Source organism: Providencia sp. PROV032, from assembly GCF_028484875.1.
Classification (GTDB): Bacteria; Pseudomonadota; Gammaproteobacteria; order Enterobacterales; family Enterobacteriaceae; genus Providencia; species Providencia rettgeri_E.
The window spans coordinates 1-57671 of record NZ_JAMPSX010000020.1 but is presented as its reverse complement, the minus strand read 5'-3'; the positions used below and the strand labels follow the sequence as shown (position 1 = coordinate 57671).

Below are 57671 nucleotides of genomic sequence, written 5' to 3'. Positions count from 1 at the left end.
TAGCTTGTTATTCCTAATGTTGACTTATAATAACGAAAAACAAGAAATTCACAATAATGGCGTCATATTATTATTTTATTTAACTGTATGTATTTTTTTAGTTAATAGTTTTCTTGTAGCTATTAACTAAAAATGTTTACCTTCAGTATCTATTCGATGAATGGTAAATAACGTTAAGAAATAAAGACATACTATTTTATATTTGTTATCAGTTTGAAAATTCTAAAAAAATAGGTCATTTATTCATTCTGAACTGTGCTCTATGGCACATATTACCCTCAGGCTATTTGGCACAATCGATTCAGTAGTCTGTTTTATCGCCTATTTGGGTGTGTTTAATGGGTAACTTGTCGTCAAAAGGATGCGGTCTATGAGTGAGTTAGCTCTTACTGTAAGTTTGTTGGCGTTAGCTGCTGCTTTAGGGCTATGGATTGGTAATTGGAAAATCCGTAGTGTTGGGCTGGGTATTGGTGGTGTCCTATTTGGGGGGATCATCGTTGGGCATTTTGCCCAAAGTTACGGCTTACAACTGAATAAAGACATGCTGCATTTTATTCAAGAGTTTGGCTTGATACTGTTTGTATACACGATTGGTATTCAGGTCGGGCCTGGTTTTTTCTCTTCTTTACGTGTTTCTGGCCTAAAATTAAATGGCTTCGCACTAATGGTGGTTGTCTTAGGTGCGGTGGTAACGGCAATTATATATAAAGTTGCGAATATCCCATTACCTATTATTTTAGGTATTTTTTCAGGTGCAGTCACGAATACCCCATCTTTAGGTGCTGGTCAGCAAATTTTATCTGATTTAGGCTCTGATCCTAACCTTGTTGACCAGATGGGGATGGGTTATGCCATGGCATATCCTATGGGGATTTGTGGCATATTATTAGTGATGTGGTTAGTACGCATTATTTTTAGGATCTCAGTAGATAAAGAAGCTTCCGCATTTAATAGTTCTAACTTTCAACAGCGCGACTCTCTGCAGACTATGAATATTGCCATTCGTAACGCTAATCTTGATGGCTTAATGATGCAAGACATCCCACTACTTGGTAGCGAAGCGATTGTTTGTTCAAGATTAAAACGTGGAGATATGCTTGTTGTCCCTCAGCCCACAACAGAGATCCATTTAGGGGATCTATTGCACGTTGTTGGTTTGAAAGACGATTTAAATAAAGTTCGCTTAATATTAGGTGAGGAAGTTGATGCATCCCTTTCGACATCAAGCTCTATTTTGCATTCCGTTCGTGTAGTAGTCACGAATGATGCCGTATTAAGTAAAAGGCTTAAAGACTTAAATTTAAAACAAAAATATGACGTTGTTGTTACACGATTAAATCGTACGGGTATTGATTTAGTGGCTAATAACAATTCAGTTTTACAATTTGGCGATATTTTAAATATTGTTGGGCGTCCTGAGTCAATTGAAGCTGTCACTGCTTTGTTAGGCAATGCGAAACAAAAACTACAGCAAGTTCAAATGTTACCTGTGTTCCTTGGAATAGGGCTTGGGGTTGTACTGGGGTCAATACCTGTTTTTGTTCCAGGTTTTCCTGCAGCGCTAAAACTTGGATTAGCGGGAGGTCCATTAGTTGTTGCATTAATTCTAGGCCGTATAGGGACGATCGGGCGTTTATATTGGTTTATGCCTCCGAGTGCGAATTTGGCGTTGAGAGAGCTGGGAATTGTCATGTTCCTCGCTGTGGTAGGGCTCAATTCTGGTGGTGGCTTCATTGATACTTTAATTAAAGGCGATGGGCTGACGTGGATTGGCTATGGGTTATTGATCACGTTTGTGCCGCTATTTATTACAGGTGTTGTCGCTCGAATTTTTGGCAAAATGAACTATCTGAGCCTTTGCGGGGTGCTAGCGGGTTCCATGACGGATCCGCCTGCATTAGCATTCGCAAATAATATTCATGCGACCAGCGGCGCGCCCGCATTATCTTATGCAACAGTTTATCCATTAGCGATGTTTTTAAGGATTATTTCGCCTCAATTGCTGGCCATTTTATTTTGGGCTGTTTAGTTAAATGTGATAATCCATTTGATGAATAACTAACACTGTTTAAGGCTTGTTTTTCAATTGGATAGGTGAGTATTCTGATGGGTGTAGAAGAAGGCCATTAAAAAGTATCACGATATATAGGGGCAAAAAGTGCTTTTGTTCAAGCAATAACCAAATTGAAAAGATGTTCTAATGGTTCTGAATGATATTCGTATTGAAAAATTAATTTGATTTCAATTACGGAGTTCTCGCTAATTTTAGCCCTTTCTATATGAAAGGGCTTTTTTTTACCTAAAACTTGCAATGACAGGGTTAAAAGCCCTTTGTTATTTAGCAACCTAACAGGTTACTTCTTGATACGCTTTTTCTAGTTCTTCAGCTAATATCTTGATCCCCTGTTCAATTTTTTCTGGTTCAGGGACATAGTTCATGCGCATACATTGATGTGCATGTGGCCAATCTTGTTCGATACCGGGAAAGAAGTAGTGGCCAGGAACCATCAATACACCACGTTTTTTTAAGCGTTGGTATAATTCTAAGCTATTAATTGGCAAGTCTTTAAACCATAACCAAAGAAAAATAGCACCTTCAGGCTTATGAATTAAACATTTATCTTCTGGAATATAGCGGCGAATAATTTCGATGGCTTCTTCCACTCGTTGCTTATAAAAAGGGCCAATGACATTCTTAGATAATGAGATAAGGTCATCTTTCTTAAGCATTTCTAACGCAAGTGCAGGGCCTATGCCACCTGGAGCAAGGCTGATAATGCCGTTCATGTTGCTAACGGCTTCAATGATTTCTTCATTAGCGATGATAATGCCGCATCGAGTTCCAGGTAAACCAAGTTTAGATAAACTCATACAAAGAATGACATTTTCGTTCCAAAATGGCGTAGCTTCGCTGAAGATAATGCCGGGGAAAGGAACGCCATAAGCATTGTCTATTAATAATGGGATATTATGTTGTTTAGCTAGTTTGTCTAAATGCTCAACTTCTTCATCTGTAATGACATTACCAGTTGGGTTTGTTGGGCGAGATACGCAAATAACACCAATGTCATCAGTCACTTCTAAAGTATTAAAATCTACACGGTACTTAAATTGACCATTAGGTAAAAACTCAATTTGCGGTTTATTAGCCACAAATAAGTCGTCGTCTAGCCCTGAGTCTGCATAACCGACATATTCAGGGGCAAGAGGGAAGAGGACTTTACGAGTGATACCATCTTCAAAGCGACCGGCTAGCAAGTTAAATAGATAGAAAAAAGCACTCTGGCTGCCGTTAGATAGGGCAATATTTTTCGCGCTAATATTCCAACCTAGTTTTGCTTTTAGCGTTGCTGCAAGCGCTTTCAACATGGCATCTTTACCTTGAGGACCATCATAATTACATAAAGTGTCCGTCAATTGGCCATTAGCACACATTTCTGCTAATAGATCTTGGAAATACTTATCCATTTCAGGGATATGAGCTGGATTGCCACCCCCTAACATAATGGAGCCAGGGGTTCTTATGCCGTCATTCAAGTCTTTCATTAATAATGAAATGCCTGAATTTTGGGCAAATTTATTACCAAATTTAGAAAATATCATCGCATTTATTCACATATATTTATTAGATTGTTAATGGAATTTAAAACATACTCTGCTACTTCTCAGAGTTCAACCACCCATTCACATCTTTTTTTAATTTAAAATATCGAAAGTTTATAGTTGGCCGAGTTAAAATATTGCAATGTTAATGCAATGGTGGTTTATTTTTCTTTTTCTTTGGTAAGTTACACTGATAAAAACTAATTTATTTAAATTGGCAACAATGCATTAAATGGTCATTTACCATGCCAGTCGCTTGCATAAATGCATAACAAGTGATTGAACCTACAAATTTAAAACCATGTTTTTTAAGTGCTTTGGAAAGAAGCTTAGACGTTTCAGTTTCCGTAGGAACTTGCGACGAATTTTCCCAAGCATTGACAATGGGGCGGCCATCAACAAATTGCCAAAGAAAAGTAGAAAAATCTTCACCATTGTCTTGCATCGCTAAATAGGCTTTTGCATTCGCGATAATCGCATTAATTTTGAGTCGGTTACGGATAATTCGAGTGTCTTGCATAAGTCGCTCAACATCATTCTCATTCATTAATGCGATTTTTGTAGGATCGAAATGATGAAATAAATCACGATATCCTTGGCGTTTTTTTAAAATGGTGTACCAAGATAGCCCGGCTTGCTGGCCTTCAAGGCAAAGCATTTCAAATAATGCTAAGTTGCTATAATTGGGTTTACCCCATTCATGGTCGTGATAAGCGATATATTCAGGGTCTTGATTAACCCAATGGCAACGTGTCAGAGAAGTACCCATTTTTCATCCTTTTTACAGTTTCGATAACCTTGTTTCAAAAAACAAACCATTTATACTGTATAAATAACCAGCTTGAAAGGGGTGAAAGTATTTTTTTTTATTTTTAGAATAAATACAGACATATTCAATGCTGTATATCTTGCGGTCAAAGGGTATACTGGCGTACTTTCATTAAATTTTACGTATCGCGTGCGGATCTAACATGCAAAAGTTTGATACCAAGACCTTCCAAGGTCTAATCCTGACATTACAGGACTACTGGGCGCGTCAAGGCTGTACCATTGTTCAACCATTGGACATGGAAGTCGGCGCCGGAACTTCTCACCCAATGACGTGTTTGCGTGCATTAGGCCCTGAGCCTATTGCTGCGGCTTATGTTCAACCATCTCGTCGACCTACTGATGGTCGTTATGGTGAAAACCCAAATCGTCTACAACACTATTATCAGTTTCAGGTGATCATTAAACCATCACCCGACAATATCCAAGAATTATACCTAGGCTCTTTAAAAGAATTAGGTGTTGACCCAACCGTTCACGACATTCGCTTTGTTGAAGATAACTGGGAAAACCCAACCCTAGGGGCTTGGGGATTAGGTTGGGAAGTATGGCTTAACGGGATGGAAGTGACTCAGTTTACTTACTTCCAGCAGGTCGGTGGTCTTGAATGTAAACCGGTAACGGGTGAAATTACATACGGCCTAGAACGCTTAGCTATGTATATTCAAGGCGTGGACAGCGTGTATGACCTTGTCTGGTGTGATGGCCCATTGGGTAAAACCACCTATGGTGATATTTATCATCAAAACGAAGTTGAGCAATCAACCTATAACTTCGAATACGCAAATGTAGATTTTCTTTTCAAATGTTTTGAAGAGTATGAAAAAGAAGCTCAACACTTGCTGGCTTTGGAAACACCACTTCCACTACCTGCATACGAACGTATTTTGAAAGCGGCTCATACTTTCAACCTACTCGATGCACGTAAAGCCATTTCTGTTACTGAACGCCAACGCTATATTTTACGTATTCGTACCCTAACTAAAGGGGTTGCAGAAGCGTACTATGCTTCTCGCGAAGCGCTTGGATTCCCTATGTGTCATAAGAACTAAGAGGCTGTCATGACTCAACAGACTTTCCTTGTGGAAATCGGCACCGAAGAGTTACCGCCGAAGGCTCTTCGTTCATTAGCTGAATCATTTGCTGCAAATTTTACGGCTGAACTTGATGGTGCTGATATCGCTCATGGTGCAGTAACGTGGTTTGCTGCCCCTCGTCGTCTAGCACTTAAAGTCGCTGATTTAGCGGCTTCACAGCCAGACCGTGAAGTTGAAAAACGCGGCCCTGCTATCTCTCAGGCATTTGGTCCAGATGGCCAACCGACTAAAGCCGCTGAAGGCTGGGCTCGTGGTTGTGGTATTACCGTTGATCAAGCTGAGCGTTTGACGACCGATAAAGGCGAATGGCTACTGTATCGTGCTCAAGTAAAAGGGCAGGCTGTCAGCGAATTATTGGTTGATATGACTAGCCGCGCGCTCGCAAAACTACCCATTCCTAAATTAATGCGCTGGGCTGATAAAGACACTCAATTCGTTCGTCCTGTTCATACCGTCACATTACTACTAGGTAGCGATGTTATTGATGGTGAAATCTTAGGTATCAAGAGCGGGCGCACGATTCGTGGTCACCGTTTCATGGGTGAAGCTGAGTTTACCATTGATAATGCGGAACAATATCCAGCCATTTTACGTGAACGCGGTAAAGTCATGGCGGATTACGCAGAACGTAAAGCGGTTATTAAAGCAGATGCGGAAAAAGCAGCTCAGGCTCTTGGTGGCCAAGCTGACTTAACAGATAGCTTGCTTGAAGAAGTGACGTCATTGGTTGAATGGCCAGTCGTTTTAACGGCTAAATTTGAAGAGAAATTCTTAGAGGTTCCTTCAGAAGCGCTCGTTTACACCATGAAAGGGGACCAAAAATATTTCCCAGTTTATGATAAGGCTGGCAAGTTAATGCCTAACTTTATCTTTGTGGCCAATATTGAGTCTTCTGACCCTCAGCAAATCATTTCAGGTAACGAAAAAGTTGTGCGTCCACGTTTAGCGGATGCCGAATTTTTCTTTAAGACTGACCGTAAACAACGTTTGGAAGATAACTTACCACGCCTAGAAACCGTATTGTTCCAGAAACAATTAGGTACACTGCGTGATAAAACCGACCGTTTAGAAGCATTAGCTGGCTGGATTGCGAGCAAAATTGGGGCAGATGTTAATCATGCAACCCGTGCAGGTCTATTAGCGAAATGTGACTTAATGACTAACATGGTGTTTGAGTTCACAGACACTCAAGGCGTTATGGGAATGCACTACGCACGCCATGATGGTGAGTCAGAAGATGTTGCATTAGCTTTAAAAGAGCAGTACCAACCGCGTTTCTCAGGGGATGCACTTCCATCAACTGACGTTTCAGCTGCATTAGCACTGGCTGAAAAAATGGATACGCTTGCGGGTATTTTTGGTATCGGTCAACATCCTAAAGGTGATAAAGACCCATTTGCTCTGCGCCGTGCTGCGTTAGGCGTCTTACGCATTATCGTTGAAAAAGGCTATCAGCTTGATCTCGTTGAAATGACAGAAGAGGCGGCTCGCTTATACGGTGATAAATTAACCAATGACAATGTGGTGAGTGACGTTGTTGAGTTCATGCTTGGCCGTTTCCGTTCTTGGTATCAAGAATTAGGCTATAGCATTGATACCATTCAAGCGGTATTAGCTCGTCACCCAACACAACCGGCTGACTTTGATGCACGAGTGAAAGCCGTTACTCACTTCCGTTCATTAGACGAAGCACAGGCTCTTGCAGCGGCAAATAAACGTGTTTCCAATATTCTGAGCAAATCAGAAGAAAAACTTGCGGACAACGTTTTAGCCTCTGTTCTAAAAATGCCTGAAGAAGTCAAACTGGCGACTCACGTTGTGGTATTACAAGATAAGCTTGCGCCAATGTTTGCAGAAAGGAATTATCAAGAGGCTTTAGTTGAATTAGCTTCTTTACGCGATATCGTGGATGAATTCTTTGCAAATGTGATGGTAATGGATGAAGACCAAGCGGTTCGTATTAACCGTTTGACACTATTAAGCCAGTTACGTGAGTTATTCTTAAGAGTAGCGGATATTTCTTTACTGCAATAGGCTTAAAATTGAGTTATTAGCGTGTTGTTAATGCTATTTTTATAAACTCTAACCTGTTTGATAAATAAGCACTAAAATATTTTAGTGCTTATTTTTTGCTTTAAATAAGGCGAGTTGCATATAAACCTTACCATTTTGGTGGTTTTATCGGCAAACGAACAGAATTGGCGAAAAATGGGTTGACGACCTCCGTTCTTGGCAGTATTATTCACACCGTTTTCGGCGAGTAGCGCAGCTTGGTAGCGCAACTGGTTTGGGACCAGTGGGTCGGAGGTTCGAATCCTCTCTCGCCGACCAAATTCTAAAACCCACCTCATTGAGGTGGGTTTTTCCGTTTTTACCCCTTCCTATTTTTCACCTCAACTATTTCAGACTAACTTGGCTTGCACTCAATCACCTATCTCTGTTGATATATAAGCTGACTCACTCATGTTGTTTTAGGTAAAAACGCTTTTTCATTACAAGGACTCGTTAATGAAAGTTGATAACGTTTTATCGATACATCTTTGCTGCTTCTTATTCAGTTTTTGTACCATTATTGGTTTTAAAGCTTATAGCACGCCTATAGCGCCTCCAAATGGCATTATCCAAGTCCCCTCTACTTGTATCATGATGAATCAAGTACATTTCATTGGGCTTGAGCAAGTAAAAGAAATCGCTCGTAGCCAAGTGAATAAATGGCGGCAAAAGATAGAAGGCCAGTGCATTGATGAACAAGGCTTGCTTAAATATGCAGATGACATTACGGCAGAGTTAGTTCATGCAGGCTATTTGACCTCTTACTTGTATTACCCAGAGCAAACTTTTCTATTTGGTATCCTGCAAGCAAAAATAATAGCAGGAACAGTTTCTTCAGTGGTTTATCAACATGAGCAGGTAGAATATAAATCACTTCAACATATATTTCCTTTTCAACTAGGGGATGCGCTTAATCTGCGACAAGTTGAGCAAGGTTTGTACAACTTACAAAATGCATCTTTAATCCCTTTTCAAGTCAAATTAATTGCAGATGATAAGCATGAAAACGCCACTCAAATTATAGTGTTAGGCCAGCACCGGCGAGAATTTCAAGGTACTCTCTCCTTTGAGTCACACTCAATGGCCCATCAGGTAGGCAATACAAATACAGTTAGCCATACTTTTATGGTTGCTAATCCTTTGCTACTAAATGATTTTTTATATTCAAATATTAGCCGTCAATTTAGTAACACTGAAGAGACCGAAGTGAAATCAGCCATGTTGTTTTATTCTCTTCCTTATCAATACTGGTTGTTTTCAATATTGAGTGGATACCAGAAAAATAAAACGGTCATTGCTAGCAATGATGTTGTTTTACCTCTGCAGCAGCATCATGGTTTCTTATTATTACAAGCCGAGTATTTATTAAAGCGAACAGAAAACGCGATGACTTCATTAAGCTTAGGGTCTGAAAGCCAAAAGAGTGACACATTTTTGGCTAATTTACACTTACGAACACAACAACGTTTGGCTCATTACATTATCGGTGAGTTGACTCATCAGGTTAACTTTTTACAGGGTAGTGCTTTAATGGCATTAAAGTATAAACAAGGAACTAGCTGGTTTGGTGCAAATGCACAGCAAGTTACAGGTTTAAATAAGCCACAGGTTATACAAATCTCGGTTTCTGCAATGAGGGTGGCTTCTCCTTTTCAATATGAAAGCCAACTTGATGTGCAATTAAGTCGTGATAAGTTAGATGTTTTATTAGAGCAAGAGTCATTTATTGGTTTTGGGGGCGTTAGCGGTTTTATTGGAGGGGGCGAGCCCTTTGATATGGGGGATAATAGTTTAAAGCTACAAAGTGAGGTCCTCTGGCAGAGCCCATGGCCATATCTGGCTTTATATACCTCGTTAGGTTTAGGAACAACATCAAATGATAGAGGAACCTTTTGGAAAGAAAATCTATTGCTGGGTGGTAGAGTCGGAGCTAAAGGCCAAATAGGGCGTTTGTCATATCATTTATTTGCTGAAACTCCAATTTGGCAAACTGACCAGCTGTTGGTGAATTCAATGAGTACAGGTCTTCAGGTAAGGGTTCATTATTAGTTAAATCATAGGGTTAAGATAGGCAATTGGATCATTCAGGAATGGCCGAATTAATACTAGGCAATTGTAGCTTTTATCGTTGGTATTAAAGCATATTCTGTATTTGGGCAAATAGAATACAAACTCTTATCAGTGTTATTTTATTCTTTAAGTTATCAGTTAGTTAAAATTTTGTTTAGCATAGTCAGCTGAATGTTTTTTATTTGCTTATAAAACAAACTAAATTATTACATACTAAAATAATTTCCATATCAATTCTCTTTAGTGTTTTATTTCGCACTACACCAATAAAAGCACTATATTCGTTCAGTAATTCAGCACTTAATCACAAATATAAAAATAAATAACCGCAACATAAAACTCTATTCACTACGAATTATATGGTTATAACACCTACGACTTGTCTTTTGCTGTAAAATTTTAAGCTAAATTGCGGTGCTAATTGTTTCTAATATGTTACATGGATTGTGGGTGAGTCATAAATGTGGCTATTGACGAAGTGAGTAACAGTTGATTAATTGCACAATGAATAACAAAAAATACAGATACTACATCTGTCACTTTTATGACGGGTTTAGACATCAAGCAAAACAACATGAACACCATAGGAGCATACAGATGCGCTCTATTAAAAAGACAGGTCTACTGACTGTAGGGCTTACATTGGCAGCATTAGCAGTATCAGCATCAGTACAGGCAAAAACGTTAGTTTATTGTTCAGAAGGTTCCCCAGAGGGCTTTAACCCGCAGTTGTTCACGTCAGGAACAACCTATGATGCAAGTTCAATCCCACTGTATAACCGCTTAGTGGAATTCAAATTAGGAACGACGGAAATTGAACCGGGCCTAGCGGAAAGCTGGGAAGTGAGTGATGATGGTAAAGAATATACTTTCCATCTACGTAAAGGTGTCAAATGGCACTCGAATAAAGAATTTAAGCCAAGCCGTGATTTGAATGCGGACGATGTCATCTATACATTTATGCGTCAAAAAGATGCAAATCACCCATACCATAAAGTTTCAGGTGGCAGCTATGAATACTTTATGGGAATGGATATGGATAAAATTATCGATAAAGTTGAAAAAGTCGATGATAACACCGTAAAAATTACGTTAACTCGTCCAGAATCTCCATTCTTAGCCGATATGGCAATGGACTTCGCATCCATTCTTTCTGCTGAATATGCAGATCAGATGTTGAAAGCGGGTACGCCAGAAAAAGTAGACTTAAACCCAATCGGAACAGGCCCATTTGTTCTGCAACAGTATCAGAAAGACTCCCGTATTCTTTATAAAGCCAACGACCAATATTGGGGCACAAAACCTAAACTTGACCGTTTAGTCTTCTCTATCACGCCAGATGCTTCCGTTCGTTATGCAAAACTGCAAAAAAATGAATGCCAAGTCATGCCATATCCAAATCCGGCTGATTTAGAGCGTATGAAGCAAGATAAAGACATTACGTTAATGGAGCAACCAGGCCTAAACGTCGGTTACCTCTCTTATAATGTCGAGAAAAAACCGTTAGATAATCAAAAAGTTCGCCAAGCGCTGTCTATGGCGGTGAACAAAGATGCAATTATCGAAGCGGTTTATCAAGGTGCAGGCCAAAAAGCGAAAAACCTTATCCCGCCGACAATGTGGGGCTATAACGATGCTGTGAATGATTACGAATATAATCCTGAAAAAGCGAAAGCCTTATTAGCAGAAGCGGGTTTCCCGAATGGTTTTGAGATAGACCTGTGGGCGATGCCTGTTCAACGACCATATAACCCAAATGCACGCCGTATGGCGGAAATGATCCAAGCAGACTGGGCAAAAGTTGGCGTTAAATCAAAGGTTGTCAGCTATGAGTGGGGCGAATACCTCAAACGTGCGAAAGATGGCGAGCCACAAACGGTAATGATGGGGTGGACGGGTGACAATGGGGACCCTGATAACTTCTTTGCAACCTTATTTAGCTGTGCCGCAAAAGAGCAAGGTTCTAACTACTCAAAATGGTGTAATGAAAGCTTTGAGAACTTGATCCAACCTGCGCGCCAAACTGCAGATCACGACAAACGAGTCGAACTGTATAAGCAAGCGCAAGTTGTGATGAATGAGCAGGCGCCAGCTCTCATTATTGCACACTCCACGGTGTTCGAGCCAGTACGTAAAGAAGTCAAAGGCTATGTGGTTGACCCACTAGGGAAACACCACTTCGAAAACGTCGATATTGAGAAGTAATCGTATCTAATCTGTCTATGCCCTTCGTTGCTGGTTTAGAGCGGAGGGCGTTTTCTTCTCTAGAAGAAGCGGAAAAGTTAAGTTGTTTGTGAGCACCCGGAAAAGCAATTTTCTGAGTAGCCAAACGGACTAAGAGCCGTCAACGGCATTATTAAAGAGATTCAGGATATGTTGCAATTTATCCTCCGACGATTGGGGCTTGTGATCCCCACGTTTATCGGTATTACATTATTAACCTTTGCTTTTGTCCACATGATCCCGGGTGACCCGGTGATGATCATGGCTGGTGAAAGGGGATTATCCCCTGAAAGGCATGCTTATTTAATGGCTGAACTAGGGCTTGATCAGCCACTTTGGAAGCAATATCTCCATTACATCAATGGGATATTTCATGGTGATTTAGGGATTTCCCTAAAAAGCCGTATTGGTGTGTGGGAAGAGTTTTTACCGCGTTTTTTAGCGACAGTCGAACTAGCTACCTGCGCCATGATTTTTGCGGTTTCTGTTGGGATCCCTGTTGGGGTTTTAGCGGCAGTAAAACGTGGGTCGATTTTTGACCATACTGCCATCGGCCTTTCTTTAACGGGTTACTCAATGCCTATCTTCTGGTGGGGGATCATGCTCATCATGCTTGTGTCAGTGCAGTTAGACCTCACCCCAGTAGCTGGCCGAGTCAGTGATACCGTTTTTCTGGATGACTCCCAGCCTCTAACCGGTTTTATGCTTATTGATACCCTAATTTGGGGGGAGGATGGTGATTTTATTGATGCGGTAGAGCACTTAATATTGCCGTCTATTGTTTTAGGAACGATCCCATTAGCCGTTATTGTGCGTATGACTCGCTCGTCAATGTTGGAAGTGTTGGGAGAAGACTATATTCGTACCGCACGGGCTAAAGGCCTTGGCCGCGCGCGCGTCATTTTAATTCACGCATTACGCAACGCATTATTACCCGTAGTCACAGTAATTGGCTTACAGGTTGGGGTGATGTTAGCAGGGGCTATTTTAACAGAAACTATTTTCTCATGGCCTGGATTAGGACGCTGGTTAATCGAAGGGCTACAGCGCCGTGATTACCCTGTAGTTCAAGGGGGAGTCTTGCTGGTTGCTACACTGATCATACTCGTAAACTTAGTGGTCGACGTGCTGTATGGCATTGTAAACCCACGTATTCGTCATAAGAAATAAGGAGCGCTAAATGTCTCAATCTACTGAGCCAACTGTTGTCAGCGCCCCGCAGCCGATGACACCATTGCAAGAGTTTTGGCACTATTTTAAGCGTAACAAAGGGGCCGTTGTCGGGATGTTCTATATTATCCTGATGGTGCTGATTGCGATTTTTGCGGGGGTATTGGCGCCTCACGCACCTGATGAGCAATTTCGTGATTTTTTACTTGTTCCACCAGTTTGGGAAGATGGGGGAAGTTGGCAGTTTATTTTAGGGACAGATGATGTTGGGCGTGATTTACTTTCCCGCTTAATGTATGGCGCACGTTTGTCATTGCTAGTAGGCTGCTTAGTCGTTGTTTTATCATTAATTATGGGTGTCACCATTGGGGTGATCGCGGGATATTTTGGTGGTGTTGTTGATGCGTTAATCATGCGTGTAGTTGACATCATGTTGGCATTACCGAGCCTATTATTAGCGTTGGTGCTGGTGGCCATTTTTGGCCCGTCCATTGTTAATGCTTCTATTGCTTTGACGTTTGTTGCTTTGCCACATTACATCAGGCTGACGCGTGCGGCTGTACTGGTGGAAGTCAACCGTGATTATGTCACTGCCTCTCGAGTTGCGGGTGCGGGAGCAGCTCGTCAAATGTTCATCAATATTTTACCTAACTGTTTGGCACCTTTGATTGTACAGGCCTCTTTAGGTTTTTCGAATGCCATTTTAGATATGGCTGCTTTGGGTTTTCTCGGAATGGGCGCACAGCCACCAACTCCTGAATGGGGAACGATGCTGTCTGATGTGTTGCAATTTGCACAAAGCGCATGGTGGGTAGTGACTTTTCCTGGACTAGCAATTTTATTGACGGTGCTTGCGTTCAACCTGATGGGTGATGGGTTACGTGATGCATTTGATCCAAAACTCAAGCAGTGATGAGGTAACCAAATGGCATTGTTAAATGTAGAACAACTTTCGGTACATTTCGGAGACGAAAAAGCACCGTTTCGCGCCGTTGACCGCATCAGCTATAGCGTTGATAAAGGCCAGGTCGTTGGTATTGTTGGTGAGTCGGGTTCAGGTAAATCGGTGAGTTCACTCGCGATTATGGGATTGATCGATTACCCCGGAAAAGTGATGGCAGATTCATTAAAATTTGATGGACGTGATTTGCTGTCGATCCCTGAAAAAGAACGCAGGCAGATTGTTGGTGCCGATGTTGCGATGATTTTCCAAGATCCGATGACCAGTTTAAACCCTTGTTTTACCGTGGGGTATCAGATCATTGAAGCATTGAAAGTGCATCAAGGTGGGAGCAAAAGTACACGCAAACAGCGGGCTATTGATCTGTTAGATATGGTGGGGATCCCTGACCCACAATCACGTTTAGATGTGTATCCTCACCAGTTGTCTGGTGGGATGAGCCAGCGAGTGATGATTGCGATGGCGATAGCATGTCGACCTAAATTATTGATTGCGGATGAACCGACAACAGCGCTAGATGTTACTATTCAAGCCCAAATCATTGAATTGTTGTTGGAATTGCAGCAACAAGAAAATATGGCATTAGTGCTTATCACTCATGACCTCGCTTTAGTAGCAGAAGCGGCACATCACATAATTGTAATGTATGCAGGGCAGGTGGTTGAGTCCGCCAAAGCGAGTGATATTTTTAAACACCCTCGCCATCCTTATACACAAGCGCTACTACGTGCCTTGCCGGAATTTGCGACAAATAAATCACGTTTAGCCTCACTTCCCGGTGTGGTTCCTGGAAAATACGATAGGCCAGTGGGCTGTTTATTGAACCCACGTTGTCCGTATGCAACGGAGATATGCCGTCAAGAAGAGCCAATGTTACAAACCGTTGGTGATCGCCAAGTCAAATGCCATATGCCACTGGATGATATGGGGAGGCCAACACTATGAGTGACAAACAATATACTCCATTACTTAAAGCTGTGGATTTGAAAAAATATTATTCCGTCAAAAGAGGGGTTTTTGCTGCCGAGAAAACCTTAAAAGCATTGGATGGAGTCTCTTTTGAACTAGAAAGAGGTAAAACACTGGCAGTGGTTGGGGAGTCCGGTTGTGGTAAATCGACATTGGGTCGTTTATTAACCATGATTGAGCAACCTTCTGAAGGCGAGTTGTATTATCAAGGCCAAGACTTGTTAATAAAAGATAAGTCTGCAGAGAAGCTGCGCCGTCAAAAAATCCAAATTGTTTTTCAAAACCCTTATGGCTCTCTGAACCCACGTAAAAAGGTGGGGCAAATTTTGGAAGAGCCGCTATTGATTAATACTTCGCTATCGAAAGAGCAGCGTAAAGAAAAAGTGCTCTCCATGATGGCTAAAGTGGGCTTGAAAACAGAGCACTATAGCCGATACCCTCATATGTTTTCTGGTGGTCAACGTCAACGTATCGCGATAGCACGTGGTTTAATGCTTGACCCTGACATCGTGGTTGCTGATGAACCTGTTTCCGCTCTGGATGTTTCTGTTCGTGCTCAAGTATTAAATCTGATGATGGATCTACAGCAAGACTTAGGTTTATCTTATGTGTTTATTTCACACGATTTATCGGTGGTAGAGCATATTGCTGATGAAGTCATGGTGATGTATTTAGGCCGCTGTGTGGAAAAAGGGACAAAAGAGCAGATTTTTAATAACCCTCTTCATCCTTATACCCAAGCGTTATTATCTGCGACACCAAGGTTGAATCCAGACGCACGGCGCGAACGTATTAAATTAACGGGAGAGTTGCCAAGTCCCTTGAACCCACCACCGGGGTGCGCATTCGCCGCGCGTTGTCGTAGAGCATTTGGTCAGTGTACGCAGCTCCAGCCAACATTGAAGGAATATAACCAACAGTTGGTTGCATGTTTTGCGGTTGATGAAGATGAAAAGCAGATGATTGTTATGAGTTAATGTGTAAAACGGCAGAAAAGGCTAATTTTCTGCCGTTTTTTATTCAAGTATGCCTTTAATCTGTTTTAACATGTTGTTTGTCCTAAATACCCAATCTTTCTTTTTAAGCTACTCTTTTGCAGATAAAATCAAGTATACTGGCTGATGTTCCCGTTTTCTTTAAAAAGCTGCTTGATTAGAAAGGTTGTGGCCAAATGAATACCCGAGTCCAACGCTCACTAACATTAAAAAGTATGGTCGTATTCTTTATGATTACGTTGCTATCACTTGCGCTTTTTTTAGCTATTCAATTCAGTTACTTAGTTGAACAACGTAAGCAAGATTATTTAGACCAACTCAGTAACGCTGTAGTGCAAATTCAAGAACCATTAACAGATTCATTGCTAAGTTCCGATCTTAACGAAGTCAAACGGTTGCTGATAAGTTTAAAAACATCGGGTATTATGGGAAATGCGATTATTACGGTTGATGGCACAACGGTAATGAATCTAAGCTTTGCAACGCCTAAGCCGATACCTAATTGGGTGACTCATTTTGTGGGGATCCCTGTCGAAATGACCGTGCCGCTGTACGCCTATGGTAATGTTGTGTTGCAAGCGAAGCCTCAAGGGTATTTAACATTACAGGTTGACCCTAACCGTGTTTATCGGTTCGCATTAAATACACTTGCTTTGATGACAACCACTTATTTGCTGTTAGTACTCATTATTGCTATTGGAATGACGTGGTGCGTCAGCCGTATGATAGTAAGACCACTGCGAAAAATCGCAATTGAGTTACAGACAAATTCTGAAGTTAATCAAATTACTGTGTCTGAATATCATCATGACGATGAGCTCGGTTTACTTGCAAAAGGGTATAATCGTCAAAGAAAACAGCAAAAATCAGACTAAGCCATGAACATGAACTCAGCTTTATGGTCTAATATCGTTATAGTGGTGACAATGAAAAATGGAATAAAGCCAAACTATATCGTTTAACCCGATAAGTTCGCGTTTTTCGTTAATTTATCTGTCGTTATTCGCGGTTAAATATAAAGATATAAAACACATAGGGGTTTACATGCAGGGCTTGAAAGTTCGGTATATCATTAGTGTTGTATTATTCTCCGTCTCGCATTTAGCGGTGGCTGAGTCTTTACAACCTGATCCAGCATGGCAGCAAGGAAAGCTAGAAAATGGCTTTAGCTGGCAATTATTACAAACACCACAACGTCCAAATGACCGTATCCAGCTCAGATTAGCAATAAAAACAGGCTCATTAACAGAAAAAGCGAGCGAGAAAGGATACAGTTATCTCATTCCTAAAATGGCGTTGTTTCATCAAACAGAAGCGTTTCCAACTGCAACATTACAAGAATTTTGGCGTCAGGCAGCAGACCCTGACATGCCTATTCCACCCGCTGTTGTTTCCTATGACTATACTATTTATAGCTTAAGTTTACCTAATAATCGCCCAGACCTAATTAAGCAAGCGCTCAATTGGCTTGCAACTTCTGTTGCAGGTGCGGAGTATACAGAAACGACGTTACATAATGGTTTAACCGCTCAAAACGTACCCGTAGCAACACTCCCTTTAAATGCCAACGATCCCGTTTGGCGAGCGCGTTTAAAGGGGTCAACGATGATGGGGTACGACCCAGGCCAAAAACCGAATGATGTTGTGGCGCTTGAAAGTGTGAACTCTTTTTATCAAAAATGGTATACACCGGATGTCATGACATTGTATGTCGCGGGTCATGTGGATGCTCGAATGTTATCTGATTCAATTTCACAAAATTTCTCTTCATTAGAAGGTCGGCGCTCTGAACCGGTTTCTGTTGCCGTGTTATCGTCAGTAAAACCGCAATCTATTGATATTTTGCAGGAACAACCTGCACAGGACACGCTTTCATTAATTTGGGATATTGATTGGCTGCCCATTAAAGACTCAAATGTCTTACTGCGTTATTGGTCCAGTGACTTAGCGCGTGAAGCGGTTTATCGCTCCTTGCAAAAAGCGTTCAATCAAAAATTTAATCAAGGGGAAGTCGTTCCGGGGTTAGATTGTCGTGTGCAATATCAAAAAGCCAGTTGTACATTAACGGTCACGGCAGCGCCTGAAAAAATGGCGGCGGTGACAGACATTGTCGCGAGTGAGCTTGCATCGATTAACCAAAATGGTATTGCGCCTGAGTTATTTGACGACATGCTCAAAGAGAAACAGGTGCAGTTATCGCAGTTGTTTGCCGCTTATGCGCGCACGAGTACCGACGTTCTGATTAGCCAACGTTTAATTTCTCAACAAAATGGGGTGGTTGATATCGCTCCTGAACAGTATCAGCGGTTAAGGCAATCTTTCTTGGCGTCACAAAGCCTTGAACAGGTGAATATGGAAGCTCGTCGGTTATTATCTCAAGAGGCAGCGTTTGTATTAGCGCAGCCAAAAGATAAACAAATGATGGATGCAGAACAAATTCGCCAGAAATTTACCAAGGTGCTATGGCCTCAAATTGCAGCGCCAGTATCAACAGAAGCCGCATCCGCTTCACCTGTAGAAGAAAAATCTACTGCACAATAAATATGAAAAGATAGAAATACGAAAGATAGCCATTGAATATCCAGTGGCTATTTTTTCATTTCATGTTGTTGGCTTAATATTGATTCAATAACGTGGATCAGCGTCTCTCGTGACTCTCTATCATCAACAAACCCTGCCGCACTGGTTTTTGCTTTTGGTGCGTAATAGGCTACCGAGCCCCAAAAACCTAAATGGGAATACAGGGTGATGCCATTGACAACATTCACCATGATGCCCAATCTGTAATTTTCTGCGCCATCATGAGAACCCATACTTAGCATAGTCTCTAGCGTATTTGGTGATGAAAAAATATTTCCCTCAAACAGCGCTTCTAGAAATATCGCCATTTGTTTCGATGACATAACTAAACCACCACCGCCATAGGCATCCATGGAAGCGTGAACATGGGTGCCATCCCATTTACCTAAGTATTGGCGAGCCCGGGGAGCTGCGATTTTAGGGGGCGGCTCTAATGACTCCCAATAGGCGCTTTCAAGGCCAATAGAGTTGAAATGCAAAAGTTCCCTAACGGCTAGGCCAAGGGATTGCCCTGTGATTCGTTCAATAATATCACCGAGCAAAATATACCCAGTATCTGAATAGATAAAGGACTCTGAAGGCGAAAACGTTGGAAATTGTTTACCCATGTACATCTCGACCTGCTCTGTTCGGCTCCAAACATAATTAGGCTGTTTAAGAACGGCTTTGAGATAGTCACCATCAGCATGGTCTAGCAGGCCACTGCTGTGCTCCAGTAAATGGCGGATGGTGATAGCACGAGTGTTATATTGGGTACTGAGCAGCGCATCATATTGTGGGTCAATATATTCAGATATTGCATCATCAATACTAAGTTTCCCCATTTCAGTAAGACGTAAAATTGCAGCCGCAGTAAATGTCTTTGTGTTACTGGCGATTCGCAGCGGTGTATCAACAGTGAGGGGCGCACCTTCAAGATCTGCTCCTCTGGCGCAGAAGGTTCCCACGCTATTTTGGGGTTGATTATGGTAGTAAAGGACGACACCACAAGTTAAATTTTCGAGTTGTTGAATAGAGGTGGTCATAATAATCTCATTATTAAATGATTAAGATGAGGATACATGCCATCTTAATCATATTCATACGAACCAATGTACGTTTAAAATGCGCTGAAATGGGTAATATGGCAGCCATACTAGGGTCAGTGTTTTTTCTTTTTATATAAATTTGGTGCTATGTTTACTCTAGATATAAGAACATAAAATGTACCCAGATATTGATGTAAAGGAAATAGCATGAACAACGTGAATACATTTTTACAACGGTTAGGCTTGCGTTATCCCATTATACAAGCTCCGATGGCAGGCGTTTCCACCCCAGCGCTAGCCGCTGCAGTTTCAGAGGCGGGCGGGCTTGGCTCACTAGGCCTAGGTGCAAATTCAGTGGAACAAGCTCGCCAATTGATTATTCAAACGCAAGCTCTGACAAGTAAAGCATTCAACGTCAATTTATTTTGCCATTTACCTGCGAAGCGTCATCCCACGAATGAACAAGCGTGGATCCAGTATTTAACCCCTTACTTTACCCAATTTAATGAGCATCCCCCTGCTTATCTCAATGAAATTTATGACACTTTTTTAGATAACTCAGAAATGTTATCTGTGTTGCTTGCAACAAAACCTGCAGTCGTAAGTTTCCATTTTAATATTCCATCCTTCGAGGTAATCCAGAAATTGAAACAACATGGGATTTATACCATGGCGACCGCAACCAATTTGCATGAAGCACAACAAGTTGAATTGGCTGGGATTGACGCTGTTGTTGCACAAGGTATTGAGGCGGGAGGGCATCGAGGCATGTTTGATTTGCAGGCTTTAGATGAAGAACTGACTACTTATGAATTAGTGACGTTAATATCTCAACATATTGATTTACCAGTGATTGCGGCTGGTGGCATGATGGATGGGCAAGGTATTAATATGGCTTTAGATTGCGGTGCTGCTGCCGCTCAATTAGGCACTGCATTTTTGCTTTGTCCTGAATCTGCCGCGAACGCAGGCTATCGAGCTAAGATTAAGCAACAAACTGGGGATCACACGCAACTAACGTCTGCAATTTCAGGGCGTCCAGCGAGAGGGATTATTAATCAATTTATTCGAGCAGGTAACGGCTATGAGACAAGTCAATTACCTGATTATCCATTGGTTTATGATATTGGTAAGCAGCTTAATGCAGCAGCAATCAAATCAGGTAGCGATGAATTTTCGGCATATTGGGCGGGGCAGAGTGTGGCGAAAGCTCGCGAGATGCCAGCGTCTTTATTGGTTAGAACGTTAGCAGAAGAAATGAAACGCTAGTTTTAAGCGTGGTGGGGCGGGTTGCATCACCGCCCTCAATAAGTTGCTATTTAACCATTTCGTTATCCAATGAATCTTTTGGCTCATCAGTGGCTATCCAAGCTGCACAAAATAAAGTTAAACGCGCAAAGAAATAGAAGAATGCCATTAGCCCAAGCACTGAACCAAATGCAGCACCGGAAGGTGAGGATGCAAGGTTAGGCAAAATCCAGGTCATGATGGATTTAATGATTTCAAACCCAATGGCTGCCAGTAATGTTCCTTTAAAGAGTGACCTACGGCGATGTTGCATGCGCGGCAGGATCCAAAAAATCCACAGAAATAATAGGAAGTTAGCCGTAATTGATATCGTTAAACCAATGAGTGTCCAAGCCGGTTTCAGCCATTCTATACCGCCTAGGCCAAGTGTACTGACAATCGTTGCTTGTGCAGAGCCAGCAACAGAGGTCAGTGTAATTGTCACAATTAAGGCAATAAGTAGGCCAATTAAAGCAAAGAAGTCGCGAATATAGCGGAAGATAATATTTTCATGTTCATCTTCATTACGTTCCCATACAGGGCGAGATTGCGCCAAAATAGCTAAACGTAAGTTATTAACCCAATTAACCCCTGAGTAGACTGCTAAAGCTAACCCTGTCAGTCCAACGGTTGTACGTTGACGGATGGCGGTATCTATTGTTCTTTCTAATGTATTTGCGAGTGTCGGATCAGTAATATTTGCAGAAATTCCACGAACTAATTTTTCAAGTAATTCAGGATTACTAGCTAATACAAAACCGGCAGCAGCGAATGAAAACATTAAAACGGGGATTAAAGAGAGAAAGGAGAAATAAGTGATCGCAGCTCCAAACTGGTTCCCCATTCGGTCGTTAAAGCGTTGCACGGTACGAATGATATGCGCAATAAAAGGAATTGCACAAATAAAGTTCACAACGCGCATTGAGAAGGTCACTGCTTTTTTACTGCCATCAATACTTCTATTCAGTGTTGCTTTCAGTTTATTGGTATCTTTTTGTTCTTCTTCCTGCGTATTCGACATTTAATCCCCTTTTCCCGCAACTAAAAATTGTCTGACTTTTCGACCTATTTAATGCCTATAAATGAATAATATGCATAATACTATAGCTTAAATTGGCTAGTAACTTCATCCCAATGACTATTTTAAGAGATAAATAGCCATTGGAACGTTTGTATAAAGTCAAAGCAACTAGCTAATTAATCAGAGGAAAAGGGACATTAGAAATTAAAGCGCATCTTTATAAACTTGCAGTTCAGCTTGAGCTTCTTTTAACTCGGCTTGTGCTTCCGCGAGTTTTCTTTCACGCTTTTTAATTTTGCTTCTGTCATCACCTTTTAATTTTTCTTCCTGCAACTCAGCTTCGCGCTCTTGTACTTTTTCTGTTTTTTCAGCCACCTCTTTTTGGCTATCTCGGTATAAAGATTCTGGAGTGCAATAACGATTCACATTATCGAGTGCTTCTTCTAAGCCTTTAACTCGATGTTGATTTCCATGTTGTTTAGCGTAATTAATTTGCTCTTCAATGCGTTGTTTTTTTATTTCGCAGCCATTTTGTGTTTTTGCTGCCATTACTGATGCGCTCGTAAAAAAAGAAATACAAATACTAGTTGTAAGGAGTAGTTTATTCATTATTTACCTCTGTTTATTTTAAAATTTGTGTTTAGGATAGCGTTTTATTTCTTTTCAGTCATGTGAATTTTAACACAGCTATGGTTATGACATTTGTAGTCAATTTTAGCTATAATGACGCGGATGAATAAATCCGGTCTATTTTTTGTTCAAAAGGGCTATCTTTAAAGAACCTATTTAATAATAGTCATCTTAGTGGCTAGTATTGAATTTCCTCAGGAAACAAACGTTACATGTTAAGTTATCGTCACAGCTTTCACGCAGGCAACCATGCTGATGTGTTAAAACACACAGTACAGAGCTTGATCATTGAATCTCTGAAAGAGAAAGAAAAACCGTTTCTGTATTTAGATACACATTCAGGTGCTGGCCGTTATCAATTAATGGGGGAGCATGCAGAAAAAACAGGTGAATATCTTGAAGGGATTGCGCGCATTTGGGAGCAACCTGATTTACCTGAGGAATTATTACCGTACATGAATATTGTGCGCCAATTGAATGATAATGGGCGCTTACGCTATTACCCAGGTTCACCATTATTAGCAAAATATTTATTACGTGAACACGATAAACTGGTATTAACTGAATTACATTCGAGCGATTATCCATTATTGCGCACCGAATTTTCACGGGATAACCGCGCGCAAGTTTTCAAGGAAGATGGATATCAACAACTGAAATCGAAATTACCCCCACAGAGTCGACGTGGTTTTGTGCTGATGGATCCTCCTTATGAGATGAAGACGGATTATGAAGCAGTAGTGAAAGGGGTGGTAGAAGGCTATAAACGCTTTGCAACAGGAACTTATGCAATTTGGTATCCTGTTGTATTACGTCAACAAATTAAGCGCATGGTCAATCAATTAGAAGCAATGGGCATTCGTAAAATACTACAAATTGAATTGGCGGTACGCCCTGATAGCGACCAACGTGGAATGACAGCGTCTGGTATGATAGTGATTAACCCACCTTGGAAACTTGAGCAGCAAATGAAGAATGTGCTGCCGTGGTTACATAAAACACTCGTCCCAGAAGGTACAGGACATACGTTAGTTGACTGGATTGTGCCAGAGTAAACGGTATTTATGATAGGTAACGCCAATTAAATCAATAGACTTTACCTATCTAAAAGCACTATTTATATCATGACAATCAATAGCATGATGCGAGAAAATGCATTCATAAATCATTCAATCAATGGGAATAACCAAATTATGAGCAAACATTACGACTATATCGCAATTGGTGGCGGAAGCGGTGGTATTGCGTCGATGAACCGTGCAGCAATGTATGGGCAAAAATGTGCCTTAATTGAGGCGAAAGCATTAGGTGGAACTTGTGTTAACGTGGGCTGCGTGCCGAAAAAGGTGATGTGGCATGCGGCACAAATTTCTGAAGCTATTCGCAATTATGGTCCTGATTATGGTTTTGATGCGACAATTAATCGTTTTGATTGGAAAACATTGATTGATAGCCGTACTGCTTACATTGACCGTATTCACCAATCTTATGACCGTGTCTTAGGCAATAACAAAGTCGATGTTATCAATGGTTTTGCACGTTTTATTGATGCCCATACTGTTGAGGTAAATGGTGAAACCTACACGGCAGACCATATTTTGATTGCAACTGGCGGGCGTCCGGTGATCCCTGCTATCCCAGGTGCAGAATATGGCATGACTTCTGATGGCTTCTTTGAACTTGAAGCCTTACCAAAACGTGTTGCGGTTGTGGGAGCTGGTTATATTGCCGTTGAACTCGCTGGTGTATTAAATGGCTTAGGTGCAGAAGCGCATTTATTCGTGCGTAAACACGCCCCGTTACGCTCATTTGACCCACTTATTGTTGAAACATTAGTGGAAGTCATGAATACGGAAGGGCCAAAACTGCACACAGAATCAATTCCAAAAGAAGTCGTGAAAAATTCAGATGGTTCACTGACATTGAAATTGGAAAATGGCCAAGAACAAACGGTAGACGCATTAATTTGGGCAATTGGCCGTGAACCAATGACTGATAACCTGAATATTGAAGCCACAGGTGTCGCACTGAATGAAAAAGGCTATATCAAGGTTGATAAATACCAGAACACCAATGTACCGGGTGTCTACGCGGTGGGTGATAACACTGGCGCGGTTGAATTAACCCCAGTTGCGGTTGCGGCTGGCCGTCGTTTATCTGAGCGTTTATTTAATAATAAACCGGATGAGCACTTAGATTACAGTAATATTCCAACGGTGGTGTTCTCACACCCACCAATTGGCACTGTTGGTTTAACTGAACCAGAAGCGATTGAAAAATATGGTGCTGATAAAGTTAAATGCTATAAGTCATCTTTCACAGCCATGTACACCGCGGTAACTTCGCATCGTCAGCCTTGCCGCATGAAGCTAGTTTGTGTTGGTGACGATGAAAAAATCGTTGGTATTCATGGTATTGGCTTCGGTATGGATGAAATGTTACAAGGCTTCGCGGTTGCATTAAAAATGGGCGCAACCAAAAAAGATTTTGATAATACTGTTGCTATTCACCCAACCGCAGCGGAAGAATTTGTGACCATGCGTTGATCCATTGGTTATCTTAAATTAAAAGCTAAGTTCATCTGAACTTAGCTTTTTTTTGGCATTATTTTGCCAACAGTTCAGCAATCTCAGGAATGGCCGCTAAGCTATCAAGGTATTTTTGCATCGCAGGGGTGGTTTCCATGACTTGGTATTTAACTAAAAACATCACAAATGCGCCGATATACACATCGACAGCCGTAAATTGCTCGCCACAAATAAACGGTTTAGCATTGTTTAAACCCACTTCTAAACACGCCATGGCGCGCTCGATAGAACCAAAGCCAGAAGATTTTTGTTGCTCTTCGTCTAATTGAATGCCTAAATTATTGATGGTAAAGGCAGATTCAATTGGCCCAGCAGTAAATAGGAACCAACGGTAGTAATCTGCACGTTTAGGGTCGTTCAAGGCCGGTGCTAACCCTTTTTCAATAAACTTATCTGCTAAATATAAGCAAATGGCGGCAGTTTCAGTGACGATGGCATCACCATCAACAAGCGCAGGGACTTTTGCCATGGGATTAATTGCAAGATATTCAGCGGTGTGCATATCCGCGCCATAACCTAATTCAACACGTTTGTAAGGAATGTCTAAAATTTTTAAAAGTAGGTCGACAGTATTACCGCGTGACATTGAATTAGTAAACAGAACCAGTTCGCTCATGGTGATTTCCTTATATGAAGTTGAGCGCTTACTATAAGGGAGTCGAGTGTCAGAAATTGTCAGGAGAGACGCACAATACTTCTTTTTGCCAACGTTCTAGTAGGTAATTTTTGGGGTAAGGTAGCTTATCTGAAAGTGCCTGATAAGATTGAATGCGGTCTAAACGGAAGTGGCGGTAACTTTCACGTAATTCACACCAAGCGGCCAAAACTTGTGAATCTTTCATATAACCAATCGCAATTGGCCAAATAGTGCGTTTGCTAGGTTGATTTTGTCCATCCAGGTAAGTCATTTGAGCTTTGCACTCTTCTCGCAAGCTTAAACGCAAATCTTTAGCTATCGTGTCATTAATTTCATAGAAATGGGTGGTTGGGGCAAATAAGGTATTTTGATTTAGGATTTTCTGTGAATGACCTGCCACCACCGCATTAATCTTACTTATCGCTCGTATTGCTGAGCTTTTTAGTTCAGTGTCTGTATTACTTTTTACCCAACGTAAACCTAATATTAAGGCTTCGAGCTCATTTTCATCAAAAGTTAAAGGCGGTAATAACAGGCCCGTTTTTAATTGGTAGCCAATACCGGCTTCACCAATAATCTCAGCACCTTGGTCGCGTAAGGATTCTATATCCCGATAGATCGAACGCACGCTGACCTGCAGTTGTGATGAAAGTGCTTCTGCCGTAATCGGGTAGCGATTCTCTTTGAGTATCTGCAATAATGTGAGTAGGCGCTGCGTGCGGGTCATGAAGTCGTCTGCTTAATATTATAGAAGGAGAAAAACAGCAAAGATAATGTGTCTAACTATAATAAAAAAATAATAAGCGGAATGCTAATTTATTGGCGATAAAGGGAGTGGGGAACTCCCTTTATCGATAGAGATAAAATAAACGGTAATATCATTTAAAACGTTAAAACCGTTTTCAAACCCAAGACCCACGCATCTGATGTTCTTTTGACACCGCCCGGTTGATGCCAATACTGCATACTTGGTTGGAGTTCCAACCAATGAACAGGCTTAAAGCGATAATAGAGTTCTGCGTTTAATGCGTTTGAAGTAATAGGATGATATAACGGATCATTATAATCGGTGATCCCTAACTGCTCATTTTGTATTTTTTGGTTTTTTGCAAAGTGGTCACTAAGCTCAATATAGGAAACACCGAGGCCAATCCAATCTTCAGGTCTGGCATCAAAAGCCCCGCGGTAGCGAAGGGAGCTTGAGACAACATAATTCATGAAATTACTGCGCTCATCGTGGTAACTGCCACTAACCGATAGACTTAAGCCTCGATTTTCATCGTCTTGATGGCGAGTTAACTGTTGGTTCATTCCGCCATAGGCAAACCATGTGTGGTTGTAGCTTTTATCTTTATAGAGGTCATGCTGTTTGGCATTGGTATATAATAACCCTAGGTTATAGGCACCAGGCAACCCATTGACGAAAGTGCGGTTCTCAATTTCTAAAGGTAATAAAATGCCTTTACTGCCTTTGGTTGACCAACTCCACGCATGGCTTCTATCCGTTGCTTGAGGATTTTGTTCCATAACCCCTGTTTTGATGGTGATTCCGGGGGTGATTTTATAGCTAACCGTTGTTCCCCAAGTGTGAATATTCCAGTTACTCCATGTCAGGGCGTTAGCTGATTTTCCGCCACATTGGCTGAGTAATTGGAAATCACAAGGAATAATTTGGTCGAACTCTTGGACTTTATTCATCATACCAATACGCCAGGTTAGTCGGCGGTCATCAAAGCTACGAGCGAAGGTTAGCCATCCTAATCGTGTTATGGAGCCGCCCCCATAGCTTTCTTGTGCAAGGTCGTTATTCGGTACTCGAGGGTCTTGCAGGCGTTTAATGGTCAGGTTGTCTTCATGGTTTCGATTGACAATATTTCCTTCAATACGGGCATCTGGAATACCTGTCCAACGTTCAAGGTCTTGTGTGAATGTAAAAGCAAATTGGTCGATATAAGCAGTATGTTTATCATTATTGTAACCACCCCCTGCATTATAGGCGACTTGGCTCAAATAATTGCTGTGAAATGAAAAACCGTGGTCGGATAATATAGGACGTATTCCTAACATATCGCCAAATATTCCTTTAGGGGCGGGCTCAAAGCCTAAAACAGTTCCATTCCATTGTTGCTCATTCGCGATAGCAGGTAACGTTAAAAATAACAAAGAGAATAATAATTTTTTATTCATGTCGGAAATAACCTATTAGCAATAGTTTGCCTTAACCCAATAGTAGATAATGGGTTTATGCAGTTGTCTTTTTAATCTAAGGGCTCTCGAGATAAATAAATTATCCCGAGATATTTTTTATTATATTGAGGTATTTATTTTATTAGCGTAATAACTCTCCTTGGCTCTTAATAATACTTTGATACCAATAAAAGCTTTTTTTACGTTTTCTTTCGAGAGAGCCATTACCTTGGTTGTCACGGTCAACATGAATAAAACCATAGCGTTTTGACATTTCAGCTTTGGATGCGCTAACAATATCAATCGGCCCCCAACTGGTATAGCCCATAATGTCTACACCATCTTGGATGGCTTCATGTATCTGAACTAAATGGTCGTTGATATATTGAATACGATAATCATCAATAATTTCTCCTTCAGGCGTTATTTCATCAATAGCGCCTAATCCATTTTCAACAATAAATAATGGTTTTTGGTATCTATCCCATAATAAATTTAAAAGTGTTCTCATCCCTTTGGGATCTATTTGCCACCCCCACTCTGAACTTTCTAAATGAGGGTTTGGAACCATGCTGAGAATATTTCCACGTTTTTTCTCATATTCATCTTTATCCGCAGTCACGCAACCCGTCATATAATAACTGAATGAGATAAAGTCCACGGTATTCTGTAAATCGCGTTTATCTTCTTCTGTAATCGTTATATTAATTTGCTGGTCTTTAAAATAACGCAGCATATAGCCTGGGTATTGCCCTCTACACTGTACATCACCAAAAAACAGCCATTTACGATTTTCCGTCAGGGTTTCCCACACATCATCAGGTTTACAAGTTAATGGATAAACAAGACCCCCTAATAACATATTACCGATTTTGGCATCAGGAATAATGTCATGGCAGGCTTTCGTGACTCTTGCACTGGCAACGAGCTGGTGGTGAATTGCTTGGTAAACTGCTGAAGGAGAACTATTTTCAGGCAGGCCCACGCCAGTCATTGGTGCATGTAAAGACATATTGATTTCATTGAATGTCAGCCACAGTTTGACTTTATCTTTATAGCGCTCAAAGACGGTACGTGCATAACGTTCGAAAAATTCAATTGTTTTACGGTTTCCCCAACCGCCATACTCTGTCACTAGGTGATAGGGCATTTCATAATGGGATAAAGTAATAACGGGTTGAATGTTATATTTCGCCATTTCATCAAATAAACTATCGTAAAAAGCGAGGCCGTCTTCATTGGCTGTTAATTCGTCACCAAGTGGAAATATACGGCTCCATGCAATAGAGGTGCGTAAACAGGTAAAACCCATTTCAGCGAAAAGTGCGATATCCTCTGGATAGCGATGATAAAAATCGATAGCGACATCTTTAATATATTGGTCGTTATCATTTCGTTCAACAAGCTCTCCAAAAATACCATTTGGCTGAACATCAGATGTACTTAATTCTTTCCCTGCCGTTAAATATGCGCCTTCGGCTTGGTTTGCTGCAATTGCGCCACCCCATAAAAAGGTATTCGGAAATTTGGTCATCATTTTAATTCCTTATTTCGGATTAACTGTCATGAATGTAAGTCCAGAATTGATTGTCTGGTTCAGCAAGGTTGTTTCAACGGCGGCGTAATCATCACTATTACTAATAATGATTGGCGTTGTTAAGTCATAACCAGCCTCAATAATTTTTTCTAATTCAAAGGTGAGAAGAAGGTCACCGGCTTTGAATATATCCCCTTGTTTAACTTGAGGGGTAAAGTAAAGCCCATCGAGTTTTACGGTATCGATGCCAACATGGATTAATAATTCAATTCCACTTTGGCTTAATAGACCTAGCGCATGGCCAGTTTTAAAAAATGAGCCAACTTCACCATCGAATGGGGCATAGACTGCGCCAACAGTTGGGACAATGGCGGCACCTTGTCCGAGTAATCCACTGGCGAATGTTTCATCAGGGACATTTGTTAGTGGAAGTGAGTGCCCAGACATAGGGGACAAAATATCATTGTCAGTCACGGGTTGAGCTTGAACATGGGTAGGTTGAATGAGTTTAGTTTCATGTTTAAGCCCAAAGAGGCGCGTTGCTAGGCAAGCAAAAACAAAAGAAAGCAATGATCCAATAATCGCTCCCCAAACGGTATTATTGAAACCACTTTCAGGAATGATTTGTGTGAAAGTGAAAATGTTGACTAAGCCAAAAGAGTAGGTCAGCGTTTGGCTATAACCGATGATTGCACCACCGACACCACCACCGATGCAGCCAAAAATAAAGGGACGGCGCAGTGGTAAAGTGACGCCATAAACGGCGGGTTCGGTAATGCCAAAGATCCCTGCGGTGACGGAAGAGCCTGCCATAATCCGCATCTTTGCATTGCGAGTGGCTAGCATGACGCCAAGTGCTGCACCGACTTGCCCCGCAACGGCAGGAAGAAGCAATGGAACCAGCGCATCTTGTCCATAAACACTAAGATTATTGATGCTAATGGGAACAATGCCCCAATGTAGGCCGAAAATAACACAAACCTGCCAAATCGCCCCCATAAATGCACCAGCAATAACGGGGGTAAAGTTATAAATAGTTTGGAAAGTATCTGCAATTAATAGGCTTAGCCAGGTTGCTGATGGGCCAATAACCAAGAAAGTGAGAGGAACGATAATCAGTAAACATAAGAGTGGCGAGATGAAGTTTTTCATCGCAGCAGGCAATAAAGTATTCAGCTGCTTTTCTAATAAACAACTCAGCCAAGCTGCAAAGATAATAGGAATAACGGAAGTACTATAATTAATGAATGTAACAGGTAAACCTAGAAAATATTCAGTAGCCGAACCATTAAGGCTTTGTTGAAATGCCGCTATCATTGATGGGTGTACTAAAGCACCACCAATTGCCATGGTTAAGAATGGGCTTCCTCCAAACTTTTTACCCGCGGTATAACCGAGAACTAAAGGGAAAAAATAAAATAATGAGTCACTGGCAGCAAACCATAATTTATAAGTGGCACTTTGTTCTGATAACCAATTAAGAGTGACAGATAAAGAAAGGAAACCTTTTAAAATCCCCGAGGCTGCCATCACGCCGAGTATTGGTGTGAATATACTGGAGACAATATCGATAAAATGGCTAAGAATATTTTCTTTGTCTTTTTTCTCGTTAGCTATCTGACCGCTTTCTTTTAGGGAATGTTCTGTCGTTGCATCTTCTTTGCCAATGAGTTGGTTTATTGCGTTATAAACCTCATGTACATGGTTACCAATAACTACCTGAAATTGGCCCCCGCTTTCAACAACGGTAATCACTTCTGAGTTTTGCTTTAAATGCTCAGGGTTGGCTTTTTTTATCTCTTTAAGCTTAAAACGCAAACGCGTTGCACAATGAATGACATTGACGATATTGTCTTGGCCGCCTACATCGTTAATTATCTGCTCTGCTAAAGGTTGGTACTTCATAAATATTCCTTTATCACTTTATGATGAACACTAGCGCTATTAATGAATATGCAAAAAAAAACCTGATGCACACTCGCCTAATGAGGCGAGTGATAATCAGGTTTTGCCCACCATGAGTTGGTGGTAACAATCCATTTGGTTTTTATTCGTTGTCAGTTAAATAGCGAATTTAATTTTGTTGTAACGCGTTCTCTTTTCTCACGCGCTCAATATGGATAGTAAGAAACATACGTTCTTCATCTGTTAAGTCTCGTTGGTATTTTTTCTGTAAAAACTGGCTTATTTTTTCGGCACATTGCCAAGCAATGGCATAATTTTCTTTAATCACAAGATGCATAGAAACATCATCATTCGGTACTGGCGTATTACTCATCATGCGATGGGCAAAAAACTTTAAATGAGTAACGAAGCGTTGATAACTTAATGTTTCTGCATGGTACTCAACTTTTAGGTTATATTTCACAATGTTCATGATTTCTTGCATCACGTCCATCGTTTGCATAACAACAGGCATTTCCCCTGTAAGCTGCGCATTAACGAAATGTAACGCGATAAACCCAGCTTCATCGATGGGTAACTCAATCTCTAAATCTTGCTTAATTAAGGCCAGTGACGCTAACCCCAACTGGTACTCTTTTGGATAAAGTCGCTGAATTTCCCATAGCATAGTATTAGTGATAGCGAGGCCTTTTTGTTGTCTTTCAATTGCATAATTACAGTGATCAGTTAAAACGATATATAAGCTTTCATGTAGGCTGCCAAGTTTACTTTTCGCATTTTCAATTATCTTGTCACAGACTTGCATGACAGAAATCGGTATTTGGCTCAACAGTTCACTTAATCGGTTTGTTAATTCATGGCTACGTAACTCAAAGATTTTTTCTATTTTTTTAGGATCGATAAAGTCATTAACCTTCATTTGAAAGGCGAGTCCACGCCCCATGATGACAATTTCTTGCTGTTGTTCATTTAGGGCAACGACCACATTGTTGTTTAAAATTTTTGCGATCTGCATTTTGTTTCCCCTGAAACGAAAAAAACCTGATAGCACAATGACAATTCATTGACTAATCAGGTTTTGCCTGCATGATAAGTGCAGTAACAATCCAATAACTTAATTTTCAAATACTGTAATTAAACTTTTTGGATTATTCAAACAGCAAAGCATGAAAATGTGAACTCACACGGTCAATTCAGCCAATCTCTTTTTTGCATGACCAATGACCGTGTTGCGCCTATTTAACTGTTTTTGCCACCAAGACACTTTTTTGCCACCAAGACACAATGTAATCAGCAATTTGTTCTGGGCTATTGATATCTAACTGCGGCACATTTGTATCAATGATTTCATTGCTGGCAACAGCAACCACATAGTCATCAATTAAGCCGTTTAACGGCTTACCCACCTCAGAACGGAACAAAGCAATTTTGTCGATCGTTTCATGTTTGAACCCTTCAACGAGGATCAGATCTAATGACGAGTGATCGAAACGGCTGGCTAAATAGCGTAGATCCATCTCATTCGCGTCGGGGGTTTCAGTCATCAGTGCCCAGCGTTTTTCACTGGCAACAAGCGTTTGGTCAGCGCCAGCTTTACGTAATTCAAAGCTGTCCTTGCCTGGTTTATCCACTTCCATGTCATGGTGAGTGTGTTTAATTAAACCAACGCGCACGTTGCGTTGCTTGAGCAAAGGAATAACTTTTTTTAATAGGGTCGTTTTTCCTGTGCCGCTGTAAGCGGTAATTCCAAGTAGGGGTAGAGTATTTTGCTTCATGATTCTTTTTGTTGTAGCTCCCAGTTACGGCTATCTTCCAGTGTATTAAGATTCGCAAATGAACCTGACTCGGGTGAGAAAATAACGCCTTTTGCATTAACTTCATGCATAAATAGCATTAATTTACGGTCACCTCTTGCAAGGTAATCATCGAGTTGAGTTTTTAGTGACCGATGTAATAAAGCAAATGTAGGGTGTTCTCGTTCTGCATCACAAGCGTAGCAGGCTAAATGTTTTTCTTTCTCACTAAACATTTTTTCCACTAAATTAAGAGGAAATGCAGGAACATCGCAAGGCACAAACAGTAACCAGTCAGTTGTCGCGTGGTGCAAAGCAGATTGCATTCCTGCTAATGGGCCAGAAAAATGGTTATTTAAGTCAGAAATAACGGTCAATTGGCTTTCGCTGTAACGTGCCTGATTACGGTTTGCATTGATGAGTACTTCGCCAACTTGAGGTTGTAAGCGTGCTAAAATATGTTGATAAAGCGGCTTTCCCGATAAAAGTACCAACCCTTTATCTTGCCCCCCCATTCGAGTGCCTCGGCCACCAGCGAGTATCACACCGGTTATTGACTGACGAAATGACATGTTCAATATCCTTGAATATCTTCAAGAAAATGTTTCAACATTCGTATAAAACACTTTCGAGTATAGTAATTACTAAAATTTATTCTATTTTGCTATAAAATCAATGAATATTCGTGCGTATTGCCGTTAAACTTTACGTAGATTGACAACAGTTCGCTTTTTCTCTTGTATGATTATTGGTAACTTGTATCAAATATTCGTGATAAAGGAATAAACATGAAATGCCATCGCTTAAATGAAGTTATTGAGCTTCTGCATCCTGTCTGGAAAGATAATTCAGATTTAAACTTGGTAGAATTATTGCAAAAATTGGCTGATGAAGCCGGCTTTAAAGGTAGTTTATCTGAGTTAACAGACGATGTGCTGATTTATCATTTAAAAATGCGTGGCTCGGACAGCAATGAAGCGATCCCGGGTTTAAAAAAAGATTATGAAGATGACTTTAAAACCGCTATTTTGCGTGCCCGTGGGATCATTAAAGACTAAAGCGCGATGGATGAAATAGAACATTCGAATTTCCATTTTAGTGGAATTTCCCCTGACTTAATTTTAGATGCCTTAATGGAAGTTGGGGTTTACCCCGAATCAGGGCTACTTGAATTAAATAGCTACGAAAATCGTGTTTATCAGTTCCAAGACGAAAATCGGCAACGTTATGTGGTTAAATTTTATCGGCCTGAACGTTGGAACCGCTCACAAATTCAAGAAGAGCACGATTTTACTTTAGAACTACGAGACGAAGGCTTATCTGTAGCCGCACCTCTTGAGTTTGCAGGGCAAACGGTATTGGAATTTGGTGGGTTTATATTTGCAATCTTTCCGAGTATCGGTGGCAGGCAATATGAAACCGATAATTTGTTTCAATTAGAAAGTGTAGGCCACTTATTAGGGCGTATACACCAAATTGGTCAGCGTAAAAATTTTGCATTTCGTCCGACAATAGGCGTCGATGAATATTTGGCGCAACCCCGCCAAGTGATGGCATCGAGTCCTTTGATTGCGGAACGTTATAAAGTCCAATTTATGGCATCTTTAGATGCATTGATTGCACAAGTAAAATTACAATGGCCTGATTCACATTCATCTATTCGCCTACAAGGTGATTGCCATCCAGGTAATATTCTATGGCGCGATGAAGCTTGGATGGTGGATTTTGATGATGCTCGAAACGGGCCTGCAATCCAAGATATCTGGATGCTGCTTAATGGTTCTCGTCAAGATCAAGTCATTCAATTGGATACGTTATTAGAAACGTATAATGAGTTTTGTGATTTTGATGTAAAACAGCTGAAGCTTATTGAACCTCTTAGAGCAATGCGCATGGTACATTACCTCGGGTGGGTTATCCGCCGCTGGCAAGACCCTGCGTTTCCTAGAGCATTTTCATGGCTACAAGCTGATGATTTTTGGCAAAAACAATCGCTCGAATTTAATCAACAAATTGAACGGTTGCAAGACGCCCCTTTGCAGTTAACCCCTCAGTTTTAACTTTTAAGTTTTTGTTTTTGGAGAATGTAGTCTATGAAAAAAATTATGTTGGCTTTGCTTGGTATTGCCATGTCTTTTAGTGCTGCAGCGGCAAACTACACGGAAGGTAAAGAGTATACTGATGTTAAAGCTGTCCCAAATTTACCGCAAGTTCTGGAGTTCTTCTCATTTTATTGCCCACACTGTTATCAATTTGAGAGTGTGTATAAAGTGCCTCAAACCGTAGAGAAAAACTTGCCAGAAGGCGTGAAGATGGAACGCTATCACGTTGACTTTCTTGGTCCTTTAGGCGCTGATTTAACCCAAGCTTGGGCTGTTGCGATTGTCCTGAAAGCAGAAGACAAAGTGACACCTATCCTGTTTGAAGGTATCCAAAAAACGCAAACTATCAATAGTAAAGCTGATATCCGTAATGCTTTTATCAAAGCAGGTATCTCGGGTGAAGAATATGATGCAGCGTTAAATAGCTTTGTCGTGAAATCTATCGTTGCAAAACAGCAAAACGCAGCGCAAGACTTAAAACTTCGCGGTGTTCCTGCACTATTTGTTGATGGTAAATACCAAGTTCGTAATAACGGTATCTCAGTTGATAATGCGGCTGATTATGGTAAAGAGTTCTCTAACGTTGTGAACTTCTTAATCAGTAAAAAGTAATCGTACATAGACGGTGGTATACTCACCATCGTCTGTTTTCTTCTCGTAATATCCACAATTCTAAGACTTTCTTTCACGTGTGTTAAATCCATTCAATTATGTGCTAACCCTTTGATTTTACTTTTCTGTTTATATTATTAATAGCCATGTTACTTGTTGAATTTACTGAGTAACATAAATTTACACACAAGCTTATCCACAGGATGTTAGTCAGATACTTAGTTAATCGGCGTGATTAATTTTAATTAACTGTAATCAATGGTGTACTCATAATAGTGGATGATTTTGGTGTGTTTTTAGTTATCTAACTAAGCAGAATATAAAACTTGGGATGTATCTGAGGCTACATTATGGCATCCTATTAGTATTCGTTCCTGACTAAAAAGATGATGACAGATTATGGCTCAGATTGCAGAAAACCCCCTTATTTTGGTTGATGGTTCTTCTTACCTATACCGTGCTTATCATGCATTTCCTCCACTGACTAATAGTGCAGGTGAGCCTACAGGGGCAATGTATGGCGTGCTTAATATGCTACGCAGTTTAATTATGCAGTATAAACCTAGCCATGTAGCGGTTGTCTTTGATGCGAAGGGAAAAACATTTCGTGATGAATTGTTTGAAAGCTATAAGTCTCATCGCCCACCCATGCCTGATGATTTACGCGCTCAAATCGGCCCATTGCATGAAATGGTTGAAGCGATGGGGTTGCCTTTGCTTGTTGTTTCAGGCGTAGAGGCTGATGATGTTATCGGGACATTAGCCTGTGAAGCAAGCCGAAAAGGTATACCTGTGTTAATCAGTACGGGCGATAAAGATATGGCGCAATTAGTTGAACCTAATATTACGCTAATCAATACCATGAATAACACGATTCTAGGGCCTGATGAAGTCAAAGAAAAATACGGTGTTCCCCCTGAACTTATCATCGACTTTTTAGCCTTAATGGGGGATTCATCAGACAACATTCCCGGCGTGCCTGGTGTTGGTGAAAAAACAGCACTCGCCTTACTGCAAGGTATTGGTAGCTTAGAAGCAATTTATAATGACCTTGAAGCTATCGCGCCATTAGGTTTTAGAGGCTCTAAAACGTTAGCTCCTAAAATGGCGGAAAACCGTGATGTTGCCTTTTTATCGTACCAATTAGCGACCATTAAAACGGATGTTGAGCTGGAAAAAACGTGTGAAGAGCTGAAAGTTGCTCAACCTGATGTGGATAAACTGCATCGATTATTCAGTCGTTATGAATTTAAACGTTGGCTAGCCGATGTTGAAAATGGGACTTGGATGGAGGGTAAAGGCTCAAGTGCGAAAGCAAGCCCAACACCAGCAACATCACCTGCGAAGCCATCAGCCCCAACTGCGCCAACATTGTGTGCCGAAAATTACCAAACGATCCTAGAAAAAGCCGATTTAGAGCGCTGGGTTGAAAAATTAAGCAAAGCATCATTATTTGCTTTTGATACTGAAACCGATAGCTTAGATACCCAAGAAGCTCGTTTAGTGGGAATGTCATTTGCAATTGAACCGGGGCATGCCGCTTATTTACCATTAGGCCACGATTACCTTGATGCGCCAGTACAGCTTCCTCTGAAAGAGGTTTTGGAACTTATGAAGCCTATTCTTGAGAGTGAAAACATCCTCAAAATTGGCCAAAACTTGAAGTATGATGCAGAAGTTCTTGAGAATTATGACATCGAATTAAAAGGCATTGGTTATGACACCATGCTGGAATCCTATGTATTAAACAGTGTTGCGGGGATGGGACGCCATGATATGGACAGTTTGGCCGATCGTCATTTGAACCACAAAACGGTGAGCTTTGAAGAGATTGCAGGGAAAGGCAAAAAACAGCTAACATTTAACCAAATCGCCTTAGAAGAAGCCGCTAATTATGCGGCAGAAGATGCAGATGTCACGTTATTATTGCACCACGCGTTATATCCACAATTAGAGGCAGAACCAAAGCTTAATCATATTTTCCAAAATATTGAAATGCCACTTGTGCCTGTGTTAGTGCGTATGGAGCGTAAAGGCGTTTTAATTGATGCAAACGTACTTGCAGCGCAGTCAAAAGTGATTACTGCCCGTTTAGCTGAATTGGAAAAAGAGGCTTTCGAACTTGCAGGGGAAGAGTTTAACCTCGCTTCACCAAAGCAATTGCAAACGATTTTATTCGAAAAATTACAATTGCCAGTGATAAAGAAAACGCCAAGTGGGGCTGCATCGACCAATGAAGAAGTACTTGAGGAATTGGCGCTGAACCATGCATTGCCGAAATTATTGCTTGAGCACCGTAGTTTAGCCAAATTGAAATCCACGTACACGGATAAACTACCGCTAATGATTAACCCGCGTACTCAGCGCGTTCATACTTCTTACCACCAAGCTGTCACGGCAACAGGGCGTTTGTCTTCTCGGGATCCTAACTTACAAAACATCCCAGTGAGAACCGAAGAAGGGCGTCGGATCCGCCAAGCCTTTGTTGCACGTGAAGGCTACAAAGTGATGGCTGCGGACTATTCACAAATTGAATTGCGTATTATGGCGCATTTATCCCAAGATAAAGGCCTATTAACGGCATTTGCGGAAGGGAAAGATATCCATAAAGCAACAGCCGCTGAAGTCTTTGGTGTACCACTGGAACAAGTCACCAGTGACCAACGCCGCAGTGCCAAAGCGATTAATTTCGGGCTTATCTATGGCATGAGTGCGTTTGGCTTAGCGCGTCAATTAGGGATCCCTCGTGGTGAGGCTCAGCGCTATATGGATCTTTACTTTGAACGTTACCCTGGTGTATTACGTTACATGGAAAACACACGTATACAGGCTTCCGAACAAGGCTATGTTGAAACACTTGAGGGGCGCCGTTTATATCTGGCAGATATTAAATCCAGTAATGGGATGCGCCGTAAAGCAGCGGAACGCGAAGCGATTAACGCGCCAATGCAAGGAACCGCTGCGGATATCATTAAAAAAGCCATGATTGCCGTTGATAATTGGTTGCAAACGGAAAAACCGCATGCAGACATGCTAATGCAGGTTCACGATGAATTGGTCTTTGAGGTCAAAGAATCTGAACTAGAGCGTGTCCAAGCTCAAGTTCAGTCATTAATGGAACAAAGTATGAAACTCGATGTACCATTAAAAGTGGATGTAGGGATTGGCGATAACTGGGATGAAGCCCATTAATTTTTAACTGTATTGAATATAGAAACCTCCAAGACGTTATTGGAGGTTTTTTTATGTTTCAATAAAGGCATAACCGATAATTATGCGTTTGAAATAATTTACTAGAAATTTAATCTAACTCTGCAATAAATCAATTATTTTATGGTGAAACGCCAGAAAATGGATAACATTTTTATGCGACATATATCTCATAAATATGTAATTAAAATCCGTTTTTTGTCTTATTTTATGTGTGTTATTGTGCTGAATCGTGGGCAGCTTTGAAAAAAAATTACAAAAAGGCTTTTTTTCGAGCGAAAAATAAAGTACATTAATAGGCGTAGGGTACAGAGGTAAGATGTTCTATCTTTCAGACCTTTTACTTCACGTAATCGGATTTAGCTGAATATTAGCTGCTCCAGTCAAAGTTTTTTTGACTGGAGCATTTTTTTATCTAAAATTCAGTGGATTAGAAGATATAAGGCAATAATGAGCCATTTCTGGCTCACAATAAAAGAAATCAAGCTGGTGTGTTATACCAACTATCTAGTTTAATGCGGAGTTTATCGACACCAATCTTTTTCAGCGCTGAAAAGTATTCCACTTCAATATCCCCTTCAAGAGGAGCAAGTGCTTGGCGAACTTCCATTAACTGTTTCTTTCTTGCGCCAGAGGCAAGTTTGTCTGCTTTAGTGAGCAAAACTAAAACGGGTACATTCATTGCAACAGACCATTCAATCATTTGCATATCGAGGTCTTTTAATGGATGACGGATATCCATTAATACAACAAGCCCCTTAATACATTCTCTTTTTTGGAGATATTCCCCGAGTGCTTGCTGCCATTTACGTTTCATTTCTTCAGGAACTTCGGCATAACCATAGCCCGGAAGGTCAACAAGGCGAACGCCTTCCTCAACTTCAAATAGGTTGATTAGCTGAGTTCTTCCTGGTGTTTTACTGGTACGTGCTAAGCTTTTTTGCTGTGTTAATGCATTTAATGCACTGGATTTCCCCGCATTAGAGCGGCCAGCAAAAGCCACCTCAATTCCGGTATCTTTAGGTAGATGGCGGATATCGGGTGCACTGATGACAAATTTTGCCATCTGGTAGTTATGATTTTTAATTGCCATTTGTCGTTCTCCCTGAGTTAGCCTCAAAAGGCTCGGGGATTATAGCTTTGCTTAGCGCTTCACGACAACTCGAAATATCCTCTCAACCTCTTTTCCCTTTGAATCCAGCCTTATTTTTGTATGTTGTGGGCGGGTGAAATAGTAATAATAGAAAAATAACCATTATTGATGACGTCTTTTACAGAAATTGGTCTAGAATTTAGCGCATTTAGTGTGTTTTTATTTTCTGGCGTAAATATAGGTAAATCTTCAGCATTCTTGTTGGCTTCACTCTAGAATTGCTTGATTGCAGTTGTAATGAGCTATAACGAAAGGGATCTTACATGTTAAAACGAATTTTTGTGCCACTTTTGGCCGTCTGCGCAATGAGCGCATCTTCTCTTGCATTATCTGCGGGTGAGACTTATGTTAAATTAGTCACGTCGGCGGGTGATATCGAATTAGAACTGAATAGCAAAAAAGCCCCTGTTACGACAGAAAACTTCGTTCAGTATGTTAATGAAGGTTATTACAACGGAACCACTTTCCACCGTGTTATTCCTGGATTTATGATCCAAGGCGGTGCGTTTGATAAAGATTTACAACAAAAACAAACCCGTGAACCGATTAAAAACGAGGCAGATAACGGTTTACGTAACTTACGCGGTACTATCTCAATGGCGCGTACAGCGAATAAAGACAGTGCAACGAGTCAATTTTTCATCAATGTCGCAGATAATGCTTTCTTAGACCATGGACAACGTGATTTTGGTTACGCTGTATTTGGTAAAGTGGTCAAAGGGATGGATGTTGCAGATAAAATCTCTAAAGTGAAAACGGAAAACGTGGGGCCATATCAAAATGTCCCAGTTGACCCTATTACAATCATCTCTGCAGAAGTAATTAAAAAGCCATAGTGGTTAAAAACGTCATAGTGGTTAAAAATGGTAGTGATTAAAAACTATCATATCAAATACAGTGGGTAAGTTGCTTTAACGTACCCACTTTTATTAAAAACCATGTTCCTCCCCCCCTTTGTGTGTCCCTTCATGAACGCTCTTCGTTAAAATGTGTCAGCTTCTACTCATTTTTAACAGCCTTTTATTTCATTGTATTTAAAGTAAATCTTGATCAAAATACAGGGTTGTTATAAGAGTGTAAATATAATCCCATGATTTTTATATGGAAATTTATCTCTGATAAAAAACAATCATTGACTTAAATAGGCTATTTTCCTGCTTTGGCTGTGCTATGATAGCCGCCATTATTATTTTTATGGTGTTTTAATCATCGTTCTGATTGCCAACACGATAAAAATATGCATAAGAATTAATATATAATGATAAAAATCAGTCGGATAGGCTAATATGCTTTTACTTATTGATAATTACGATTCTTTTACTTACAACTTATACCAATACTTTTGTGAGTTAGGGGCAGAAGTTGTTGTAAAACGTAATGATGAAATTACCATCGAAGAAATTGAACAGCTTTCACCTACACATCTTGTGATTTCACCTGGGCCATGTACACCGGATGAGGCAGGTATCTCCCTTGAGGCGATCAAATACTTTGCAGGTAAATTACCCATTTTAGGGATTTGCTTAGGGCATCAAGCGATTGGGCAAGCATTTGGTGCATCAGTCGTTAAAGCTCGAGAAGTTATGCACGGTAAAACCTCTGCTATCCACCATAACCATCAAGGTGTTTTCAAGGGCTTGAACCGCCCCTTGACAGTAACACGCTACCATTCTCTGGTGATTGCGGCAGAGACACTTCCTGTTTCTTTTGATGTATCAGCGTGGTCACTGAACAATGGTGATGTTGATGAAATCATGGGAATACGGCACAAAACCTTGCCTATAGAAGGCGTTCAGTTCCATCCTGAAAGCATTCTGAGTGAGCAAGGCCATGAATTACTCAATAATTTTCTAAAATATTAATTTATAAATCTGGTTCAGAATAAATTAATTATGCATATTATGCCCTTTGCTATTGCTCTTTTTTGATTTTTTATTCATATTTAATGATTATATTTTCATTATCGCATTAAATAAGAGCAGGTGAGGGGTATGTCAGAGCAATCAGTAGTAAATCGGCAGACTTTTGATCAAGTTATGTTGCCTATATTTTCGCCAGCGGAATTTATTCCCGTTAAAGGCGAAGGGAGCCGTGTTTGGGATCAGCAAGGTAAAGAATATATTGATTTTGCTGGTGGGATTGCGGTTCTTGCTTTGGGGCATTGCCACCCTAGTTTAGTGTCGGCTGTGCGTGAACAGAGCGAAAAGCTATGGCATGTCAGCAATATTTTCACCAACGAGCAGGCGCTGAAGTTAGCACAAAAGCTCACGAATGCGACATTTGCTGACCGTGCATTTTTTGTGAATTCCGGCTCAGAAGCGAACGAAGCCGCATTTAAATTAGCGCGTCGTTACGCTATCACCAAATATAACCCATATAAAACTAAGATTATTGCTTTTAAACAAGCTTTCCATGGGCGCACATTATTTACCGTTTCGGTTGGTGGGCAAGCGAAATATGCGGATGGTTTTGGGCCAAAGCCCGCGGATATTATTCATGTGCCTTTTAATGACCTTGATGCAGTCAAAGCGGTCATTGACGAAAATACCTGTGCAGTCGTTCTCGAACCAGTGCAAGGGGAAGGTGGTGTAACCGCAGCAACGTCAGAATTTCTGCAAGGTGTACGCAAACTGTGTGATGAAAATAACGCATTGCTGATTTTTGATGAAGTGCAAAGCGGTATGGGGCGAACAGGCAAATTATTTTCTTATATGCATTACAATGTTGTGCCTGATATTTTAACTACGGCAAAAGCATTGGGTGGCGGCTTCCCTATTAGTGCAATGATCACCACTGAAGAAGTGGCAAAAACCATGGAAGTCGGTTCGCACGGTACCACCTATGGTGGCAATCCCTTAGCCTGTGCAGTAGGGAATGCGGCGTTTGATATTATTAATACAGGAGAAGTGTTAAGTGGCGTCGAAAAACGTCGTGAGTTATTTATCGCCCATTTGAATAAACTGAATGATAAATACCACATCTTTTCTGAGATCAGAGGAATGGGGTTATTAATCGGTGCGGAGTTGGACGGCAAACTATTGAACCGTTCGAAAGATATCCTGCAAGCCAGTGCGGTAGAAGGCCTGATGATGCTCAATGCAGGCGCTAATGTGCTGCGTTTTACGCCTTCTCTGATTATTTCTGAAGATGAAATCAACAGCGGTATGGCGAAACTAGAAACGGCTATTGGTAAGTTGCTGGGTTAGTCATGTTTTATTGTTACAGAGGCACGTTCGCCTCTGTAACTAATCATTTAATCATACTTGCTATCCAAGCTAATTAATCGCGTTTTAATCATCGCAGAGTGCGCTTTTTCCTCAGTTATTTTTTTGTAAGATTATCTATATCATGCATGATTTTTTGTGTTTTTTCTAACATATCATCTAATTTTTTAGTACCTGCCTTCCCATGATTTGAAATTATTTTTGGTGAGATTCCATTTAGTGAAAATTGATATATTTTACTATTATGTTTAGCTCTTAATATTGATGTGTTAGTTTGATAAATTTCCCCATTAAATTTATATGTTATTTTTTTTGGTTTCACGGGAATGTATGTTTTTTTATGAGGCGTTTCTGTATTTTTTAGTTTTTGATTCTCTAACTTATGACGTTTTTGATTAATAATATTATTATTAATCACATCTCTATTTTCAGCCTCTTCTGAGCTATAACCTGATTCATCAGCTGTTTCTGAAAAATAACTTGAGGAATTTGAGCTTAGGCTCTCATAACTATTGAATATGTTTTTTTCAGATGTAAGTTTTATGTTTTTCTCTTCATTTTTTTTAAGAGAACTGAGTCGAATATTTAATTTATTAATGAGTCCATTCATAGTGTCAATGGTAGCACTAAATTTAGTATTTCTTTTATTAAATGGGGATGAAATACATTCACTAATTAAATCTTGGGTGGATTTTGTATATTTAAATTTATCATCTGCATTGTTGAAATGTTCATAATGTAGTATCTTTTTTTCGAGTTCATAAATTTCATTTTTTAGACTTTTAGTTTGAATAAATTGTTCTTTATCCTTGTCTGAAAGTGATATAGGAGGGTTCTTTTCTTCGTTTATAACCCCTGTGTCTTGTTTGTTAGCCTTTTGTATTTCAGATACCCCATTTTTGCTATAGAACTTAACGCTGTATAAATCTTCCTTTCTAGGATTCAGTTTGTTTTTAACCACTAAAGCTTGAATCTTGCCTGTTGATTGTATTTTTTCAATCGAATTATAAAAGAATTGTTTTATTTTATTGATACCAAAATCGTTAATTAAAAGATTTTTTCTGTTGGTATTAATTAGCTCGGCATTAGTGCTGGTGATTTTCATGTGCGTATTTTCCAGGTTGATTTTTATTGGTAAATCATGTTCTATAGTGATGCTATTTTCAAAGATATCTGATGGGGAAACTAAATCATCTTGATAATAGGTATAAGGCAATAAGAGTTTTTCAACAGGTGGTGAGTAAGGTAGTTGGCTTAGCTCGGGTTGTTCTCTCTTGTAAAACTCACAAGTTTTAATAGCGAAATTTACTTTCTTATAACCTCCAGTATTTAATGGTTTAATAACATTTAATCCTTCAATAAATGAAAGGTTTTTGGATGTGATTTTTTTATTATCCATACAACTAGGTGATTTTTTTATATTATTTTCTTGAGGATTTAACTCCACGACTAATAATCTCCTAATAATGATTAACTCCTATTATTTTAGTTTGATCATTAGCTAGAAAAATATAAAGAAACGATACTCATTAAAAAAAGATATATAAAAAATCGTATTTTGGGGAAATAGCGTTATACCTAGGATATAACGCTATTTAAAAAGGCGCGCCCCACCAAGGGTGTGAGGCGAAAGGTTAATTAACGAGTGCCGTAAACAACAATGGTTTTACCATGTGCAGAGATCAGGTTTTGATCTTCTAGCATTTTTAAAATACGGCCGACTGTTTCACGGGAACAACCCACGATTTGGCCAATTTCCTGACGAGTGATTTTGATTTGCATCCCATCTGGATGTGTCATTGCATCGGGTTGTTTGGCTAAATTTAATAGGGTTTGAGCTATACGGCCTGTCACATCTAAGAAGGCGAGGTTGCCCACTTTTTCAGACGTGGTTTGCAGGCGGCTAGCCATTTGCGCAGAAAGGCGCATTAAAATGTCAGGATTTACCTGAATCAATTGACGGAATTTTTTGTAAGAAATTTCAGCAACTTCGCAGGCGACTTTTGCTCTAACCCACGCAGTGCGTTCTTGCCCTTCTTCAAATAACCCAAGCTCACCAATGAAATCCCCTTGATTCAGGTAAGAGAGGATCATTTCTTTGCCTTCTTCATCTTTAATTAAAACAGCCACCGAACCTTTAACGATATAGTAAAGGGTTTCTGCTTTCTCACCCTGATGGATAAGAGTGCTCTTGGATGGATATTTATGAATATGGCAGTGTGACAAAAACCATTCAAGAGTAGGGTCTGTTTGTGGCTTGCCGAGAACCATTAGCGTTATCCTCTGTATGTTATTGCAGCCATTCAGAAAAACGAATTAGAAAGGCTGGCTTTAAAGTCACTAGCTTAGCATATTAATTTGCCTTATATACCTTTAAATAATCTAACAGCTGATTGGTTCAGCGTTTTTGATTGCTTTGGGTAACGCAAATTGATATCAACACTATAATATGATCAATTAAACCGTTGAGTTTTGATCTTAATCCTATCAACTAAGTATTGTTTGTAGCATATTCAATACAGAAAGTCTCCCCTGTATCGCTTCAGCCAAATAAAGTTGATATAACATTCATTATATCTATGGAACAATGTAGCCTTTAAGTCGATTTCATTTCAAGGGGAAATACAATGGAAGCAAGAGTAAAGTGGGTTGAAGGACTTTCTTTTTTAGGTGAGTCAGCGTCTGGACACCAAGTGATGATGGATGGGAATGCGGGGGATAAGGCCCCAAGCCCAATGGAAATGGTGCTCATGGCAGCAGGTGGCTGTAGTGCGATTGATGTCGTTTCGATTTTACAAAAGGGTCGTTACGATGTGACTAATTGTGAAGTTAAGTTAACGTCACAGCGCCGTGAAGAAGCCCCGCGTTATTTTGTAAAAATCCATTTGCATTTTATTGTAGCTGGGAATGAATTAACAGAAAAAGCGGTCGAACGTGCGGTTCAACTTTCCGCAGAAAAATATTGTTCGGTGGCGTTGATGTTAGAGAAAACCGTTGAAGTCACACACAGCTTTGAAATAAAAAACTAAAAATAAATTTAATATTTATTAATATATTTGAATCGAAAGATGCTTATCTTAATTAATGATAAGCATCTTATTTATTAATCAAAAAATAATTTAATTGCTGTTCTTTTGATTAATTAATTTTTCGACTATTGGCGCCATAATTAATTCCATCGCTAGCCCCAATTTCCCTCCAGGAACGACAATTGTATTCATTGCGGAAATAAATGAGCCGGATATCATTGATAGCAAATAGGGGAAATCAATTTGTTCTAGCCCACGAAAACGGATCACAATAAAGCTTTCGTCTTGTGACGGAATCGCTTTTGCTGAGAATGGGTTAGATGTGTCTACCGTTGGAACACGTTGGAAATTAATGTGAGTGCGAGAAAATTGTGGCGTGATGTAATTAATATAGTCCCCCATAGAACGCACAACCGAGTCCATGACGGCTTCGCGAGAGTGCCCTCGCTCTGTGGTATCGCGGATCAATTTTTGGATCCATTCTAGGTTGACAATAGGGACAACGCCGACAAGCAAATCAACATGTTGTGCAACATTATGTTCTGGCGTCACAACGCCCCCATGTAGCCCCTCATAAAACAATATATCTGTTTTGTCTGGCAGCGGCTCCCAAGGGGTGAATGTCCCTGGTTGCAAGCCATAAGGTACGGCTTCATCATAAGTATGTAGGTATTTACGGGACTGCCCACAGCCGGTTTTTGCGTAATCAACTAAGGTTTGTTCAAGCAAAGCAAAATCATTCGCTTCGGGGCCAAAATAACTGATGTGCCGCCCTTGTTCTCTGGCTTTGCGGATAGCCATATCCATTTCAGGACGTGTATAGCGATGAAAGCTATCCCCTTCCAGTGTTGCCGGTTGAATATTTAATTGGTGAAAAACTTTACGAAATGCTTGGCTAGTTGAGGTTGTGCCAGCACCGCTTGAACCGGTGATGGCTATGATTGGGTGCTTTTTGGACATCGCAGACTCCCTGTGTTGCGCTAATAAGCACTATTTTAATCAACAGTGCATGAAGCGGATTAACGGGTGTTAGGGTTATGAGTCTTATGTGATAGTTTACGACATGGTTGCATTGGAAAACACTCACTTAATTTGTGGTTGCTGATGATGTCAAAATGAACCATGGAATAAACACATCATAAAGAAAAACTTCCCTTAGGCATGAAATTAACCGATTCATGCAATTCAGACCAGACTAGCACAATTTCACCAGAAACTAACTGCTGTTTCACATCGTTAACCTTATCTTGCAAGCTTTTTTCATGGGAGCCATAGTCTGTCCCTTCTCGTAAAACATAGCTTTCAATTAGGTTTTCCAATGTTTCAGGCTCAAGTTCTTGCCAAGGAATAATCACATTATTTCCTTATCTAAATAAGGCGTTAACCATTGAGGAATACGGGTTTCTAACCACATTTGCGGTTTTCTCAATGTACCGCTCACAAAGCCGACGTGCCCGCCATGTTCTGTCATTTGGTATTCCACATTGTGGGGTAAAAATGATAAATCAGGCACAACTTCAGGCGCCATAAATGGGTCATCTTTGGCGTGAATAATTAACGTTGGTTTAGTGATATAAGCTAATTTGGGTAATGCGCTGCATTTTTGATAATAATCGGTTGCATCATCAAACCCATGAATACGTGCAGTAATCACATCATCAAACTCACGGATCCGTTTAAGCTGCTTTAATTGTAAGAGGTTTAAGGGTAGTGAGCCTGGATAACGTACTAATTTTCGGGTGGCATTGCGTTTCAAGCCATTGAGCAAATAACGTTGATAAAATTGAGAAATGCCCTTTTCCATGCGTAAAGAGCAGGCTTCTAACATCAAAGGAGCAGAAACAACAACACCCGCATCGACATCTGCATTTTGGCCGCTTTCAGCTAAATAGCAGGCTAACATATTACCACCAAGGGAATAGCCAACCGCGGCCGTCGGCGTATCACCATAGGTTTGTTTTAACCAACGGAGGAAATAGCGAGCATCACTGGTTTCGCCTGAATGGTAAATTCGCTGTTGGCGATTGGGTTCACCACTACAACCGCGAAAATGCATAATCACCCCCAACCAACCATGTTTTTGGGCAGCTTCTAGCATCCCGTGGGCATAAGGACTCTTAAAATTGCCTTCTAGGCCATGGAATATCACTAAACGTGGCTTGTGCGCTGCTAGCTCAGGTTTTTCACTCCAAGCGAGATCGATAAAATCGCCATCTGGCAATTCAAGCCGCTGCCATATCGGTTTGATTTTCGGTGTTCTACGGAAAATCCTTGGCAGTAATGTTTGAAGATGTGGATTTTTAGCCCAACTTATTGGACGAAAGTTTTCTGACATAGCCTTATTTTTATTTAATGGAGACTCTTGTGAGTCACATAACATACTGTTATTTTTTTGTGATGCAAGTAAACAAATTTGAGTTTGAGGCTAAAGTATAAATGACATTGGGGCTGGTTTTTTCTCTTTTTACGTTTTTATTCATTGCTGCAGTCACTCCCGGCCCTAACAATATGTTGCTAACGTCAAGTGCAGCAAATTACGGTTTTCGTCATACAATTGTATTATGCCTTGGTATTATGTTAGGTATGCAATCTATACTTTATCTCTCTGCATTCGGTATTGCCGCACTTTTACTGCTTTATCCTGCCATTCATATCGCATTAAAAATTGCTGGGAGCTTGTATTTACTTTGGCTCGCATGGAAAACAGCCACCGCTAATTATGCACCACTTAAGGTCAATAGCGAAGTCGCGAAAAGCGTGACTTGGTATCAAGGGGGGTTATTACAGTTTTTGAACCCAAAAGCGTGGATGATGGGTTTAGGAGCTGTAGGGGGATTTAGTCTCCCCGGTGAGTTATTCACCCAATCTATTTTAATGATGAGCATCGCATTCGTGGTGGTTAACTTAGTGGCGGGTTTAATCTGGATGGGGTTTGGTTCATTAATCAGCTTATTTTTGCGTAGCCGCCGTGCTTGGTTTATTTTTAATTGGGTAATGGGAATTTTAACGGCTTTGTGTGTTCCCCTGATTTGGTCGGAATGATTTTTTGATAAAAGTGTAGTTTATAGACTCATAAAAAAGCAGCCAACTAGCTGCTTTTTTGTTTGATCGAGTTATTAATCTAAATCGACGTTCTTAGTTCCGAAAAAATAAGTAAAAATAAAACCGAATAAGTAGGAAACGAGTAACCCGCCTACATAAACTAACATCCCTGGGAACACGCCATCCGCAGAGGTCATCATTGGTATAGCGACTAAGCCAGATGGACCAAACACGGTATTTAAACCAACCGGTAAACCCATCCAAGCGACTAAGCCAACAAAGAAACCTCCCGCAGCACCGCCTAAACATGCTGTGACAAACGGTTTCATTCGCGGAAGGGTGACACCGTAGATCAGCGGCTCACCGACACCTAAGAAACCTGGAATGATAGCACCACGAATTTGGTTGCGTAATATTGAGTCTTTTGCGGCTTTAACATACAACGCCATTGCGGCACCAACTTGCCCACCACCTGCCATCGCTAGGATAGGGAAAAGTGAGTTAAAGCCTTGAGTTTCAACCAATGCCATATATACCGGAACAAAACCTTGGTGCACGCCAAACATTACTGCAATTAAGAATAGCCCAGCAAGTATTGCCGTTCCGAATGGATTGCTGCTTAAATGAACAAAAAGCCATGACATGCCAGAGAATAACCAACTGCCAATTGGCATGATGAAGATAAACACCGCAGCACCAACAATTAATAGGGTAATTGTTGAAGTTAAAATCATATCAAGGTTTGCTGGGATGATTTTACGTACCTGTTTTTCTACCCATGCGCCAAAAATACAGGCAATCAAGACCCCAATAATGTTACCTCTTGGGTCGATAGCTAACCCGAAGAAGCTATTCATGTCAGAATAGAACCCTTTGGCTATTTCAGGGTTGTAGCCAAGAACAAACAGTGAAGCGATGATGGCGCCATTTACTGCGCTACCGCCAAAGGCTTTTTGAGTGTTATAACCAATAAGAATACTTAGAAAGCTAAACAGCCCTTTGCTAAATACGGACATATATAAAATAGTATGTACGAGTAGGGTTTGCTCTTCAGGTTTTGTGGGGAGACCTGCAGGGAAATAGCTCTGTTTTGCCAGTGTTGCAAAACCTAATAATAAGCCAGCAGCAATAAAACCTGGAATTAAGGGGGTAAATATCGTGGCAAATTTTGATAAAAATCGGTGAACGGCACTGGTTTGTTTCTTTTTCAGTTGCTGTTTATTTGCGGAAGCAATGTCTTTCAGATCATGAGGGGAAGATGCTGCCTGATGGTCGTCGTCTTCACCTTCTAGCAATTGATTCATTAAATCCGCAGCAGTTTGTGCTTTGCCGGGGCCCACGATGATTTGCAGTTGTTCATCACTTTCAATAACACCAAGCACTCCTGCGATTTGTTTGAGTGCGGCTTTATCGACCAACTGGTCGTCATTGAGTGTTAAGCGCAGGCGCGTCATACAGTTGCCCGCTAACTTAATATTACGACGACCACCAACGTGTTGCAGAACTTGCTGCATCATTTCTATTGTTATTTTAGCCATGCTATTTATCTCATAAAATCCGCAGGTTAAGCGGAGGTAGCGATATTGAGTGCTGTACGAATAAAGCCATTATTATTAGATAGTAACTGGCGGGCTTCATCGGCATTCAAGCCAGATAACACCATTAAAATGGCGGTTTTACAGTGTCTATCACATTGTTGAAGTGCAGACTCTGCGGTATTTCTATCGCATTGTGTCGCTTCCATCACAATCTTTGTTTGTCTTTCAATCAATTTGGCGTTGGTGGCTTCCACATCAACCATCAAATTGCCAAATACTTTACCGATACGGATCATCGCCCCAGTGGTGATCATGTTCAGTACTAATTTTTGTGCAGTCCCTGCTTTCATGCGGGAGGAACCCGTAACGACTTCAGGGCCGACAACTGGCGTGATGGCGATATCAGCACTATTCGCCACAGGGCTATTAGGGTTACAGCTGATAGCCGCGGTGGTGGCGCCAACTTGGCGTGCGTAAGCGAGCGCGCCTAACACATAGGGAGTACGCCCACTGGCTGCGATGCCGACGAGTACATCATTCTCATTAAATTGAATGTCTTTGAGGTCTTGTTCACCCAGTTCAGGTTTATCTTCTGCATTTTCCACGGCACGGAAGATAGCTTGATGACCACCGGCAATTAAACCTACAACTTGTTCATGGGGCGTACCATAAGTTGGCGGGCACTCACTAGCATCAAGAATACCTAAACGGCCCGATGTGCCTGCACCCGAGTAAATCAGACGACCACCTTTTAAAAAGGCTTCTGCGACTTTATCAACCAGTTGGGCAATTTCAGGGAGCACTTTTTCAACCGCTAACGGAACGAGTTTGTCTTCATTATTAATGACCTTCAGCATCTCAGCCGTTGAGAGTTGGTCGATATTAGTACTGGCCGCATTACGGCTTTCAGTTACCATCTTGCTTAAGTCGATAGTCATAAAAATTGCTCCTAAATCAGTTATTGTACTAATAATAAGGAATTATTTATTCCCTTGGTGTGATTGAAATCACGGTGTTATCTATTCTAACTTGCGAATATAAAAGAATATTTTGTTACTTAATTCAGATGGGATTTCTGTTGTTGGTTGAATTTCAACAACTATTTTTAAGTCATCGGTCAAATAAAATAGGAATAATTTATTATTAATTTATTCTATGAAACGAAAAAAGAACGTTAATCTCTAGAGGGTGTCATGACACTATTGGATATCATTACTTACTCATTACCGCGATTAGCAGAAAACCAACGCAAAATTGCACAATTTATCCTTGAAAATCCCGAAAATGTGCTGAACTTGTCATCTCAGCAGCTAGCGGAAATTTTAGATGTCAGCCAATCTGCTATCGTTAAGTTTAGCCAAAAAGTTGGGTTAAAGGGATATCCTGCTCTGAAACTGGCGCTTAGTGAGATTATCGGGCGCCAACAATTTAAGGAAGGAGCGCCTCATTCCGCTCTACATAATCGTATTGCGCCTGATGACAACTTGATGGTTGTTGCTCAGAAATTGGCAATGGAAAAAAATCATTCAATTACAGAAACAACAAAATTAATTGATTTCAAGCAATTTGAAAGAGTTGTTGAACGAATAGACCAATCACAGAGAGTTCAAATTGTCGGTATTGGTGGGTCAGGATTAACAGCAAAAGATTTAAGTTACAAATTACAAAAAATTGGAATTACAACGTTAGTGGAGTCAGACCATCATGTGCAAATAGCGGCTGCCCTCACGCTTAATACTCATGATGTACAAATCGTTATTTCTTTTACAGGTAGGCGTAAAGACATGCTAACTGCCGCGAATATTGCACGTAAGCAAGGGGCGTGCGTCGTTGCGATCACGCGTGATCGTGATTCACCATTGGGGCAACTAGCGGATTATGTTCTTGAAAGCATCGCAGAGGAAGATGAATGGCGTAGTTCGTCAATATCATCAAGAACTGCGCAAAATACGCTTACTGATTTGATCTTTATGGCGTTATTACAACGAAGAGAAGCGAAAGCGAAGTCATTGGTTATGAATGCAAGAGTAGTGATTAATAAATTAGATGAATGATTGATGGCTAGGATCCTCATCGATAACTTTGCAATCAAGCCTTATTTGCGTTAAGACTAATATCATAAGTATTTTGATTTTAAAAAGTTAAAAGGGAGTTATTGATGAGAGCACTCATAGTTTATACGGAATTAACCGATGACGACTCCGTTATTAGCCATGCCGTAGCAAGACTCGCCAGTGAACTTAAAGATGAGCACGTAGAAACCGTGATCATTCGTAATTTTGAAGATGGGATGGCATACATTCGGTCAAACACCAGCATTGACTGCTTGTTATATGGCCGTGATATGTCAGACACGCAGGAACAAACGCAAGCACATCAATTAATTACCCAACTTCATCGCAGGCAAGAAGATGTCCCTGTCTTTTTATTAAGTGATCGTGAAGAAGCCTTGACGGCATTTGACCGTAAGATGATGGAACAAGTCGATGAATTTGCGTGGATTTTAGAAGATTCCGCCGATTTTATTGCAGGCCGTGTCCTTGCCGCGATTATCCGTTACCGTGCTAATTTATTACCCCCGTTGATGAAAAGCTTGATTAAATACAGTGATGTACATGAATATTCATGGGCAGCTCCGGGGCATCAAGGTGGTGTTGGGTTCACTAAAACCCCGGCAGGTCGCATCTATCATGATTTCTTTGGGGAAAATTTATTTCGTACAGATATTGGTATCGAGCGGGTTGCTGTGGGTTCACTGTTAGATCATACCGGCGCATTTGGTGAATGTGAAAGAAATGCCGCACGTATTTTTGGGGCTGACCAATCTTATTCCGTGGTTGTGGGAACATCCGGTTCGAACCGAACAATTATGCAAGCTTGCATGACAGATGATGATGTTGTTGTCATTGACCGTAACTGCCACAAATCTATTGAGCAAGGTTTGATTTTAACCGGAGCAAAACCGGTTTATATGACGCCAAGCCGTAATCGTTATGGCATCATTGGTCCGATTTACCCTCAAGAAATGACCGCAGAAGCGATTGCTGAAAAAATCGCTAAAAACCCATTAACGTCGGATAAAATAGGCAAACGTCCTGCATATAGCGTTGTCACCAACTGTACTTACGATGGCGTATGTTATCACGCACGTAAAGTACAAGACTTGCTGGATAAATCATTGGATAGGATCCATTTCGATGAAGCATGGTACGGCTACGCACGTTTTAACCCTATCTACCATGACCATTTTGCGATGCGTGATGACCCCAGAAAAGACGATGAGCCGACCATTTTTGCGACTCACTCTACGCATAAATTATTGAATGCACTTTCGCAAGCTTCATTTATCCACGTTCGAAATGGCCGTAATGCGATTGATTTTAATCGTTTTAACCAAGCCTACCATATGCATGCGACCACTTCACCGCTATATGCCATTTGTGCTTCGAATGATATTGCCGCAGACATGATGGACGGTAATAGTGGACGTTCACTTACAGATGAAGTGATCCGTGAAGCTATCGACTTTCGCCAATCACTGGGCTACCTATATAAAGAATTTATCAATGACGACGAGTGGTTCTTCAAACCATGGAATCAAGAGATGGTGAAAGACCCAGCAACAGGCAAGCGCTATGCTTTTGAAGATGCCCCTGTTGAACTGTTGATGAAAGAGCAAAGCTGCTGGGTGATGAACCCTGAAGATAAATGGCACGGTTTTAAAGATATCCCTGAAAATTGGGCGATGCTTGACCCGATTAAGGTCAGTATCTTGTCTCCAGGAATGGGGGATGATGGTAAATTACTGGATAGCGGAGTCCCAGCAGCGCTAGTCACGGCATGGTTAAATCACTATGGTATCGTGCCAACCCGGACGACTGATTTCCAAATTATGTTCTTGTTTTCAATGGGAATTACAAAAGGTAAATGGGGGACGCTGGTTAATGCGCTGCTATCGTTTAAACGTCACTATGATAACAATACAGCACTGAAAAAGGTATTACCTGAAGTGGTCGAAGCGGCACCTGAAATCTATGGTGAGATGGGGCTACGTGATTTAGGGAATAAAATGTTTGTGTATCTGCAGAAAAATAACCCAGGAGGCCAGTTAAATCAGGCTTATGAGCAACTTCCCGCAGTGATGATGAGCCCACGCGACGCTTATCAAGAAATTGTTGCTAACCGTGTTGAGGCGGTACCTTTAGATAAACTCGCCGGTCGTATCGCAGCTAACTCGATCATTCCGTATCCACCGGGTATTCCTATGTTGTTATCAGGTGAAAGTTTTGGTGATAAAAATAGTCCACATATTGGCTATCTAAATAGCCTTCAAGCATGGGATAGCGAATTTCCTGGCTTTGAACACGAAACGGAAGGCACTGAAATTATTGATGGCCAGTATTATGTGATGTGTATACAGGGAACTAACTGATCCTTTTAGTAAAACATTAGGAAAGAAAAATTGCCATAAAGTAAGTATATTCATCTATTAATTTGTCAGAGATTATTAAGTCATTAGAAATATTTAATGGCTTAATAATTAAATATCTCTAAAAGTTATTTAGATATTATTTGTTATGTGAAAAAGTAAATTAACCCAAGTTTTTCTGTGGGTATTATACATTCGTTCTATTCATCTAAATAAGAATACTTTGATGAAAATTAATTAGGAATAATCATGCTAAAAAAGAGAATAATAATTCCTAGGTAATGTTCAGTTCACCTGATTTATAATTGTTTCGATAAAGAACGTATTTAATTTTCATATGTGAATATTCACATCATGCTCTCATAATTCTATATATAATAGGAATATTACGCTATTAAATTATCTGTTTTTCTGCTTAATTACGGCGGGAATATACGCAAATAAAACAAATAAAAAACAATTCGATAACATATTGTAGGGAGAATTAAAAATATTTAAATCACCTACAAATGTCATATTTTCAAGTGAAAATTTTTATTTTTGTTATTTTCTAATCTTTTCTGCTTTACTCCTTAAGGGTTATAAAAAAATATTTTAAACTTTAAAATGTTTTTTTATCTTATAAAACAGTCAGTTAAAATCAATTGGTAAAATAGCGACTAATATTGATATCTATTCGGTCGATTGATATAGCTGTTGGTTATTTATTTGACGTATATCAATTGCAAACTATATAATGCTAAAAGTTTCAGTATGTAACTAAATATTTTACCTAGAGAGGGGAAATTATAAGGTTGGAACCATAGTGTACAAATCATATATTTTTGCTATTGGATTCTAATTAAATCCAATTTCTAGATGTCACCAATTCAATATTAAATTCCTTATTTAAATAAGGGAATGGCTTCCGTTTTAAATAAAAAACTAATTGTATCAGAAAGGGTTGTTATGAGAAAAATATATGGGTTTGCAATAATGCTGTGTGTAATTGCACTCTCTGGCTGTATGAGGAATGATGGGTTACATGGTTATAATAAAGAATCATGGAACAATAAGAACACTCTCAAAGAATATAACTTGGTTAATGATAATAAAGCATTAGTTTTATTTTATCGCATAGATAATCAAGTTAAAGGGAAAACAATTAATATATTTGTGAATAATGAATATTTAACTTCGCTAGAAAGTAATTCCGTTAAGGGTATTGAGCTGTGTGCTGGAAGAAACAATTTAACAGCTTATAAGACAGACGTAAGAGAACGTTATAATACTAAATTAAATGCTTCCGATTTTTTTGAATTAGAAGCTGGAAAAAAGCATCTGTTTTTGATTGTTGAAGTTGATGGGAAAACTAAACTAAGAGCGATGGATGAAAAGGAACTGAATGATATCAAAGGAAATATAAGTGTTCAGTCACATACTTTATCACGTGTTGATATGCTCGAAGATTGTCAATAACTGAAAATCCTCCAATAAATTTAAAACAATGAATAATTGTCTTCAATGAGGCAATGGATAACTATGTCTATAAAAAAAATATCAATTAAAATTAATAATAGCGAAAAAACAATTGAGCAACATTCTGTTATTGCCGGGCAACAGGGTATAGGCCAACAAAATCAACCATTGCATATTAATGCAAAAAAAAATGTTAATTATCTCTTAATTGATGAAGAAACTAATTTTGCACCAGAAAATATCGCAGTTAAACGAGTTGATAAAAATTTATTTATTGCTTTTGAAGGTAGTGATATCGAGCAGCCAGATATTATTATCGAAAATTATTTTGCGGATAATGGTGAGAGTGGTTATCACGAAGGAAGCTCTAATCTAATTATTGGTCAACATGAAAATGGTCAGTATTTCCCATATATTCCAGAAAGTGCAGAAAAAAGTGATGCAATTAGTCAATTGGCGGATGGTCAAGCGACAGGGCAAGCCATAGGCGGTGATGCATTAGCACCAGTATGGGCATTTAACCCATGGTGGTTAGCTGCACTTATTCCTATTGCTGGCGTTATTGCTTCAAGTTCAGGTGGAGGAAGTCGCAGTTCTAAACCGGTAGAGCATGCCCCTGAAGCGAAAGATGACAATGGCGTGACGAAAACGGAAGTTCCTGTGATCCTTGATGTGCTGAAAAATGACACCGATTTAGACGGCGATATCGATCT

48 protein-coding genes, 1 tRNA gene and 1 pseudogene are annotated in these 57671 nt (G+C 40.3%); 29 read left to right on the top strand and 21 right to left on the bottom strand.

Annotated features, from left to right (window positions below; translation table 11 throughout):
- Positions 1-370: 370 nt before the first annotated feature.
- Entirely contained in the window at positions 371-2029 is a 1659-nt protein-coding gene (locus PSF42_RS14205) for a putative transporter (RefSeq protein ID WP_102138858.1), read from the top strand.
- A 317-nt stretch (positions 2030-2346) separates the two neighbouring features.
- Here the strand turns inward: PSF42_RS14205 and PSF42_RS14200 are convergent, their stop codons facing one another.
- Positions 2347-3603, bottom strand: a complete 1257-nt coding sequence (locus tag PSF42_RS14200; RefSeq protein WP_125891712.1) for a valine--pyruvate transaminase — start codon at positions 3601-3603, stop codon at positions 2347-2349.
- Positions 3604-3808: 205 nt separating this feature from the next.
- The gene (locus PSF42_RS14195; RefSeq protein WP_248467427.1) at positions 3809-4372 is read right to left on the bottom strand and encodes a DNA-3-methyladenine glycosylase I; all 564 of its coding nucleotides are present in this window, start codon (positions 4370-4372) and stop codon (positions 3809-3811) included.
- Positions 4373-4574: 202 nt separating this feature from the next.
- On the opposite strand from PSF42_RS14195, the gene glyQ reads away from it, so the two are divergent.
- The 11 genes from glyQ to PSF42_RS14140 all read left to right on the top strand — a co-directional run bounded on the left by glyQ (position 4575) and on the right by PSF42_RS14140 (position 18509).
- Positions 4575-5483 carry a glycine--tRNA ligase subunit alpha gene (glyQ, locus tag PSF42_RS14190; RefSeq protein WP_004262647.1) on the top strand — a complete coding sequence of 303 codons (909 nt, stop codon included), beginning with the start codon at positions 4575-4577 and terminating at the stop codon, positions 5481-5483.
- 9 nt (positions 5484-5492) lie between these two features.
- The gene (gene glyS / locus PSF42_RS14185; protein WP_125891710.1) at positions 5493-7562 is read left to right on the top strand and encodes a glycine--tRNA ligase subunit beta; all 2070 of its coding nucleotides are present in this window, start codon (positions 5493-5495) and stop codon (positions 7560-7562) included.
- Positions 7563-7782: 220 nt separating this feature from the next.
- A tRNA-Pro gene (locus tag PSF42_RS14180) sits at positions 7783-7859 on the top strand.
- A 177-nt stretch (positions 7860-8036) separates the two neighbouring features.
- Positions 8037-9629, top strand: coding sequence for a ShlB/FhaC/HecB family hemolysin secretion/activation protein (locus PSF42_RS14175; protein WP_272680249.1), 1593 nt, complete (start codon positions 8037-8039; stop codon positions 9627-9629).
- Between the two features lie 618 nt (positions 9630-10247).
- The gene (dppA, locus tag PSF42_RS14170; RefSeq protein WP_102138864.1) at positions 10248-11855 is read left to right on the top strand and encodes a dipeptide ABC transporter periplasmic-binding protein DppA; all 1608 of its coding nucleotides are present in this window, start codon (positions 10248-10250) and stop codon (positions 11853-11855) included.
- Between the two features lie 168 nt (positions 11856-12023).
- Entirely contained in the window at positions 12024-13043 is a 1020-nt protein-coding gene (dppB, locus tag PSF42_RS14165) for a dipeptide ABC transporter permease DppB (protein WP_102138865.1), read from the top strand.
- Positions 13044-13053: 10 nt separating this feature from the next.
- On the top strand, positions 13054-13956 hold the full coding sequence (dppC, locus tag PSF42_RS14160) for a dipeptide ABC transporter permease DppC (RefSeq protein WP_213913560.1): 903 nt from the start codon (positions 13054-13056) through the stop codon (positions 13954-13956).
- Between the two features lie 12 nt (positions 13957-13968).
- Entirely contained in the window at positions 13969-14949 is a 981-nt protein-coding gene (gene dppD, locus PSF42_RS14155; RefSeq protein ID WP_102138867.1) for a dipeptide ABC transporter ATP-binding protein, read from the top strand.
- Positions 14946-15950: a dipeptide ABC transporter ATP-binding subunit DppF gene (dppF, locus tag PSF42_RS14150; protein WP_213913562.1), complete on the top strand. Its 1005-nt coding sequence runs from the start codon at positions 14946-14948 to the stop codon at positions 15948-15950. The genes dppD and dppF overlap by 4 nt, the downstream gene beginning before the upstream one ends.
- 194 nt (positions 15951-16144) lie before the next feature.
- Complete coding sequence (locus PSF42_RS14145; protein ID WP_125891706.1) at positions 16145-16843, top strand: HAMP domain-containing protein; 699 nt, start codon at positions 16145-16147, stop codon at positions 16841-16843.
- A 169-nt stretch (positions 16844-17012) separates the two neighbouring features.
- Positions 17013-18509: a M16 family metallopeptidase gene (locus PSF42_RS14140; protein ID WP_125891705.1), complete on the top strand. Its 1497-nt coding sequence runs from the start codon at positions 17013-17015 to the stop codon at positions 18507-18509.
- Positions 18510-18556: 47 nt separating this feature from the next.
- Here PSF42_RS14140 and PSF42_RS14135 read toward each other — a convergent pair whose 3' ends face one another.
- Positions 18557-19573, bottom strand: a complete 1017-nt coding sequence (locus PSF42_RS14135; RefSeq protein ID WP_185746889.1) for a serine hydrolase domain-containing protein — start codon at positions 19571-19573, stop codon at positions 18557-18559.
- 210 nt (positions 19574-19783) lie between these two features.
- On the opposite strand from PSF42_RS14135, the gene PSF42_RS14130 reads away from it, so the two are divergent.
- Complete coding sequence (locus tag PSF42_RS14130; protein WP_125891703.1) at positions 19784-20845, top strand: NAD(P)H-dependent flavin oxidoreductase; 1062 nt, start codon at positions 19784-19786, stop codon at positions 20843-20845.
- A 46-nt stretch (positions 20846-20891) separates the two neighbouring features.
- Here the strand turns inward: PSF42_RS14130 and yhjD are convergent, their stop codons facing one another.
- Both yhjD and PSF42_RS14120 read right to left on the bottom strand, forming a co-directional pair.
- Entirely contained in the window at positions 20892-21884 is a 993-nt protein-coding gene (gene yhjD, locus PSF42_RS14125; RefSeq protein WP_125891702.1) for an inner membrane protein YhjD, read from the bottom strand.
- A 204-nt stretch (positions 21885-22088) separates the two neighbouring features.
- A complete protein-coding gene (locus PSF42_RS14120) occupies positions 22089-22493 on the bottom strand; it encodes a DUF1090 domain-containing protein (protein ID WP_185746888.1) in 405 nt (134 codons plus the stop codon).
- A gap of 233 nt (positions 22494-22726) precedes the next feature.
- Between PSF42_RS14120 and PSF42_RS14115 the strand changes: the two genes are divergently transcribed.
- Complete coding sequence (locus PSF42_RS14115) at positions 22727-23569, top strand: 23S rRNA (adenine(2030)-N(6))-methyltransferase RlmJ (protein ID WP_272680248.1); 843 nt, start codon at positions 22727-22729, stop codon at positions 23567-23569.
- Positions 23570-23707: 138 nt separating this feature from the next.
- The gene (gene gorA / locus PSF42_RS14110; protein WP_102138925.1) at positions 23708-25060 is read left to right on the top strand and encodes a glutathione-disulfide reductase; all 1353 of its coding nucleotides are present in this window, start codon (positions 23708-23710) and stop codon (positions 25058-25060) included.
- 58 nt (positions 25061-25118) lie between these two features.
- Here gorA and PSF42_RS14105 read toward each other — a convergent pair whose 3' ends face one another.
- From PSF42_RS14105 to mobA, 8 genes are all read right to left on the bottom strand, one after another.
- Complete coding sequence (locus tag PSF42_RS14105) at positions 25119-25718, bottom strand: glutathione S-transferase family protein (RefSeq protein ID WP_125891698.1); 600 nt, start codon at positions 25716-25718, stop codon at positions 25119-25121.
- A 49-nt stretch (positions 25719-25767) separates the two neighbouring features.
- Entirely contained in the window at positions 25768-26466 is a 699-nt protein-coding gene (locus tag PSF42_RS14100) for a helix-turn-helix transcriptional regulator (RefSeq protein WP_125891697.1), read from the bottom strand.
- Positions 26467-26621: 155 nt separating this feature from the next.
- A complete protein-coding gene (locus PSF42_RS14095; RefSeq protein WP_125891696.1) occupies positions 26622-27926 on the bottom strand; it encodes a carbohydrate porin in 1305 nt (434 codons plus the stop codon).
- 142 nt (positions 27927-28068) lie between these two features.
- On the bottom strand, positions 28069-29460 hold the full coding sequence (locus PSF42_RS14090; RefSeq protein WP_272680265.1) for a glycoside hydrolase family 1 protein: 1392 nt from the start codon (positions 29458-29460) through the stop codon (positions 28069-28071).
- A gap of 12 nt (positions 29461-29472) precedes the next feature.
- Positions 29473-31368: a PTS beta-glucoside transporter subunit IIABC gene (bglF, locus tag PSF42_RS14085; RefSeq protein ID WP_272680247.1), complete on the bottom strand. Its 1896-nt coding sequence runs from the start codon at positions 31366-31368 to the stop codon at positions 29473-29475.
- Between the two features lie 169 nt (positions 31369-31537).
- Positions 31538-32383 carry a BglG family transcription antiterminator LicT gene (gene licT, locus PSF42_RS14080; RefSeq protein ID WP_272680246.1) on the bottom strand — a complete coding sequence of 282 codons (846 nt, stop codon included), beginning with the start codon at positions 32381-32383 and terminating at the stop codon, positions 31538-31540.
- A 220-nt stretch (positions 32384-32603) separates the two neighbouring features.
- A complete protein-coding gene (mobB, locus tag PSF42_RS14075; RefSeq protein WP_125891692.1) occupies positions 32604-33143 on the bottom strand; it encodes a molybdopterin-guanine dinucleotide biosynthesis protein MobB in 540 nt (179 codons plus the stop codon).
- Positions 33140-33733, bottom strand: a complete 594-nt coding sequence (gene mobA / locus PSF42_RS14070) for a molybdenum cofactor guanylyltransferase MobA (protein ID WP_125891691.1) — start codon at positions 33731-33733, stop codon at positions 33140-33142. The genes mobB and mobA overlap by 4 nt, the downstream gene beginning before the upstream one ends.
- A gap of 216 nt (positions 33734-33949) precedes the next feature.
- Here mobA and PSF42_RS14065 point away from each other — a divergent pair, with 216 nt between their 5' ends.
- The 5 genes from PSF42_RS14065 (at position 33950) to PSF42_RS20820 (ending at position 39452) form a co-directional block, all read left to right on the top strand.
- On the top strand, positions 33950-34219 hold the full coding sequence (locus PSF42_RS14065; protein ID WP_004262581.1) for a YihD family protein: 270 nt from the start codon (positions 33950-33952) through the stop codon (positions 34217-34219).
- Positions 34220-34225: 6 nt separating this feature from the next.
- Entirely contained in the window at positions 34226-35221 is a 996-nt protein-coding gene (locus PSF42_RS14060; protein WP_125891690.1) for a serine/threonine protein kinase, read from the top strand.
- Positions 35222-35254: 33 nt separating this feature from the next.
- Positions 35255-35875, top strand: a complete 621-nt coding sequence (gene dsbA / locus PSF42_RS14055; protein ID WP_125891689.1) for a thiol:disulfide interchange protein DsbA — start codon at positions 35255-35257, stop codon at positions 35873-35875.
- Positions 35876-36274: 399 nt separating this feature from the next.
- On the top strand, positions 36275-39067 hold the full coding sequence (polA, locus tag PSF42_RS14050; RefSeq protein ID WP_125891688.1) for a DNA polymerase I: 2793 nt from the start codon (positions 36275-36277) through the stop codon (positions 39065-39067).
- Positions 39068-39404: 337 nt separating this feature from the next.
- Positions 39405-39452 (top strand): hypothetical protein, encoded by a 48-nt coding sequence (locus PSF42_RS20820; protein ID WP_438361642.1) that lies wholly within the window; start codon positions 39405-39407, stop codon positions 39450-39452.
- A 114-nt stretch (positions 39453-39566) separates the two neighbouring features.
- Here PSF42_RS20820 and yihA read toward each other — a convergent pair whose 3' ends face one another.
- On the bottom strand, positions 39567-40178 hold the full coding sequence (yihA, locus tag PSF42_RS14045; RefSeq protein ID WP_125891687.1) for a ribosome biogenesis GTP-binding protein YihA/YsxC: 612 nt from the start codon (positions 40176-40178) through the stop codon (positions 39567-39569).
- 323 nt (positions 40179-40501) lie between these two features.
- On the opposite strand from yihA, the gene ppiA reads away from it, so the two are divergent.
- From ppiA to PSF42_RS14030, 3 genes are all read left to right on the top strand, one after another.
- Positions 40502-41074 carry a peptidylprolyl isomerase A gene (gene ppiA, locus PSF42_RS14040; protein WP_125891686.1) on the top strand — a complete coding sequence of 191 codons (573 nt, stop codon included), beginning with the start codon at positions 40502-40504 and terminating at the stop codon, positions 41072-41074.
- Between the two features lie 450 nt (positions 41075-41524).
- Entirely contained in the window at positions 41525-42100 is a 576-nt protein-coding gene (locus tag PSF42_RS14035; RefSeq protein WP_004265957.1) for an aminodeoxychorismate synthase component II, read from the top strand.
- Positions 42101-42229: 129 nt separating this feature from the next.
- The gene (locus tag PSF42_RS14030) at positions 42230-43444 is read left to right on the top strand and encodes an aspartate aminotransferase family protein (protein WP_272680245.1); all 1215 of its coding nucleotides are present in this window, start codon (positions 42230-42232) and stop codon (positions 43442-43444) included.
- A 115-nt stretch (positions 43445-43559) separates the two neighbouring features.
- On the opposite strand, the gene PSF42_RS14025 is transcribed toward PSF42_RS14030, so the two are convergent.
- Positions 43560-44909 (bottom strand): hypothetical protein, encoded by a 1350-nt coding sequence (locus PSF42_RS14025; protein WP_272680244.1) that lies wholly within the window; start codon positions 44907-44909, stop codon positions 43560-43562.
- Positions 44910-45100: 191 nt separating this feature from the next.
- On the bottom strand, positions 45101-45733 hold the full coding sequence (gene crp, locus PSF42_RS14020; protein ID WP_006813718.1) for a cAMP-activated global transcriptional regulator CRP: 633 nt from the start codon (positions 45731-45733) through the stop codon (positions 45101-45103).
- Between the two features lie 356 nt (positions 45734-46089).
- On the opposite strand from crp, the gene PSF42_RS14015 reads away from it, so the two are divergent.
- On the top strand, positions 46090-46491 hold the full coding sequence (locus PSF42_RS14015) for an OsmC family protein (RefSeq protein ID WP_125891646.1): 402 nt from the start codon (positions 46090-46092) through the stop codon (positions 46489-46491).
- A gap of 90 nt (positions 46492-46581) precedes the next feature.
- Here the strand turns inward: PSF42_RS14015 and PSF42_RS14010 are convergent, their stop codons facing one another.
- The 3 genes from PSF42_RS14010 to PSF42_RS14000 all read right to left on the bottom strand — a co-directional run bounded on the left by PSF42_RS14010 (position 46582) and on the right by PSF42_RS14000 (position 48826).
- Complete coding sequence (locus PSF42_RS14010; protein ID WP_272680243.1) at positions 46582-47451, bottom strand: phosphoribulokinase; 870 nt, start codon at positions 47449-47451, stop codon at positions 46582-46584.
- Between the two features lie 176 nt (positions 47452-47627).
- The gene (locus PSF42_RS14005; protein WP_125891644.1) at positions 47628-47846 is read right to left on the bottom strand and encodes a YheU family protein; all 219 of its coding nucleotides are present in this window, start codon (positions 47844-47846) and stop codon (positions 47628-47630) included.
- Positions 47843-48826, bottom strand: coding sequence for a hydrolase (locus PSF42_RS14000; protein WP_272680242.1), 984 nt, complete (start codon positions 48824-48826; stop codon positions 47843-47845). Before PSF42_RS14000 ends, PSF42_RS14005 begins: the two co-directional genes overlap by 4 nt.
- Before the next feature lie 101 nt (positions 48827-48927).
- On the opposite strand from PSF42_RS14000, the gene PSF42_RS13995 reads away from it, so the two are divergent.
- Positions 48928-49533: a LysE family translocator gene (locus PSF42_RS13995; protein WP_272680241.1), complete on the top strand. Its 606-nt coding sequence runs from the start codon at positions 48928-48930 to the stop codon at positions 49531-49533.
- Positions 49534-49607: 74 nt separating this feature from the next.
- Here PSF42_RS13995 and murP read toward each other — a convergent pair whose 3' ends face one another.
- Both murP and murQ read right to left on the bottom strand, forming a co-directional pair.
- Positions 49608-51071 (bottom strand): PTS N-acetylmuramic acid transporter subunit IIBC, encoded by a 1464-nt coding sequence (gene murP, locus PSF42_RS13990; RefSeq protein WP_125891641.1) that lies wholly within the window; start codon positions 51069-51071, stop codon positions 49608-49610.
- 26 nt (positions 51072-51097) lie between these two features.
- The gene (gene murQ, locus PSF42_RS13985; RefSeq protein WP_125891640.1) at positions 51098-52009 is read right to left on the bottom strand and encodes an N-acetylmuramic acid 6-phosphate etherase; all 912 of its coding nucleotides are present in this window, start codon (positions 52007-52009) and stop codon (positions 51098-51100) included.
- Between the two features lie 255 nt (positions 52010-52264).
- Between murQ and PSF42_RS13980 the strand changes: the two genes are divergently transcribed.
- The 4 genes and pseudogenes from PSF42_RS13980 to PSF42_RS13965 form a co-directional block, all read left to right on the top strand.
- Positions 52265-53125, top strand: coding sequence for a MurR/RpiR family transcriptional regulator (locus tag PSF42_RS13980; RefSeq protein WP_125891639.1), 861 nt, complete (start codon positions 52265-52267; stop codon positions 53123-53125).
- A gap of 104 nt (positions 53126-53229) precedes the next feature.
- Positions 53230-55503: an arginine decarboxylase gene (gene adiA / locus PSF42_RS13975; protein ID WP_272680240.1), complete on the top strand. Its 2274-nt coding sequence runs from the start codon at positions 53230-53232 to the stop codon at positions 55501-55503.
- 897 nt (positions 55504-56400) lie between these two features.
- The gene (locus PSF42_RS13970; RefSeq protein WP_254879825.1) at positions 56401-56958 is read left to right on the top strand and encodes a DUF2846 domain-containing protein; all 558 of its coding nucleotides are present in this window, start codon (positions 56401-56403) and stop codon (positions 56956-56958) included.
- A 63-nt stretch (positions 56959-57021) separates the two neighbouring features.
- Positions 57022-57671: pseudogene (locus PSF42_RS13965) on the top strand (Ig-like domain-containing protein); the annotation flags it as partial.

Bases quoted from the DNA above. Each gene is read 5' to 3' on its own strand.
- dsbA (WP_125891689.1), top strand. From the start codon at position 35,255: ATGAAAAAAATTATGTTGGCTTTGCTTGGTATTGCCATGTCTTTTAGT.
- murQ (WP_125891640.1), bottom strand. From the start codon at position 52,009: ATGACTATCGACTTAAGCAAGATGGTAACTGAAAGCCGTAATGCGGCC.
- PSF42_RS14060 (WP_125891690.1), top strand. From the start codon at position 34,226: ATGGATGAAATAGAACATTCGAATTTCCATTTTAGTGGAATTTCCCCT.
- dppC (WP_213913560.1), top strand. From the start codon at position 13,054: ATGTCTCAATCTACTGAGCCAACTGTTGTCAGCGCCCCGCAGCCGATG.
- ppiA (WP_125891686.1), top strand. From the start codon at position 40,502: ATGTTAAAACGAATTTTTGTGCCACTTTTGGCCGTCTGCGCAATGAGC.
- PSF42_RS14095 (WP_125891696.1), bottom strand. From the start codon at position 27,926: ATGAATAAAAAATTATTATTCTCTTTGTTATTTTTAACGTTACCTGCT.
- PSF42_RS14200 (WP_125891712.1), bottom strand. From the start codon at position 3,603: ATGATATTTTCTAAATTTGGTAATAAATTTGCCCAAAATTCAGGCATT.
- yhjD (WP_125891702.1), bottom strand. From the start codon at position 21,884: ATGTCGAATACGCAGGAAGAAGAACAAAAAGATACCAATAAACTGAAA.
- PSF42_RS14100 (WP_125891697.1), bottom strand. From the start codon at position 26,466: ATGACCCGCACGCAGCGCCTACTCACATTATTGCAGATACTCAAAGAG.
- PSF42_RS14140 (WP_125891705.1), top strand. From the start codon at position 17,013: ATGCAGGGCTTGAAAGTTCGGTATATCATTAGTGTTGTATTATTCTCC.
- mobA (WP_125891691.1), bottom strand. From the start codon at position 33,733: ATGTCATTTCGTCAGTCAATAACCGGTGTGATACTCGCTGGTGGCCGA.
- PSF42_RS14205 (WP_102138858.1), top strand. From the start codon at position 371: ATGAGTGAGTTAGCTCTTACTGTAAGTTTGTTGGCGTTAGCTGCTGCT.
- PSF42_RS14000 (WP_272680242.1), bottom strand. From the start codon at position 48,826: ATGTCAGAAAACTTTCGTCCAATAAGTTGGGCTAAAAATCCACATCTT.
- PSF42_RS14135 (WP_185746889.1), bottom strand. From the start codon at position 19,573: ATGACCACCTCTATTCAACAACTCGAAAATTTAACTTGTGGTGTCGTC.
- polA (WP_125891688.1), top strand. From the start codon at position 36,275: ATGGCTCAGATTGCAGAAAACCCCCTTATTTTGGTTGATGGTTCTTCT.
- PSF42_RS14010 (WP_272680243.1), bottom strand. From the start codon at position 47,451: ATGTCCAAAAAGCACCCAATCATAGCCATCACCGGTTCAAGCGGTGCT.
- PSF42_RS14195 (WP_248467427.1), bottom strand. From the start codon at position 4,372: ATGGGTACTTCTCTGACACGTTGCCATTGGGTTAATCAAGACCCTGAA.
- PSF42_RS14175 (WP_272680249.1), top strand. From the start codon at position 8,037: ATGAAAGTTGATAACGTTTTATCGATACATCTTTGCTGCTTCTTATTC.
- adiA (WP_272680240.1), top strand. From the start codon at position 53,230: ATGAGAGCACTCATAGTTTATACGGAATTAACCGATGACGACTCCGTT.
- mobB (WP_125891692.1), bottom strand. From the start codon at position 33,143: ATGAAGCAAAATACTCTACCCCTACTTGGAATTACCGCTTACAGCGGC.
- dppF (WP_213913562.1), top strand. From the start codon at position 14,946: ATGAGTGACAAACAATATACTCCATTACTTAAAGCTGTGGATTTGAAA.
- PSF42_RS14115 (WP_272680248.1), top strand. From the start codon at position 22,727: ATGTTAAGTTATCGTCACAGCTTTCACGCAGGCAACCATGCTGATGTG.
- PSF42_RS14030 (WP_272680245.1), top strand. From the start codon at position 42,230: ATGTCAGAGCAATCAGTAGTAAATCGGCAGACTTTTGATCAAGTTATG.
- PSF42_RS14120 (WP_185746888.1), bottom strand. From the start codon at position 22,493: ATGAATAAACTACTCCTTACAACTAGTATTTGTATTTCTTTTTTTACG.
- PSF42_RS14065 (WP_004262581.1), top strand. From the start codon at position 33,950: ATGAAATGCCATCGCTTAAATGAAGTTATTGAGCTTCTGCATCCTGTC.
- bglF (WP_272680247.1), bottom strand. From the start codon at position 31,368: ATGAAGTACCAACCTTTAGCAGAGCAGATAATTAACGATGTAGGCGGC.
- licT (WP_272680246.1), bottom strand. From the start codon at position 32,383: ATGCAGATCGCAAAAATTTTAAACAACAATGTGGTCGTTGCCCTAAAT.
- PSF42_RS14035 (WP_004265957.1), top strand. From the start codon at position 41,525: ATGCTTTTACTTATTGATAATTACGATTCTTTTACTTACAACTTATAC.
- glyS (WP_125891710.1), top strand. From the start codon at position 5,493: ATGACTCAACAGACTTTCCTTGTGGAAATCGGCACCGAAGAGTTACCG.
- dppA (WP_102138864.1), top strand. From the start codon at position 10,248: ATGCGCTCTATTAAAAAGACAGGTCTACTGACTGTAGGGCTTACATTG.
- glyQ (WP_004262647.1), top strand. From the start codon at position 4,575: ATGCAAAAGTTTGATACCAAGACCTTCCAAGGTCTAATCCTGACATTA.
- murP (WP_125891641.1), bottom strand. From the start codon at position 51,071: ATGGCTAAAATAACAATAGAAATGATGCAGCAAGTTCTGCAACACGTT.
- PSF42_RS13995 (WP_272680241.1), top strand. From the start codon at position 48,928: ATGACATTGGGGCTGGTTTTTTCTCTTTTTACGTTTTTATTCATTGCT.
- PSF42_RS13980 (WP_125891639.1), top strand. From the start codon at position 52,265: ATGACACTATTGGATATCATTACTTACTCATTACCGCGATTAGCAGAA.
- PSF42_RS14130 (WP_125891703.1), top strand. From the start codon at position 19,784: ATGAACAACGTGAATACATTTTTACAACGGTTAGGCTTGCGTTATCCC.
- PSF42_RS14015 (WP_125891646.1), top strand. From the start codon at position 46,090: ATGGAAGCAAGAGTAAAGTGGGTTGAAGGACTTTCTTTTTTAGGTGAG.
- PSF42_RS14105 (WP_125891698.1), bottom strand. From the start codon at position 25,718: ATGAGCGAACTGGTTCTGTTTACTAATTCAATGTCACGCGGTAATACT.
- PSF42_RS13970 (WP_254879825.1), top strand. From the start codon at position 56,401: ATGGCTTCCGTTTTAAATAAAAAACTAATTGTATCAGAAAGGGTTGTT.
- dppB (WP_102138865.1), top strand. From the start codon at position 12,024: ATGTTGCAATTTATCCTCCGACGATTGGGGCTTGTGATCCCCACGTTT.
- PSF42_RS14145 (WP_125891706.1), top strand. From the start codon at position 16,145: ATGAATACCCGAGTCCAACGCTCACTAACATTAAAAAGTATGGTCGTA.
- gorA (WP_102138925.1), top strand. From the start codon at position 23,708: ATGAGCAAACATTACGACTATATCGCAATTGGTGGCGGAAGCGGTGGT.
- crp (WP_006813718.1), bottom strand. From the start codon at position 45,733: ATGGTTCTCGGCAAGCCACAAACAGACCCTACTCTTGAATGGTTTTTG.
- yihA (WP_125891687.1), bottom strand. From the start codon at position 40,178: ATGGCAATTAAAAATCATAACTACCAGATGGCAAAATTTGTCATCAGT.
- dppD (WP_102138867.1), top strand. From the start codon at position 13,969: ATGGCATTGTTAAATGTAGAACAACTTTCGGTACATTTCGGAGACGAA.
- PSF42_RS14090 (WP_272680265.1), bottom strand. From the start codon at position 29,460: ATGACCAAATTTCCGAATACCTTTTTATGGGGTGGCGCAATTGCAGCA.